The organism is Scandinavium sp., from assembly GCF_032012665.1.
Taxonomy (GTDB): Bacteria; Pseudomonadota; Gammaproteobacteria; order Enterobacterales; family Enterobacteriaceae; genus Scandinavium.
The window spans coordinates 1-56,859 of the sequence record NZ_DALZVG010000001.1 but is presented as its reverse complement, the minus strand read 5'-3'; the positions used below and the strand labels follow the sequence as shown (position 1 = coordinate 56,859).

Sequence of the window (56,859 nt, the reverse complement as noted above, 5' to 3'; positions counted from 1 at the left end):
AACGTCCCAGCTCTGGTAGCCTTTTTCCTGCACCAGCTTGTCGATAGCGTGCTGGTAAGCGTTGATGACCGTTTCGGCAGTCGGGTTTTCACCCAAATCCCGGTCGGCTTGCCAGCGCTCGAAACGCACGCCTTTGCCGTTCAGCTGCTGCTGAATTTCGTGGCCGTCGGTGCTGTGCCAGGTCGGGCGGCTGGCGTCAGAATCAGAGAAAATAGTCAGGGCGCTCATGAGGGGATCTGCTCCAGGTCAATGTCGTCGAATCGGGAAACCTGCGGGTGATGGCTGGCGGCATCATCGTCGCCACGAATTAACTGCACGGTGCGGAATCCGGCCTCGCGGGCGGCGTCCAGCTCCTGATGTATATCGCTTAAAAACAGAATGTGTCCGGCAGGCTGCCTGAGCTGTTCTGCAATGTTCCGGTAAGACCGCACTTCGCGCTTGGCGCCGACGTGCGTGTCAAAATAGCCGCTGAACAGATGAGTAATATCACCTTCGTCGCTGTAGCCAAATAACAGTTTTTGCGCCGCCACCGAGCCGGAGGAATAAACATAAAGATCAATGCCCTGGGCTTTCCATTTTTCCAGCGTTGGCAGCACGTCCGGGTAGAGGTGGCCGGTGAAGTCGCCGTTCACATAGCCGTCGCGCCAGATCAGGCCCTGCAACGCCTTCAGCGCCGTCGACTTTTTGTCTTCGTCCATAAAGCGGAATAGGGTGTCGATAAGTTCCTGCGTGCCGGCCTGCGGCTGGTCGATTTCTTCCCGCAGATCGCTCAGGATGGATTTCACAGGATCCGAATCCTGCTGCGTAGTCACAAACGCCGCCAGGCGCTCGCGCGCGTAGGGGAACAGTACGTTGTGGACGAAGCGAATATCGCTGGTGGTGCCTTCAATGTCGGTCACTATGGCGCGGATCATGGTTTCTCCAGTTGGCGCAGGCGCAGTTCGCATTCAAACAAAAATTCCAGCCCTTCGAGATGACGGCGCGCTTCGGCGACGTCGCGACCCCAGCAGGTCAGGCCGTGGCCGCGCAGCAGGAAGCCGTAGCTGAGTGGGCGTTCGCTGGCGTAGTGTTCGATGCGGCGGGCAAGGGCGTCGATGTCCTGGTCGTTATCAAATACGGGAACAGCCACGCTGTCGAGATGGCTGCTCTGACCGCGCAGCGATTTTTGCATTTCGTAGCCGTGCAGCACTAATTCAGCCGATTTTTCAATGCGTGAGAGAACGGTCGCGTTGACGGTATGAACGTGCAAAACCGCCCCGGCTTCCGGGAACAAACGATAAATCAGGGTATGCAGGCCGGTTTCTGCGGAGGGTTTGCGGCCTGAAGGTGCCTGATTAGTGGCGATCTCGACCTGCAAAAAGTCGGCTTCCGTGAGCGAGCCTTTGTCTTTGCCGGATTCGCTGAGCCAGCAGGTTCGTGCATCTTCCCGCACGGACATATTCCCACCGGTAGCGGGTGCCCAGCCTTTGCGTCCAATCCAGTGGCAGGTTTCAACGAGGGCGCTAATTGGCCGATTTTCAGTCATTTTACCGTTCTCCGCAGGCGGGAATATTCATATCGTTTAGACGTCTAAGCGTCTTGATTGCCAAATACTAACATCGTGTTATAGTGGCAGCAACAACTGCATTACATTCGGGTAAAACGATAATGAGCACTAACCGACTGATTCCGCAAAGCAAACTCCCCAATCTCGGCACCACCATTTTTACGCAGATGAGCGCGCTGGCCCTTGAGCACAAAGCGATCAACCTGTCTCAGGGCTTTCCGGATTTTGACGGCCCGCGCTTTTTACAGGAGCGTCTGGCGCATCACGTTGCGCAGGGCGCGAACCAGTACGCGCCGATGACGGGCGTGCCCGCGCTGCGTGAAGCGATTGCGGCGAAAACGGCTGAGCTTTACGGCCATGCGCCGGACGCGAATACCGACATCACCGTGACGGCGGGCGCAACCGAAGCGCTGTATGCCGCGATTACCGCGCTGGTGCGTGAAGGCGACGAAGTGATTTGTTTTGACCCGAGCTACGACAGCTATGCGCCCGTGGTGGAACTTTCCGGCGGCATACTGAAACGTATTGCGCTCCAGCCGCCGCATTTTCGCGTCGACTGGCAGGCGTTTGCGGCGCTCCTGAGCGATAAAACCAGGCTGGTTATTCTGAATACGCCTCACAACCCCTCGGCGACCGTGTGGCAGAAAAGTGATTTCGACGCCCTGTGGCAGGCCATTGCGGAACGTGAAATTTACGTCATCAGCGATGAAGTGTACGAACACATCTGCTTTGCGGAAGAAGGCCACGCCAGCGTGCTGGCGCATCCACAGCTGCGTGAACGCGCGGTGGCGGTCTCTTCGTTCGGTAAAACCTTCCATATGACCGGCTGGAAGGTAGGCTACTGCGTGGCGCCTGCTGAAATCAGCGCGGAGCTGCGCAAAGTTCATCAGTACCTGACGTTTGCGGTGAATACGCCCGCGCAGCTGGCGCTGGCGGATATGCTGCGCACCCAGCCAGAACATTACCGCGAACTGCCGGAGTTCTACCGCGCGCGCCGGGATGTGTTTATTAACGCGCTGGCGAACAGTCGCCTGGAGATCCTGCCGTGCGAAGGGACTTATTTTTTGCTGGCCGACTACAGCGCGATATCCAATCTGGATGACGTGAGCTTTTGCCAGTGGCTGACCAAAGAGGTGGGCGTGGCGGCGATCCCGCTGTCGGTGTTCTGCGCCGATCCTTTCCCGCACAAGCTGATTCGCCTGTGCTTTGCGAAGCAGGAATCGACGCTGCTCGCCGCCGCCGAACGGCTGTGCCAGCTGTAGTTATTTCACCGTCCAGGCTTCGGAAAACTGACGGTCGCTGAACATATCCAGCAGACCGTTGATTTGCCGCAGCCGCAGCACTTCGTCGGCGTCCATCCCCAGCTCCTCGCCGATTTTCTTGTCCGTCCAGCCGAGCTGTGCCAGCTCCCGAATGATGTCGGCCATCGCGTTAATCTGATGCCGCCCGCGCGCCCGGTTGTGGCGGATGGTGGAAGCCATGCGCCCGGAGGTTTCGCTGGCCTCGTTTTGCAGTACCGCGACTGGCAGATAGCCTTTCAGCTTCGACTTCAGCGCGCTCTTTGACGTGGCAAGCTGCTGGCGGTGAAAGCCATCGATGATTTCATAATGCTGATTCTCAGGCTCATGCACCACAATAGGCTGGGTAAACCCGTCGGTTTGCAGCGATTTCAATAGCAGCTTTTTCTCCGGCGGAGCGACGTTGTTGGGGTTGTAATCGTTCGGGGTGATTTCATCCTGCTTCACCCACAGCACACAGTCCACCGGCTGATTGCGAAATGGGCTCGTGCGATGGATAGCGATGCGGAAGGCGTTTATCGCCTCAATGCGTTCCGCCTCCGGTAGCGTCTCCAGCCAGGCGGTCATCTGATCGATTATTTGTTTTTGCATAAAATTCCCCACTCCTGTCGTTTTTTCGCCATGCGCTGACTATAGCGCTTGTAGTGCTGCGATTTCGTTGGGCTGAATGAGAGCATCCGGCACCAGTAATCGTTATTTAACAGAACCTTGCAGATGCGTCGCCACGAGGGAATGTCCTTCGAACCGGTATCGCCCGTCTGGGTATCGGGGATGTCTTCCGTACCCTGTTTCTGATACCAGTGCAGATAAACGGCAATTTTATTGCGATAGTGCTCGGCGGTGGGTGGCGGCATGGTTTCCAGCAAGAAGAGGGCGTAGGTTTTCCAGCTGTGCCCCTCGGGTTTTTCTATCTTACGGTGGCCGTAAAACTGATTGTCATGCCCGGCGTAGACGCCGCCGCTGTGGGCACCGCCCACGCGCTCGCACATGGCCGCCCAGCGATCCGGCTCAAGCACATGATACAGCCACAATCCCTGACGCTGCTCCGGGCCAAACGGTTCGCAGATGCGCATGTAGCGCAGCGGGACGCCAGCCTGATACATCAAATTATACAAAGGGTTATAGGACAGGCCGCTGCGGGAGAACCAGGTCCAGATATCTGCCGTTTTCCAGTCGTATATCGGATAAACGTACCAGGCATGGCCGCCGGGGGCGATGCTGGTCCAGGGCTTGTCGTCGGCGAAGCGCAGCTTGCGCTGGGAAGCTATCGCCAGGAAGCGTGTGTAGGACTCATCAGCGCGGATGCCGATAGTGACGGCGGCCGGGCGCTTTTGTGAAAACCATTCGGCAAACTCCCGGACAAACTGCTCGAAGGAGATGCCCTTCTGGTAAAACGGGAAAAACGAAGGATCGGTGATGGCGTGCTCTGGCGGCTGGCGTACCCAGGGTACGCCGGGTTCCCAGCATTGCCATTCCGGGCTGAACTGGGTGAGCGCATTTGGCGTGGTCAGCGGCAGCGCGACCCAATAAAAGGTGTCGATGACGTCAGCATATTCCCGGCGCATATTTTCGCAGTGCTCAATGGTGCTGGAAAACTGGGCTTCCCAGTCAATAAACAGGACGCTGAATTTTTTATTGAGCTTTCTTGCAAGCTGGCCGGTGAGATGCAGCATCACGGTGGAATCTTTTCCGCCAGAAAAGGAGACGCAGACCCGTTTGAAATTGGTAAGCGTCCAGATGACTCTTTCTGTGCTGGCGTTGACCACGGACTGATTAAGCGGAATTTTATAGAGTGACATTCCGTTGCCTTAAGAATCTACAGAATTAACAGAGGTTCAAGTATACACCAATTTAATATCACACTGTCGGCTGGCCTGGTTTTTAATATATTCACGAGATCAATTTATTAATGCGATATAATTTGTCCTGAAAATAAACAAAAAGATAAATAATGCTTAAGTGACGAGGGGGTGAGGATATAAAGGGTAAATTTATCTTATCAATAATTTACCCGTTTATGACTATTTTTCGCCCATCATCGCCTTCAGGTTTTCGGCATCAGGCAGGCCGACGACCTGCTGGAGCATATTCTCAGCGTTCAGATAATAAATAGCAGGTGTGGCATTTGCGCCTAATGCATCCATTATTTTCTGATTGTTGTTGATGATTTCCATTTGTTCCGGCGGAACGGATGTTGCGACGTTCAGCTTCAGTTTCCCGCCGGACTGTTCGTAATCGTGCCAGGTTTTAGCCGGATCCTGGCTGCCAAGAATGGCTGCGGCGGTGGCAGGGCTTTCCGGTTTGATGACGCCAACCATCAGGGTGCGAAGCTGTACTTTGCCGGACTCCACCCACGGGCGAACCTGCTGCCAGAACTGCTTGCAGTAGGGGCAGAATGGATCGGCGAACACATACACCACGCGCGGAGCAGTTTTTTTGCCATCGAGGATCCAGTGTGCCTTTTCCATCTGCTGCCAGAGCTCGCGCCCGGCAGGCGCGTAGACCTCTTTCTGAATGATCTGCTCGCTCAGGTTGGTGCCTTGCTCATCGTACATATAGCCCGAGATGGCGTGCTTGCCGTCCGGCGTAAGGTAAATGGTGACGCCCATATCCTGATATTTGCCGAGCCAGCCTTTCATGCCGTCCGGAGCATCAAAGGGCTTCAGAATAGTAATACCCTGTTTCTCTAATGCTTTTACCGGGGCGGGCAGATCCTGAGCCGACGCTATCAGCGGTGCAAGCGTGAGTAAGTAGGCCAGTTTTCGCATAGTAACTCCTTGTAAAAAAAGGGTGACAGACAGTGAACGGTATAGCCTATCACAACCATAGATAAGACCCCGGCCTGACGCAATTGCGCGAACAGGGGGGGAGTGCTCTAATCCCTTTCGCTATTACGGCCTTTAAGAGGTTGGTAGAGCGCAACGCACAGCCAGCTTGCTGGCACTGACGCCTTTCGGGATGTTCAGGTAACGGGGCCGCCTGAAAAGGTGGCCTTTTTACGTTCTGGCTATCAGAACCGCTGGGTTTGTCAGGTAACGCCGATTGATTTGATAAAGCAAACGCATTGGCTCAATCCATCGAACCCGGTTACCTTAGCCCTCAACGACAACACGGAGGAAGTACAGATGTCCTTAATTAACACCAAAATCAAACCTTTCAAAAACCAGGCTTTCAAAAACGGCGAATTCGTAGAAGTCACTGAGAAAGACACCGAAGGTCGCTGGAGCGTGTTCTTCTTCTATCCGGCTGACTTTACTTTCGTATGCCCGACCGAGCTGGGCGACGTTGCAGACCACCACGAAGAACTGCAGAAGCTGGGCGTAGACGTGTATTCCGTTTCTACCGATACCCACTTCACCCACAAAGCATGGCACGGCAGCTCTGAAACCATCGCTAAAATCAAATACGCGATGATCGGCGACCCAACTGGCGCCCTGACCCGTAACTTCGACAACATGCGTGAAGACGAAGGCCTGGCCGACCGCGCCACTTTCGTTGTTGACCCGCAGGGCATCATTCAGGCCATTGAAGTTACCGCTGAAGGCATCGGCCGTGACGCGTCTGACCTGCTGCGTAAAATTAAAGCGGCTCAGTACGTGGCTTCCCACCCAGGCGAAGTATGCCCGGCGAAATGGAAAGAAGGCGAAGCGACCCTGGCGCCATCCCTGGACCTGGTTGGCAAAATCTAAAATTTCCATGTCTTTCACGCCATGGCAGCGTTGGTGTCACCTGCTCACCCCGGTCACTTACTTTAGTAAGCTCCCGGGGATTCCCAGGCTCGCCGCCTTGCCCTGACGCGAAATCCAAAGGAAATTGATAACGAATAACGGGTGTTTTATTACGCCCGTTTTATTTCAAAAAGACATGATGCAAGCCGCATTCAGGCAGCTGCGAGGCCGCTTGCATGATGACGTTTTAAGAGAGGGATAACGACATGCTCGACGCAAACATGAAAACCCAGCTCAGGGCCTACCTTGAGAAACTGACTAAGCCTGTTGAGCTGATTGCCACGCTGGACGACAGCGCTAAATCGGCAGAAATCAAAGAACTGCTGGCGGAAATCGCTGAGCTGTCGCCGAAGGTAACGTTTAAAGAAGACAACACGCTCGCCGTGCGCAAACCGTCTTTCCTGATTACGAATCCAGGTGCTGACCAGGGACCACGCTTTGCGGGCTCTCCGCTGGGCCATGAGTTTACCTCCCTGGTGCTGGCGTTGCTGTGGATCGGCGGTCATCCGTCGAAAGAAGCGCAGTCCATGCTGGAGCAGATTCGCGACCTGGACGGCGATTTCGAGTTCGAAACTTATTACTCGCTCTCCTGCCATAATTGCCCGGACGTGGTGCAGGCGCTGAACCTGATGGCGGTGCTGAATCCGCGCATTAAGCACACCGCAATTGACGGCGGCGTGTTCCAGAATGAAATCACCGACCGCAACGTGATGGGCGTGCCTGCCGTATTTGTGAACGGTAAAGCGTTCGGCCAGGGCCGCATGACGCTGGCGGAAATCGTCGCGAAAGTGGATACCGGTGCGGAAAAACGCGCGGCGGAAGAGCTGAACAAACGTGATGTTTACGATGTGCTGATCGTTGGCTCCGGCCCGGCAGGCGCGGCGGCAGCGGTGTACTCCGCGCGTAAAGGCATTCGCACCGGCCTGATGGGCGAACGCTTTGGCGGCCAGGTGCTGGACACCGTAGATATTGAAAACTACATCTCCGTACCGAAAACCGAAGGCCAGAAGCTGGCGGGTGCGCTGAAGCAGCACGTTTCTGATTATGAGGTTGACGTCATTGATTCCCAGAGCGCCAGCAAGCTGACGCCAGCGGCCAGCGAAGGGGGCCTGCATCAGATTGAAACCGCCTCCGGCGCGGTGCTGAAAGCCCGCAGCATCATCATTGCTACCGGTGCAAAATGGCGCAACATGAACGTACCTGGCGAAGATCAGTATCGCACCAAAGGCGTGACCTACTGCCCGCACTGCGACGGCCCGCTGTTTAAAGGCAAACGTGTGGCGGTGATCGGCGGCGGCAACTCCGGTGTGGAAGCGGCTATCGATCTGGCGGGTATCGTTGAGCACGTGACGCTGCTGGAGTTTGCGCCAGAAATGAAGGCTGACCAGGTGTTGCAGGACAAAGTCCGCAGCCTGAAAAACGTCGATATCATTCTGAACGCGCAAACCACCGAAGTGAAAGGCGACGGCAGTAAAGTGGTTGGCCTCGATTACCGCGACCGGGTGAGCGGCGATGCGCACCACGTCGAGCTGTCGGGCATCTTCGTCCAGATTGGTCTGCTGCCGAACACCACCTGGCTGGAAGGCGCGATTGAGCGCAACCGCATGGGCGAAATCATCATTGACGCCAAATGCGAAACCAACGTGAAAGGCGTGTTCGCGGCGGGCGACTGCACCACAGTGCCGTACAAGCAAATTATTATCGCCACGGGTGAGGGCGCGAAGGCTTCCCTGAGCTCGTTCGATTACCTGATACGCACCAAAACGGCGTAATACAAAAAAAGTAAGACACACCTGCAATGTGAAGAGGCTACCGAAAGGTAGCCTCTTTTTTCATTTCAGCGCATTGTCGGGTCGTCGATCGCCTGGCGGCGCTGCGCTTGCACAGGCCTACAAAACCCGTAGGCCGGGAAGCCGAAGCGCCTCCCGGCAAGACGTCACCGCACCACCAGCACCGGAATATGCGCATGGCGAATCACGCTGGAGGCATTCGACCCCAGCAGATGCGTAGCGATGGATGGATTGCGTGAGCCAATTACCACCACGTCGGCGTGCAGCTCTTCGGCAAGATCGTTGACTACGTCGCGCACGTTGCCCATTCGCACGTGCATTTTGATGCGCGAAGGGTCGATGCTGAAATGGTCCACCATGGTCTTCAGGCGCGTTTCCGCCTCCTGATGCAGATGCTCTTCAAAGCGGCGTAAGTCAGCAGCGAAACGGCTCATGGTCAGGCTGGCGGAGCCGGGCAAAACGTGCAAAAGGTGGATAACGCCTTCCTGCTGGGCAAGAAATTCCGCATGACGAACGGCCTTATCGCTCAGCGCCATTTCAAAGACGTCCACCGGCATAATGATCGTGTTGTACATAGCAATTCCCTCCTTGTAACAGATGATTTAATACAAGCATATCCGACGAAGAATTTATGACATTCAGGTCGCAAATATGGGTAACGCAGCGCAAAGGGAGGGTAAAGTTTTGTTAGAAGGAGAACGGAAAGAGGATGTGGGTACATCCTCTGAAATCGGCGGGTGAGCGGCGATTAGCGGTGAAATTCACCGGCGGCTTCAGGCTGGTAGATAAGCTCCAGCACCTCGAGGTGGGTTTCGGTGCCGTTGGGCAGCGTCCAGTGAATGGCATCACCTACGCGCAGGCCAAGCAACGCCGCGCCGACCGGTGCCAGGACGGAAAGCTGCGTTGCGCTGTCAGTCATATTGGCTGGGAACACCAGCGTGCGCACGCGCTCTTCGTTGGTGGTTAAATCGCGAAAGCGAACCTGGCTGTTCATGCTGACCACGTTGTGCGGCATCTCCTGCGGAGGACACATCTGCGCGCGATCCAGTTCATCATTCAGCGCCTGAGCGACCGGGGAGTTCGCCCATTCTGGTTTCTCAAGAAGCCGGTCGATGCGTTCGGCATCAAACTCGTTAATGATAATGGTGGGTCTGGTCATTGGTTACTCCATGTTTTTCCAGGAACCTGTTTCCAAAAGAAAACCCTCGTCGTACAGGACGAGGGTTTAAGGTCCGATCATCATACTGATTGTGATCGGTTCTTTGAAGTGATTTTGCTCACATTAGGCGATCGAATGCGTTCCGTATTCTTTTTCTGCTGGATGAATGTTGTGCGAAAAACGTTACCGATTTCAAATCTGGCATATCCTTGTTATGCAGCGCTGTGCCGCCCGGTATCAGCACATCCATGAAACAGGAGATCCCATGAGTGGTTATGACACATTGACCCTGAAAGATGGCAGCACGCTCCACTTCAAAGACTGGGGAAGCGGGCAGCCAGTGGTATTCAGCCACGGCTGGCCACTGACGGCCGACGCCTTTGAAGATCAAATGTTGTTTTTAGGCAGTAAAGGTTTTCGGGTGATTGCCCACGACAGGCGAGGCCATGGGCGCTCTTCGCAGCCCTGGGACGGCCACACGATGGATCAGTACGCCGACGATCTGGCGGAGCTGACGGCACACCTGAATCTGAAAGAGGCGGTCCACGTAGGGCATTCGACAGGCGGCGGTGAAGTGGCGCGCTACATTGGCCGTCACGGCACCTCGAGAGTGGCGAAAGCGGTGCTGATTGGTGCGGTTACGCCGATCATGGTGAAAACCGATTTTAACCCCAATGGCGTGCCGAAAGAGGTCTTCGACGGCATTCGTGACGGCGTGGTGAACGATCGCGGCGCATTTTTCCATGAGCTGACGATGGCCTTTTACGGCTACAACCGGCCCGGAGCGAACGTGTCCGAGGCCGTGCGGGCGAGCTTTGTCGCGCAGGGGCTTCAGGGCTCCATCAAGGCGCTTTATGACTGCGTGAAGGCATTTTCCGAAACCGATCTGCGTGAAGATCTGAAGCGTATGACCATCCCGACGCTGGTCATTCACAGCGATGACGATCAAATTGTGCCGTTTGAAACCTGCGGCAAAGCGGCGGCGGAGATTCTGCCAGATGCGCAGCTGAAGGTTTACCCTGGCGGCTCCCATGGGATTTGCACCACCCACAAACAGCAAATCAACGACGATCTGCTGGCCTTCCTCAAAGGCTGAACCCGTGGCCCGGTACGTGATGTGCCGGGCATACAGCCGCTCTGCTACCGGTTACACTCTCATTTTTCGACTCTTCAGAGCAAAACGATGCCTTTTACTGACCTGCCCGCCGACCGCCGCTTCTTCGCCGACCTGCTGAGCGGGCTGGTGCTCAATCCGCAGAGGCTTGGCCGCGTGTGGTTTGCCGGTGCGCCGAAAATGCTGCCCGCGGGCGCGCTATGTCTCGACATGCCGCGTCTGGAAGTGGTGCTGCGCGGGGAGTACGGCAACCGGCTTGATGAGGGTCAACGGCATATGACTCAGGGTGAAATGCTGTTTATCCCGCCGCGCGCCGCTAATCTGCCCGAGTTTACCCGTCCGGCGATGGTGCTGAGCATGGTATTTGCCCCGGCGTGGACCGGCATGGCGTTTTACGACAGCCGCGGCGGCGGCACGCCAGCACCGCTGCGTAAAATCGACGTGCCGCATCAGCAAAGAGGCGAGGGCGAGGCGATGCTGACCGCGCTGACGTTGCTGAGCCGTTCGCCGCAGGATCAGGCGATTATTCAGCCGCTGGCGCTGAGCTTTCTGCACCTGTGCCGCAAAAGTTTGCTGACGCAGGATGACGCAACCCCCTCACGCCCGCAGTTTCTCTATCAGAGCATCTGTAACTGGATTCAGGATAACTACGCCCGTCCCCTCACGCGAGAGGACGCTGCCGCCTTTTTTAACATCACGCCGAACCACCTTTCCCGCCTGTTCAGCCAGCAGGGAACGATGGGGTTTGTCGACTATCTGCGCTGGGTGAGGATGGCGAAGGCGAGGATGATTTTGCAGAAGTATCAGCTGTCGATTGGCGACGTGGCGCTGCGCTGTGGCTATCCGGACGGGGACTACTTCAGCCGATTATTCCGGCGCCAGTTTGGCCTGACGCCGGGAGAGTATCGCGCGCGTTTCCAGTAAACGCTTAAAAGGTCAGTTCCTGATTGAGCAGATCCAGGATGCCCTGGGCATCTGTGGCTTCCATCAGCGACTGCCGGAAGGTTTTGTTCACCAGCTTGCGCGCCAGTTGCGAAAAGACCTTCACGTGGTTGAGGCCTTCGTGTTCGCCAAGCGTGAGCATAATCACCAGCTCCACTTCCCCCATCTCCGACTGCCAGTCGGTGAGGGCCGGAAGCCGTGCGATGCTGATGCTCGAGTGGCGGATCCACGCCGATTTGGTATGCGGGATCGCCACGCCGAACCCGACGCCGGTAGTGACAATCTCTTCGCGTTGCCAGATAGCTTCTTCCAGCTCCAGCGGGTGCTCCGTGCGCCCGTTTACCGCCAGGTTGCCGCACAGCAGCTGGATAATCTGCTCTTTGCGATAAGGCTTGTCGGTGAACAGGATGTTCTCCAGCGCCAGCAGCGGGCGGGCCTCCTCTTGCGGCGTGAAGTCGCGCAGCAACGTTTCTATCTCTTCGGCACTGCGGCACTCGCAGGCTTTGTCAGCCAGTTCGCGGCAGGCATCGCTGTTGAGCTGGCGCAGCAGGCTTTTTACGGCCGGAATACGAGGCCCGCTCATGCTGAGTTCATCCAGCCCCAGGCCGAGCATCAGCGGCAGATAGCGGCTTTCTCCACCCAGTTCGCCGCAGATGCCGACCCATTTCCCGTGACGGTGGGCGACGGTGACAATCTGGCTCAGCATACGCAGGAAGGAGGGCGTGATGGGGTTATACAGCGGCGACACCCGCGGATTGTTGCGGTCGACGGCGTAAAGATACTGCGTCATGTCGTTCGAGCCGATGCTGAAGAAATCCACCTCGTCGCAGAAGTGATCGATGATGTAGCACACCGATGGCACCTCCACCATGATGCCGAGCGGCAGCGATTCGGCGTAGCGCAGGCCCTCAACCTGCAGCTCAGCTTTGACTTCCCTTAGCTGATTTTTTACCCACAGGATCTGATCGAGGCTGTGCACCATAGGGATCATTAATTGCGCATTGCCCTGCGCACCAGCGCGTAATACGGCGCGCAGCTGGGTGCGAAACAGCCCGGCAAATTCAGGATAAATGCGTACCGCGCGATAGCCGAGGAACGGGTTCTCTTCCTGCGGAATATTCAGGTAGTTCAGCTGCTTGTCGCCGCCGATATCCATGGTGCGGAAGATGACGGGTTTATCGCCCGCCGCCAGCAGCACCTGCTGATAGGCCTCAAATTGTTCCTGCTCGTCGGGGGGAGCCTGGCGGTCCATGTAGAGCATTTCGCTGCGGAACAGGCCAATGCCCTCCGCGCCGGACTCAAACGCGGCGGGGGCTTCCAGCGCGCTGCCGATATTGGCGGCAATTTCCAGCCGGTGCCCGTCCCGCGACAGCGCCGTTAAGGCGGCATCGCGGATCTGACGCTCAACGCGTTTATCCGCCAGCTCACGGGCAAGCCGGTAATAGCCCATCACCGCCTCGTCGGGCTCCGGCACCAGTACGCCGCATTCTCCGTCAAGCACGGCCTGGCGGTGCTCCAGGGCGCTCAGCTCCGCCACGCTAAAGCCGCTCAGCACCGGAATGGACGATGCGCGAGCGAGGATCAGCGTATGCGAGGTTCGGCCCGTTTTCTCCAGCACCATGCCCTTAAGCTGCGTTAAATCGAGCCCCAGAAACTGGCTTGGGGTCAGATCTTCTGCCACCAGCAGGGTCGGCTTAGTCAGACGCAGCACGTTCTGATTGCGGTATTCGGGCCAGGTAATGTGCAGCAGACGTTCGCTGATATCGCGAATGTCGCTGGCGCGCTCACGCAGATAATCGCTGCTGGAGGCCAGCAGTTTGTCACAGATGGCTTCCATATTGTCGATGATGGCGGCAGCAAGCCCCTGCTTTTTGTCGCGCATCAGGCGTCGAATGTTGCTGGCAAACTCTTCGTCCTGAATCAGCGACAGGTGCGCGCTGAGGATCGTTTTGCTCTCGCCGCCGAGCAGACGCAGCTGTTGGTTGAGGCTGTCGGCAAGCTCCGCCAGGCTGTGTTCCAGTCGGGTCATATCCTCCGGGCTGGCGGGAATGGTGCGGTAGCGCTCAAGGCTGTCGCTGCGCCAGAGCGTAATCTCACCAAAGCCGATGCCGCTTGCGAGGAGGGTGCCTGGCAGAATATGCGGATGCAGCCTTGAGAGCGAGCGCGGCAGCGGATAGCTTTGCGGCGCGGCGCTCGCCGGGATTTCGCTGTCGCTGTCGATAAAATCTTTATCGATCCAGCTTTCCAGCGCCCGGCGTGCCTGCTCTTCATCGCTGCCGCTGATCTCCAGCGAACAGCTGTCGTTAAACAGCGTACCGGTGCTCACCAGCGCCAGTGAGCTCTTCGCATCGGCGTGGCTGTTCAGGCGATGATTAATAAAGCGGATGTCGCTTCGCCACGCGCTGCATTGCTCTTTCAGCGCCCAGGCGGGGCGGGCGTGCAGGCCGTTGGGCAGCGGGCAAAGAAAATCGAGAGTCAGCATAACAGTTCCTGTAAGCGCAAAATCAGCATCTGAAGTCCGTCAGATGAGAAACGGTTTTGGCATTCACGTCATGAAGCAGGGCCACCAGCAGCTGGTGGGTTAAATCAATATCGCCCACGTCGGCGATAGACGCCGCGCAGTGTCCGTGGCGGGTTGGCGGGCCCAGCACCACCGTCGGGATCCCGGTGCCGCTCAGGTGTACCGCACCGCCGTCGGTGCCGCCGTTGCTGAACATATCCCGCTGCAGGGAGATGGCGTGGCGGGCGGCGGTCTCTTCGACCCAGGCGGTAAGCTTCGGTGGGGCGATCAGCGTTTTGTCGTACATCACCAGCATCGGGCCTTCGCCAATCTGGCGATGGTTGTCGCTGCCGTAATCAAAGTTTTTTGCCCAGCAGGCGGTGTCGAGTACGAGGGCCAGATCGGGATTGAGCTTGCGGGTTGCGGTTTGCCCGCCGCGCAGGCCGACTTCCTCACTGGAGCTGGCCACCAGCCAGATTCCGGCATTCAGCGGCGTGGCGTTCAGCTCCCGCAGCAGGCTGACCAGCAGATAACAGCCAAGGCGGTCGTCAAACGCTTTGCCCATCACCCGGTTGTGCGGCAGCTCGGCGAAGGGGCTGGCGAAGGTGACGCGATCGCCGGGTTCCACGCCCGCTTCGGCAACTTCATCGGCGCTGCATGCGCCAATATCAACCCGCAGTTTTGTCACTTCAGCGCCGTGCCGCTCTCCGTCGAGCAGCCCCTGAATTTTACGGCCATAGCGCGTGGTGATGCGCACTGGCTGAAGTTCGCGGGCGGTCATCCTGACGTTACCGACAGGGATGACGTCGATGGCGCCTTCGCGGGAAATGCTGCGCACCATAAAACCGACTTCATCCATGTGCGCGCAGATCATCACCTTTGGGCCTGCGCTTTCGTTGAGGCGGATCAGCACTGAGCCGAGCCCGTCGAACTGCACCTCTTTGCCAAGCGCATCGGCTTCCCGCAGCAGAATTTGCCGCACTTCCTGCTCGGAGGCCGCAATGGCGTCGGCTTCGCTCAGCGCTTTCAGTAAGGCAATATCCATTAATTCTCCCCCGTCAGAAGCAGCGTTTTCGGCATCTGGTAGAGCACTTCAGCGCCGGTTTCAGTGACCAGCACCACGTCTTCTATGCGCACGCCACCTTCATTTTCGAGATAAATGCCGGGCTCCACGGTCAGCAGCATGCCGGAACGCAGCAGCGTGGTGTCCGTTGGCGAGAAACGCGGATCTTCGTGAACGTCAATGCCGATAGCGTGTCCGGTGTTGTGGCCAAAGTTCGGACCGTATCCGGCGCGGGAGATGTGCTCACGCGCGGCGGCATCTACCGTGTGGCACGCCACGCCGGGGCGCACCGCAGCAATGGCGGCCAGCTGCGCTTCCAGCACGGTCTGATACACCGCATACAGCGGAGATTGTTCAGGATACTCATAGCGCCCCGCGACCAGGAAGGTGCGGGTCATGTCGGAACAATAGCCCTGGTATTGGGCACCAAAATCCAGGGTCACCAGTTCGCCTGCTACGATAACTTTCTCAGACGCCTTGCCGTGGGGCAGCGCGCCGCGAGGGCCGCTGGCAACGATGGTGTCGAATGAGGGCTTCTCCGCCCCCTGTTGCTTCATAAACCATTCCAGCTCTGCGGCCACTTCGCGCTCGCGCAGGCCAGGCTGAATAAAGCGACGGATATGGCTGGCGGCGGCATCGGCTATCCGGCAGGCTTCGCGAATAAGGGCGATTTCGCCGGTGGTTTTCACCTGACGCAAAGGCTCCAGCGATACGCTGACCAGCTCCGGACGCAGGGCTTCGCGCCATGCGTTACCGCTCTGCCAGCTCACGTGTTCGCCTTCAAAACCAATGCGTTGCAGACCTTCCTCCACGGCAATCTGGTTGACGATGTCCGCCATCGACCGTCCGCTTTCCAGCCGATGAAGCTGATAGCCGTGCGTGCGGGCCGCGATTTCACCGTAGTAGCGAAAATCCACCAGAATATGCGCGTGCTGCCTTGTTACCAGCACGAAGCCGGAGCTGCTCGAAAAGCCAAAGTGCGGCAGCTTGTTTTGCCGGGACGAAATGAGCATCGCGTCGGTGCGCTGGTGCATCATCCTGTCGCGGATCGCCGTCAGAATTGCCATATCCGTCTCCTTCTCAGATGCCGTCGATAGCCAGCTTGCCGCGCTTGTGCATGCCATTACGGATTAACACGACCAGCAACGCCGTAATAATTGCCCCTACCGCGATGCCCGCCATGTAGCCGCCAAGATTGCTGACCAGCGGCCAGGCCCAGATGGCGGATTCCGGGAACCATTGCACGGCCCCGAAGGCGGTGGCTGTCATCGCCCCGGCAATCGCGCCAACCATGTAGGCAGGCAGCGTTGCAATCGGGTTCTCCAGCAGGAACGGAATAGCCCCTTCGCTGATGCCCATAAACGCCAGAAACATCGCCGTTTTCCCCTGCGGATAGAGCTGCGGGCTGAACAGACGTTTGCCGGTCAGGCGGTGGTCAATCAGCGTGGCGAGCCCCAGGCCGATCGGTGGGATCACGATAGCCACCGCGCGCGAAGTGATGGGCAGGACGTGATCGGTGGTAAAACCGAGAGCCACGAAGCCAGCCGCTTTGTTGATTGGGCCACCGAGGTCAATCGCCGTGGCGGCCGCCATGCCGACGGCATACATCATCGAACCCGCCTGGCCTGCTGCCAGCAGCAGCGTGCGCATGCCGCCGTTCAGCCAGCCGCCAATGGGTGTGATGGCGTAATACATCGCCAGCATCACGAACAGCGCGGAAAGAATGGGGATCAGGAAGGTGCTTTTGAACGCTAGCAGATACTGCGGCACCGAGATTTTCGCGTTCAGCCATTTGACCAGATAGCCTGCCGCAATGGCGATGATCAGCGCGCCAATGAAGGTGGAAGGCACAGGCTTAGTGGCAAGCCAGCTCAGTTTTTCCGGATCGAAGCTCAGCACCAGCGTCGGCTGCGTGGCGACCAGGCCGCCGATAAAGCCCGCCGGGAACGCCAGTTTGCCGCCGATGGAGTTGGCCACAAAGGCCGAAAACATCGGGATGGCAAAGCTGAACAGCAGCCCGCCGAAGGATTCCGTCAGGTAGCCAAACTTCAGCACCGACAGGTTAAAGCCGGTAAATTTTCCGGAGTTCAGGGCGTCCAGAATGCCGGTATCAGGCGGGATCTCCAGCCAGACGTAGGCGATAAGCTGTGATATGGCGAGGATCACCCCGCCCATGATGAGGGTCGGCACCATGCGGGAAATCCCCGACATGATGTGCTGCGGGAGCTCTTTCCAGAAGGCGGAACCGGATTCTACGGGCGCTGTTGCCAGCGCAATGGCTTCGCCGTCAGGCGAAGCAGGACGAATGGCACTGCGTTTTTTTATTGCCATTTCTGACACCCTTGCGGTTGAGGATTATGGTTATTCAGCGGCGATCAGCTCTTCGATCTCTTTCAGGGTGCCCGCAGCATTTTTAATGGCGTCCTGGAGGGAGATTTCGTACACGTCGCGCGTCTCGAAGCGCTCGTTATCTTCGGGCGTGATGGCGATAGCGTGGATAATGACATCTGCGCTGGCAATATCCTGAGCGGTCAGGCGGTTCTGGATCCCGTCTGCGCCCTGGGTTTCAATCTTGACTTCGTAACCGGCTTCGATCGCCGCTTCTTCCAGCGCCTGTGCGGCCATAAAGGTGTGGGCCAGCCCCATCGGGCAGGCGCAAAGTGCAATCAGTTTCTTCGCCATGTTCAGCTCCCGGTTCTTTGAAATAATGCTTTGAATAAGACGTATCAGACAGGGCGATTATGGTCAGAGTTTCCTGGGGAGAGTTACCGGGCAGATGATGCATTTTCAGGACATTTGATGCGTTCATGGCGAAGTGTGATACAGGTCCGGCTATAAGGAAAGGCGATGAAAGAGGGGACTTGTTGAGGGGAATTGCCCTGCGGTGCTGGCGCTTGCCGGACCTGCAAATCGGGTTGATGTTGATTTTGTAGGCCCGGTAAAGTGTAGCCGCCACCGGGCAATGGAAACTCAGTTGCCTGCTTTATCAATCACAAACTGCTGGCCGCAGTTGCCCGGGTGAGGCTGAGGCAGCAGCGAGCCCTCTGCCAGCGGGGCATTGATGGCCTCAGCTTTGATGGCAATCTGTATTTCGGTTAACCAGGCAGGGTGACCGTTACAGGTGAGTTTGAACGCTTTTACGCCTTCTTTACCGTAGCTTTTGGCAACGGCCGCGTTGAACGCATTGCGGGACACGGTTTTGCCATAGTTTTGCGCCAGGAACGTGCCTAATGCGCTCTGCTTCACTTCGCCGTTCAGGCGTACCATGGTGCCGAAGTAGGCGTCCGGGTCGAAGCCGAAGCAGACACCGTGCTTGGCGTATTCATAGCGCTCAAGGCAGGAGTCGCCGCCGCTTCCCGGCATGACGTTATTAAGCTTGTTCGCCATCTCAAGCGACAGTCCTGTTTCGGCCGCCGAGCATTTACGGCTGGCGCGAGCTTCAGGCAAGTTCGGTATCGGGCGCGTTGCGCAGCCGAAGCGCATCCAGCGACGATCGTCCACGCCGCGGCTGGCAACAGATTTCGGCAGGCCTGGCCACAGACCGTGTACCGTCAGATAGCTGGTTTTATCCTTCACCTCTTTTTGCAGCCGACATTCGTCAGGCTCGTTCCGATCGCGATCCTGCATGCTCTGGCAAAAGCCGGTTTGCCAGGAAAGCGCCAGCACGTAGCGATCAAAATCGCCGTACTTTGTTGCGGTTAAAGGGTCGGCGTGCGCGAGAGGGGCACCCAGAATGAGCGCCGTGGCGCAAAGGGCGGCTATATCCTTCCTGAACATGGTTTTTCCTGATAACGGGATAAAAGATTTCTGGAAATATTAAAGCACAAAAAAGGCGCCCTCAGGCGCCTTTTCGTTACTGTCCGTAATCAGTGAACCATGGCGGCAGGCACCATCAGTTCAGTGGCGATGATCACTACGACAAGGCCTACCAGAATCGGAACCGATGTGCGTTTTACCACTTCAAACGGCGAGATTTTTGCCATCCCGGATACTGCCACCACTACACCGGAAACCGGGGAAATGGTGCGGCCCAGGTTGGAGGCCTGAAGCATGGGAATCGACAGGTACGCCGGGTTGATGCCGGAGCTGTGCGCCAGTTTCGGGATCATCTCGACAAAAGCGTAGAACGGCGCGTTGCCGGAACCGGTGGTCATGGCCGCCAGCATGGTCAGCACCACCAGCACCAGCATCAGGATGATGCTTGCGGAGCCGAACGAGGTGGCAATAGAGATCAGGCTGTCGATAAAGCCGATAGTGCTGAGGCCCTGGGCAAAGACGCCCGCCGCCACCAGCAGCATCACAACGCCCGCGAAGGCATCAGCCATGCCGCGGTAGGCGACTTCCAGGCCAGAGAACACCTTCTGGGTGTTAAAGCCACGGCAGAATTCCAGAATTGCCGCCAGCAGCATGCAGATTACCAGAATGGTAATAATGTGCAGTTCCGGGCCCCATTTACCGTCAAAGATCAGCACGCCGATAATCGGGGTAAACGGCAGGATGGCGTAAAATGACGGCGCATTGGTGGTGATTTCGTTGACGTCGAGCATCTCGTGGGAGATGTTTTCTTTGTTATCGAGATAGCGCTGCCAGAAGAAGTGCGCCACCGCCATACAGACAATGGCGGCAATGGAAATCGGCAGAGTGGTTTTGAAGGCAAAATCGATAAGCGGCATTTCCGCGGCCTTAGCGGCCAGCACTACGTCGCCGGAGGTTGGCGAGAGAATAATCGCCGCTGGAGAGGCGCAGATGGCGGCAGCCGCGCCGCGACTGATGCCGACGTTCACCATCACCGGGAACAGCGTCCCCATCAGCAGCACGCCCAGACCCGTTGCGGAAGAAACGGCCAGCGACATCAGGCACGCCACAAAGTAGGCGGCAATCATCAGGATGTACGGGGAGTTGATGTAACGCAGCGGTTTGGAGGTCAGTTTGACCACCATGTCGTTAGCACCGATGTGGGTCATATAGGCGGCAAACCCACACAGCATCATGATCATCATGCCGAGGTCGCCGCCGCGGCTCATCAGCAGAATTTTGATGTATTCGACAATGTCCGTCGCCGAGTAGCCGGTGCTGCTGGCGCTGGCTGGCAGGATTTTGTGGCCCATCAGGGCGCTGGCAATCAGCAATGCCAGGCCGCCGACAAACAGCACGCCCGTCGCGGAATAGCCCTTAATGATATAGCGGGCGACGCCCACAATGACGACCACTCCGATAAGGAGTTCAAACAACGTTAGCATGATGGATTCCTGTCTTCCTGCAGCCCAAAGAAAATACTGAATAAGAGAATATTGAAAAAAAGAAGTCTGGGAATGTGCCCAATAAACGGCCAAAATTTACTGACGGAAATCAATAAACTGACGACAACGACCTTCCTGAACGCGGAAACAAAAGCCGCTATCACATTATACCTGGTTATTGGGTGAATATTTAAGGCATCCATTGATACACGAATGAAAAATAAAAGTTAAATAAAATCAGTCTCTTTCTCGCGTTGTGTAAAGAGTTTAAAAATCGCTTCCGGTGTCGTTTTTGTGCTGCGTATACTCGGGCCACTTTCACTTAACGACGCTGATAATGAACGCACACTGGACCTGGCAACTGCGCTTTTTCCGGCGGCATCTTGCGATGCTGCTGGTGGCCTTTGGCGCGCTGGTCCTGCAAAGCCAGCTGGCGCTGGCCGCGCATCAGTGTGACCTCAACCCGCTCGGCGACAGCATGATGCTCCAGCATGTTGAGCATCAGGGCATGTCGTCGATGGCCATGAAAACGCCGCTGTGTGAAAAACACTGCGTGCCGGACAGCGCTCAGAAAGTGGCCGATCGTCCGCCCGTCGTCGCGCTACCGGTCACGCTGACGCTTGCTGTAGTGGAGCACCCTTGCCAGTCTGTCACCCGTACTGACTGGTCCCTTAAACCCCCGGCGATGGGGCCGCCAGCGACGATCCGCTTCTGCCGGTTCCGAGAATAAACACTCCCGATAACTCGCTTAATTTTCATACTTTTAACGATTATCTGGAGAACACCATGACATTCCTGATTCCTGCTGCGCTCGCTGGCGCATTGCTTGTCTCTGCCATTTCCCCGGTACAGGCCGCTGATACCGCGCCTGCTGCTGCACAATCTGCCCCTGTTTACCACGTGAAGGGCGTAATCAAAGCCATCTCCGCCAATGCGCTGACCCTTGAGCACGATGCCGTACCCGAGCTGCAATGGCCGCCGATGACGATGCCGTTTGCGCTGGCTAACGGCCTGGCGCTGCCCGCGATTAACGTCAATGAACCGGTGGATTTCGACGTCAGTCTGGTTGATGGCCGCTACGTAATCACTGCGCTGACCGTTCGCCACTGATCCGGGGATAACCATGAAAAAATTGACGCTGAGCCTGTGGCTCGGCGGGGTGCTGTTCGCGTCCGGACAGGCTTCTGCATTTGCAGAGTCGTGGACGCTCGCTCAGACCCTGACCGCCGCACGCCGCTATTCCGCTGAACTTTCGGCCAGCCGCAATGAAGCACGCGCGCTGGAATCTATGGCTGATTCTGCCCGCCAGTTGCCCGATCCAAAGCTCAAGTTCGGCATTGAAAACGTGCCGGTGCAGGGCAGCAACGACCGCCGCTTCACCCGTGAAGGAATGACCATGCAGCGCATTGGCATCATGCAGCGCTACGTGAGCGAAGAGAAACGTGACCGCAAGGCGCAAACCCTCGAGGCGCAGTCGCGCGGGGTGAACGCGCAGGCGCAAACGCTGCTGGCTAATCTGCAACGCGATACCGCCCAGGCGTGGCTGGATTTGGCGCTGTCGCAGCAGGCCCTTTCTGCGGCCCGCACGCTGGTCAGTGAAACTGAACGCCAGCTTGGCGTGCAGAAAGCAAGCGTAGGAGCGGGATCGTCCGCGCCGGACAGCGTATTGACGCTGCGTGTGGGTTTAAGCGAGATGCACGACAAGGTCACGCTTGCAGAACGTGATGTGCGCCTGGCGCAGGCCCGCCTGATGCAGCTGACCGGCGAAGAGGTTACCGATATCAGCGGGGCTATGCCTGCCTGGCAGCGGCTGCCCGCCGACGAAAAAACGCTGAACGAAGGGATTGCGATGCATCCGGAAGTGATTGCGGCGGTGCGGGAGGCCAATACGGCGAAAGCCCGCTCGTCAGAGTCGGCGATTGCGGCGATTCCTGACGTTGACGTGGAGGTCTACTACGCGCACCGCTCGGAGGACTACGACGACATGGCCGGGGTGATGTTCACCGTTGATCTCCCGCTGTTCCAGTCTAAACGGCAGGACAAAGATCACGCCGCTGATGTTTCCCGCACGATGCAGGCGAACGATCGGCTGGCCCTGATGCAGCGCGCGCATGCCGCACAGCTCAGCACGCTGATTGCTGAGTATCAGGCTGCGCAAACGCTGTGGCTGCGTCAGCGCGATGAGGTGCTCCCTTTGCAGCAGCAGCGGGTGAAGCTGCTCAACGCTCAGTACCGCGCGGGGCAATCGGACCTGTCGGCGTTGCTTTCTGCCCGCCGCGATCTGCTGGATTCTACGCTCGCCACCAGCGTTGCCGAAAAAGCCGTTGCCCGTAACTGGGCGGCCATTAACTACCTGATCCCTCAGGAGAGCGCCCTGTGAAAAAAATGATTTTGACGACGGTGAGTGTTGCCCTGCTGGCGGCAGGCGTGGGTTATTACGTGGGTTCACGTGATGAGACGCCTTCCGCACATTCCGGGAAAGCAGAGCGCAAAGTCCTCTACTGGTACGACCCTATGGTACCCGGTCAGCGTTTCGATAAACCGGGTAAATCGCCGTTTATGGATATGCAACTGGTGCCGCGCTATGCCGATGAAGGCCAGGGCCCGGTGCAGAGCGGCGTGAGCATCAGCCCTCAGCAGCAGCAAAATTTAGGGATGGTGGTGCAGGCGGCGCAGATGCGCAGCCTGACGCCTGCGTTTCAGGCCTGGGCGACGGTGACGACCGATGAGCGCAGCCTGCAAACCGTTCCGTCGCCCGCCAGCGGGGTGGTGGAAAAACTGTATGTCCGGGCGCCGCAGCAGTGGGTAAAAGCGGGAGAGCCGCTGGCGCAGCTTTGGATCCCGGCGTGGACCACGGCGCAGCAGGAGTATCTGGCCGTCCGCCAGCTGGGCGATGCCGCCCTGACGCGTGCGGCCCGCGAACGGCTGGCGCTGCAGTTTATGCCGGAGGCGATTGTCCGCGAGGTGGAGCGCAGCGGGAAGCCGCAGACTCGCCTGACGCTTCGGGCACAGAACGCCGGGTATGTGGCAAAACTCGATACCCGTGAAGGCGCACAGGTGGCCGCGACCGCACCGTTGTTCGAGCTGGCAAGCCTCGACCCGGTCTGGCTGGTGGTTGATTATCCGCAAAGCCAGGCGGCGGGAGTGGCGGTGGGCAGTGAAGTTATCGCCACGTCGGAAAGCTGGCCGGGGCAGGCGTTTCACGGCCGCATCAGCGAACTATTGCCACAGATGGAAACCACCACCCGCACGCTGAAGGCTCGTATCGTGCTGGATAACCCGGAGCAAAAGCTGAAACCGGGGATGTATCTGCGCGTGGAGCAGGCTAAAAAGCCGGCGTCTGCGCCGGTTCTGGCGATCCCTGAAGAAGCGTTGATTGCGACCGGGAGTAGCAATCGGGTGATTGTTGCCGGGGAAGAGGGGCATTTCCAGGCGGTGAACGTCACGCCGGGCCTGAGCGCCGACGGCTGGACCGCAATCCGCAGCGGCCTCAAAGAGGGCGATCGCGTAGTGACTTCGGGGCAGTTCCTGATTGATTCCGAAGCGAGCCTGCGCAGCGCGCTGCCGGAGGCGCCTGCCGCAGATACCCATGCGCATCATGACGGGGAGGCTGCACAATGATTGCCGCAGTGATTCGTGGTGCGTTGCGTAATCGCCTGCTGGTGATTGTGGCGGCGCTGGGTATGGCTCTCTGGGGCTGGTGGTCGGTGCAGCGTGCGCCGCTGGATGCATTGCCTGATCTCTCGGATGTCCAGGTGATTGTCCGTGCGAGCTATCCTGGTAAAGCGCCGCAGGTGATTGAAGATCAGGTCACCTGGCCGCTGACCACCACCATGCTTTCCGTGCCCGGTGCGAAAACCGTGCGGGGCTTTTCGATGTTTGGCGACGCCTACGTGTACGTGCTGTTTGAGGACGGGACGGATATCTACTGGGCGCGCTCGCGCGTACTGGAGTATTTAAGCCAGATTCAGTCGCAGTTTCCTGAAGGCGTCAAAGTGGAGCTGGGGCCGGATGCCACCGGCGTCGGCTGGATTTATGAATACGCGCTGGTGGATAAAAGCGGTAAGCACAGCCTGGCGGATTTGCGTGCGCTTCAGGACTGGACGCTCAAATATGAGCTGAAAACCGTGCCGAACGTTTCAGAAGTGGCGAGCGTTGGCGGCATGGTGCGCCAGTATCAGGTGGTGGTGGATCCCGACAGGCTTCGCGCGCTGAACGTTACCCATCAGCAGTTGGTTGCGGCACTAAAAGCCGCAAATCAGGAAAGCGGCGGCGCAGTCATGGAAATGGGCGAAGCCGAGTACATGGTGCGTACGACGGGCTACCTGAAGGGGCCTGACGATTTTCGCCATGTGGTGATTGCCAGCCGTGACGGCGTGCCGGTGATGCTGTCTGACGTCGCTAAGGTGCAGATCGGACCGGAGATTCGTCGTGGCGTGGCGGAGCTGAACGGTGAGGGTGAAGTTGCGGGCGGTATTATCGTCATGCGCTATGGTAAAAACGCGCTCGATACGTTGCACGCGGTGAAGGCTAAACTTGCCGATCTGCAAAAAACGCTGCCGCTGGGTGTGGAGATTGTGCCGGTTTACGATCGCTCCGGGCTGATTGAGCATGCGGTTGAGACGCTCACCCATAAGCTCATCGAGGAGTTTATCGTGGTGGCGCTGGTCTGCACGTTGTTCCTGTTCCATTTCCGTTCGGCGCTGGTGGCAATTGTTTCGCTGCCGCTCGGCATTCTCGGCGCGTTTATCGTGATGCACTATCAGGGCATTAACGCCAACATCATGTCGCTGGGCGGGATAGCGATTGCCATTGGCGCGATGGTCGATGCGGCGATTGTGATGATCGAGAATATGCACAAGGTGCTGGAGCAGTGGCGACACGACCATCCCGACAAGGAGCCGGACTACTGGCGAATCGCCGAAAAAGCCGCGGTGGAAGTGGGGCCCGCCCTGTTTTGCAGCCTGCTGATTATCACGCTGTCGTTCATTCCGGTGTTTTCGCTCGAGGCGCAGGAAGGGCGGATGTTCTCGCCGCTGGCGTTCACCAAAACCTGGTCGATGGCGATGGCCGCCGGGCTTGGGATCACGCTTATCCCCGTGCTGATGGGCTATTTTATTCGTGGCAAGATCCCCGATGAGCAGGCCAATCCAATTAACCGTGGGCTGATTCGCGCTTATGAGCCTCTGCTCGATAAGGTGCTGGCCTGGCCGAAAACCACACTGTTGATGGCGATGGCGCTCCTGGTGCTGACGCTCTGGCCGCTGAGTCGACTCGGCAGCGAGTTCATGCCGCCGCTCGATGAGGGCGACCTGCTGTATATGCCGTCCACGCTGCCGGGCATTTCGGTGCGGGAAGCGGGGCGACTGCTTCAGCAGACGGACCGGATGATCAAAACGGTGCCGGAAGTGGAGAGCGTCTTCGGGAAAGCGGGGAGGGCAGACAGCGCAACCGATCCTGCGCCGCTGACGATGCTGGAAACCACCATTCACTTCAAACCACGTGACCAGTGGCGGCCGGGCATGACCACTGAAAAGCTGATTGAGGAACTCGATAAAACGGTGCAGGTGCCGGGCATTGCTAATGTCTGGGTGCCGCCGATCCGTAACCGTCTTGATATGCTGGCGACGGGAATCAAAAGTCCGGTAGGTATCAAGGTGAACGGCAACAATCTGGCGGATATTGAGCGCGTTGCGCAAGAGATTGAAGGCGTGGTGAAAACCGTTCCGGGCGTGACCTCTGCGTTGGCTGAACGCTTGTCCGGCGGACGCTATGTCGATATTGCCATCAACCGCCAGCAGGCTGCTCGCTACGGCGTTTCGGTGCAGGAGTTACAATCGCTGGTCAGCACATTGGTTGGTGGGGAAAACGTTGGGCAGACGCTTGAAGGACGTGAGCGTTTTCCGATTAACGTTCGCTATCCCCGCGATCTGCGTGACAACGTTGAAAAGCTGCGTCAACTGCCGGTGGTGACGGCGAATGGCAGCCAGGTCACCCTCGACGAGCTGGCTGACGTGCGTATCAGCGAAGGGCCGCCGATGCTCAAGAGCGAAAATGCCCGCCTGTCGAACTGGATTTATGTCGACCTGCGTGGGAGAGATCTGAAGTCCGCCGTGGAAGAGATGCAGCAGCGGGTGGCGCAGCAGGTCAAACTGCCGCAGGGTATCTCGCTCGCCTGGTCTGGGCAATTTGAATATCTTGAGCGGGCAATGGCAAAACTAAAAATAGTATTGCCGGTGACGCTGATGATAATTTTCATGCTTTTGTGGCTGACTTTTCGTCGTATTTCCGACGTGTTACTGATTATGGGGACGCTACCATTCTCCTTGATTGGTGGCGTCTGGCTCTTGTGGCTGCTGGGATATAATTTATCGGTTGCGAGTGCGGTTGGGTTTATTGCTTTGGCGGGGGTCGCGGCTGAGTTTGGGGTTATTATGGTGCTATACCTGAATACGGCGCTGACTAAATATCAGGATCCAAAAGGGAAAATGGGAAATGCCGCGTTATTGCACGCCATTCACGAAGGCGCAGTGCTTCGCGTTCGCCCGAAGGTGATGACCGTGGCAACCATCATGGCTGGCCTGCTGCCGATTATGTGGGGCAGTGGCACCGGGTCCGAGGTGATGAGCCGCATTGCGGCACCGATGATTGGCGGTATGGTCACTGCACCGCTGCTTTCGATGCTGGTTATTCCGGCGGTCTATAAACTGCTGCATCGAACGCGCCAGGATATTTCCTAATATCATCTCTCTAATTGATATATAAACAGCGCCTTAACGGCGCTGTTTTTTTACAAAAGAGATTATTCCGCTGTCGTTAAGGTTTCATTAATTTTAAGATGGTTACACTGTTCAGGTATGAACGTTAAATGGTTATTTTTGGTGTCCAGATTGATTAAATTCTTAACGCTTGCAGGGTTATTGACAAGCCAGCTGCTGTTCGCCGTTTCGGCGAAGGCAAATATGACGTCCAGCGTCAGCGATGCGTTTTCTACGCTCGGCGATAACATTGCGCAAACGTGGCAGTCGCCAGAACACTATGATTTATATGTGCCTGCGATTACCTGGCATGCGCGCTTCGCCTACGACAAAGAGAAAACCGATCGCTATAACGAGCGTCCCTGGGGCGCGGGTTTTGGCCAGTCGCGCTGGGATGACAAAGGGAACTGGCATGGCCTCTATCTGATGGCCTTTAAGGATTCCTATAACAAGTGGGAGCCTATCGGCGGCTACGGCTGGGAGAAAACCTGGCGCCCGCTGGCAGACGATAAGTTTCATCTGGGATTGGGTTACACGGTCGGTGCGACGGCTCGTGATAACTGGAAGTACATCCCGATCCCGGTGCTGCTGCCTTTGGCTTCCGTCGGCTATGGCCCGGCGACGTTCCAGATGACTTACATTCCGGGCACTTATAACAACGGCAACGTTTACTTTGCGTGGATGCGTTTCCAGTTTTAAGGTGCAAAAAATGTGATTGACGGCAGTGGTGCCAGAGACGCGTGTAAAAACAACGACTAACTCCCGGTTTAAGTAAAAATAAGCGACTTTTATCACTTTTTCGTTAACTTAAGCTGGACAAAAGGCACCACAATTGCTGTACTGTTAGCCGACACAGCATTTGTGTCCATTTTCATGTAAAGGTAATATTGATGTCTAAGATTAAAGGTAACGTTAAGTGGTTTAATGAGTCCAAAGGCTTTGGTTTCATTACTCCGGAAGATGGCAGCAAAGATGTATTCGTACACTTCTCTGCAATCCAGTCCAACGGTTTCAAAACTCTGGCTGAAGGTCAGCGTGTAGAGTTCGAAATCACTAACGGTGCCAAAGGCCCATCTGCTGCAAACGTAATGCCTATCTAAGCATTTCGTCAGTAGAATACAAAAACCCGTCATTGACGGGTTTTTTTTCGTCTGTTGTTTCTGATGATCGTTCCGGTAAATCGTTAGCGCGCCGCTGAAAAAATCCACATTGCCGCTGCCGTCATGGCAAACGAACCCAGCAGGTTAACGGCCACGTTCATCAGCGCCCAGCCAAAACGCCCGTCCTGCATCAGGAATACCACTTCCGCTGAGAATGTCGAGAAGGTAGTCAGGCCGCCGCAAAAACCCGTTGTGATAAGCAGTTTCCACATCGGATCGATATGAGTCATCCGGTTAAACCACGCCAGCCCGGCGCCGATAATAAACGCCCCAAGCAGGTTAGCGGTCAACGTACCGAGCGGGAGTGCATGATGCAGTGGATTCAGACGCATACCGAGTAACCAGCGCATGACGCTGCCGGTGCCCCCGCCAATAAAAACTGCTAAAAGGATTTGTAACACCGCCAATTCCTGCTATTTGAATACTAAAGCGGATATCTTAGCGTCGTGCCGCACAATTGGCTACGACGAGAACCCTGGAGACTTTATGCGCGTTGCTGCCGGACAATTTGCGGTCACCCCTGACTGGCCCACGAATGCCCAGACCTGCGTATCTTTGATGCAGCAGGCACAGGCCTCTCAGGCGTCGCTTCTGGTGCTGCCAGAGGCGTTGCTGGCCCGGAGTGATAATGACCCTGACATGTCAGTGAACTCGGCTCAGGGGCTGAATGGCGGCTTTTTAGCGCTATTGCTCGAAGAGAGCCGTTGCAACACACTGACGACCGTTCTGACTCTGCACGTGCCGACGAGCGAAGGGCGTGCCGCTAATACGCTGGTGGCGCTGCGCGGGGGCGAAATCATCGCGCAGTATCAGAAACTTCATCTCTACGATGCGTTCAGCATTCAGGAGTCAAAGCGGGTAGACGCCGGGAACACACTACCGGAGCTTATCGAGGTGGAGGGCATGAAGATTGGTCTGATGACCTGTTACGACCTTCGTTTCCCCGAAATGGCACTGGCGCAGGCGCTAAAAGGCGCAGAGCTTCTTGTTTTGCCGACCGCCTGGGTATGCGGCCCGTTGAAAGAGCATCACTGGGCTACCCTGCTGGCGGCGAGAGCGCTCGATACAACCTGCTACATTGTGGCGGCTGGCGAATGCGGCAACAAGAATATTGGGCAAAGCCGGATTGTTGATCCATTGGGCGTGACGTTAGCGGGGGCTGGCAGTATGCCGCAGCTGATTTTCGCTGATATTCAGCGTGATGTGGTTCAGCAGGTCCGCGACCAGCTGCCGGTCCTTAAAAACCGGCGCTTTGCGCCACCGCAAATTATGCGCTGATTTTTTAATCAATGCTTGATTCACCTTGTTACAGATTGCTATTGTGTGCCCTCGCGAAATGACCGTTAATTAGCTACGGTTTTGTTGGCGCGTTTTGTAGCCTGTTTTAATCAAGAAGGTATCTATGGGTGAGATTAGTATTACCAAGCTGCTGGTGGTGGCCGCACTGATTGTGCTGGTGTTCGGCACCAAAAAATTGCGTACGCTGGGCGGAGACCTGGGTTCGGCAATTAAAGGCTTCAAGAAAGCCATGAGCGAAGACGACACCGCCGCGAAGAAAAGCGCGGAAGACGAAGTCCCGGCAGAAAAACTCTCTCATAAAGAGTAACGGCGCAGCCAAAACAGCCGGAAGTTAGCGTTTCTCTTCACAGGTCTGTTTACCGACGCCACGAGTTTAACAGAGAGGCCGCAACAGGTTCCGTTGCGGCCTCTTGTCGTTTTTCAGGTCATTGACTGAAAAAGTTGCAACTAACTGTTACACCGCTTCGTTGGGCTGGGTTTAGCAGGACGAGAAAACAAAAAGGCCGCTGCGTAAAAGCAGCGGCCTTTTTGTCAGCAGAGCGAATTACTTCACTTCCATGCCTTTGGCTTGCAAATCTGCATGGTAAGAAGAACGCACGAAAGGCCCGCAGGCGGCGTGGGTGAAGCCCATCGCCAGCGCTTCGGCTTTCATTTCATCAAACTCATCCGGGCTGACATAGCGCTGTACCGGCAGGTGGTGACGGCTAGGCTGCAGATACTGGCCCAGGGTCAGCATCGTTACGCCGTGGCGACGCAGATCGCGCATGACTTCAATGATTTCAGCGTTCGTTTCGCCTAAGCCAACCATCAGACCTGATTTCGTCGGGATATCCGGATGCGCTTCTTTAAAACGCTCCAGCAGCTTCAGAGACCAGTTGTAGTCTGCGCCTGGACGTACCTGGCGGTAAACGCGTGGAACGTTCTCCAGGTTGTGGTTGAAGACGTCTGGTGGCGTGGCGGTGAGGATCTCCAGCGCGCGATCCATACGACCACGGAAATCCGGGACCAGCGTTTCGATTTTAATATTCGGGCTTTTTTCACGGATGGCGTCGATGCAGTCCGCAAAGTGCTGAGCACCGCCGTCGCGCAGATCGTCGCGGTCAACGGAGGTAATCACCACGTAGCGCAGCGCCATGTCGGCGATGGTTTGTGCCAGCTTCTGCGGCTCATTAGCATCCGGTGCAACCGGGCGGCCGTGGGCTACGTCGCAGAACGGACAGCGGCGGGTGCAAATTGCACCGAGGATCATAAAGGTGGCTGTGCCGTGGTTAAAACATTCCGCGAGGTTCGGGCAGGAGGCTTCTTCGCACACTGAGTGCAGGCCGTTTTTACGCATGGCCGCTTTGATACCCTGAATACGGGTGGAGTCAGCCGGCAGTTTGATTTTCATCCACTCCGGTTTTCTCAGCAGCGCTTCGCGCTCGGTAGCCACGTTTTTAACCGGGATAAGGGCCATTTTATCGGCGTCGCGGTACTTAACACCGCGTTCCATCACAATGGGTTTACTCATAGCGTGCGTGTTCCAGTTGCGAGTAACGAAGGAAAGCGTTTCAATTCAAGGGAATGTTGTATTTATCAACTATTTTTGAATCAGATGGCTGGCAGTATAGCATTAATCAGGTGGATAAAGCAGCCTGCCAGCCCGGCAATTTGTAAAGCAGATGTTGCTTTATGTGCTTAATCACGCTGGATAAAGCAGATGAAAGGCGGGGTTCAGCCGGCTCAGAAGGCCTGGCGAATAGCGGTAATGACGCTTTGCAGTACCGGGTCACGCATGCTGAGCTTATTGTAATGCAATGAAAAATCGACAGATTCATCTCTTAATGGTGCGAAATCCACCACCTGCAAAGGCCAGCAGCGGGCGAAAAGTTCAAAGCAGCGGGCCGGCATCAGGCCAACGAGTTCGCTGCTGCCGATCAGGGCGGCAATCGTCACAAGGTTGTAACTGCTGAAGCTGATACGCTGATCGGGGAACATTTCATGCAGCCGCTTGCGTAAATCGGTATGGGCGGCGCCCTCCATCATCAGCAACGTATATTCGTAGTGGCTCAGCGACTCTTTGGTGTGCGGCGTTTTAAACAGCGGGTGCCCGGCGCGTGCCACCAGCACGATCCGGTCGTTGTACAGCACATGATGGCTCAGGGCGCGTGCGTTGTGAACGTTGCTGTCGATGATGAGATCCGTCTGGAACTGGCTCAGCTGGAGGCCGACGTCGGTGATCGGGATATTACGCAGCAGAAGCTGCGGGAATTTATCTTTAATGGTCTGGTAGATGGCTGGCATCACCACAGCACCTACCGTTGGCGACGTACCAATGGTGATGGTGCGCTGTTTATCATAGCTGCCGGTTAAATCGAGCGCGCCCAGAATCGACTCGAGGCCCTGGCTGATGTATTCATGGAGATGCGTGGCGTAGGCCGTGGGGGTCACGCCCTGGCCTTTGCGGATGAACAGCGGATCGGGAAATATTGTGCGCAGCTTCTGAATAGACTGGCTAATAGCCGATGGCGTGAGATTCAGAATTTTCGCAGCATTAACGATGCCTTTGTGTACATATACGGCTTCGAAAATCGTCAACAGGTTGAGATCGATATTTCGCAGCGTCCGGAAGATTTGCGGTGTATCACTCTCAAGACGAGGATTTATTCGGCTTTCCGGCTGATCGTTATATTCCACACTTGTACTCCGTATTCATTCACAATATGAATGATAGTTGAAAAGGTATTTATTGTTATTATGCTTTTGAGAAACCGGTTTACGCGGAGACAGGATTTAGTTCACGTTGAACAATGAGTTACATCTTGAACTGCGGAACCTTCTCGCTTTTTGGTGGTAGTGTTAATGTAAAATTTTGTTTGTGGCGAAGTAACTTTGCCGCCAGGCGAAGGAAAAATATAGAAAGTCAGGTTTAATGTAAAGGAAAACCAGGCAAAAGGGGTTGGGACCCGACACAATATCAGGTCCGCTATATAATATATTAAGCCGTAATATATTTATGAGGTGGATTGTTTAGCAGTGCTAAAAACTTAGAGATAAGGACCGGTGAAATATTTTCCGGTCTGGCGTCCGCACGCCATTGTTGCATTTGCGTCATTTCCATCCCGGCATAGCCACACGGGTTTATGCGTAAAAACGGCGATAAATCCATGGCGATATTCAGCGCCAGCCCATGAAATGAGCAGCCTTTACGGATGCGCAAGCCCAGAGAGCAAATCTTCTTTTCCCCAACGTAAACGCCCGGGGCATCGGCACGAGGGTGGGATTCAATATCAAACTCTGCCAGGGTGTTAACCACGGTTTGCTCAAGCAGAGTGACCAGTTCGCGCACGCCCAGCTTGCGGCGTTTTAAGTCCAGAAGTACATACATGACCTGTTGGCCTGGCCCGTGGTAGGTCACCTGGCCGCCGCGATCGCTCTGAATAACGGGAATGTCGCCCGGCACCAGTACATGCTCCGCTTTCCCGGCCTGGCCCTGGGTAAACACAGGCTGATGCTCAACCAGCCAGATTTCGTCCGGAGTGGTTTCATCGCGCTGGTCGGTAAAGTCATGCATCGCCTGAGAGACAGGTTCATAGGGCTGTACGCCAAGCTGGCGGACGAGAAGGGTGTTGAGATCCAAAACGACAACTCCGCGGAACGGGAAAACAGGAGTGGGAGTATATCACAGCGGGAGTAAGAGATTGCCCGGCGTGTGCCGGGCAAAGGGATTACAGCACCATACGAACGATTTCGATATTTCCCAGCTCTTCGTACAGGGTTTCAACCTGCTCGATGTGGGTTGCGTTGATGGTGATAGAAACCGAGTGGTAGTTGCCTTTGCTGCTCGGTTTTACCTGTGGAGAGTAATCACCTGGCGCATGGCGCTGCACCACTTCCACCACCTGGTCAACCAGCTCAGGCTTCGCCAGACCCATCACCTTGTAGGTGAATGAAGTAGGGAATTCAAGCAGTTCGTTAAGTTTGGTTTTCATGTCAGCTCCGGTGGTTTTAAAAGCACTGCTCCCGCGCAGGGCACGGGAGCAGTAATAGTCATGCGTAGTATATGGGGATGGAAATCACACTTTCAAGCGTCTATTTTTTAACCAAACCAGTGGTGGAACATTAATTTAATGTAATCAATGATCTTACCGAAGAAGTTGCCTTCCGGGATTTCCTGGAGCACCACCAGAGGACGCTGTTCAATGGTTTTGCCATCAAGCTGGAAGTTGATGGTGCCGACGACCTGGTTTTTCTGCAGCGGAGCGTGCAGTTCGGTGTTGTTCAGCACGTAGCTTGCTTTCAGATCCTTCATGCGACCGCGTGGAATAGTCAGGTAAACGTCTTTATCTACGCCCAGCGAGGCGCGATCGGTGTCACCAAACCAGGCGGGTTCAGAGGCAAACTCTTTGCCTGCTTTCAGTGGGTTGACGGTTTCGAAGAAGCGGAAGCCCCAGGTCAGCAGCTTTTTACTTTCCGTTTCGCGGCCCTTGAAGGTACGTCCGCCCATGACGGCAGAGACCAGACGCATCTGTCCTTCCGTGGCGGAAGCCACGAGGTTATAGCCCGCTTTATCCGTGTGGCCGGTTTTGATGCCGTCCACGTTCAGGCTGTTATCCCACAGTAAACCGTTACGGTTCATCTGGCGGATGCCGTTAAAGGTAAACTCTTTTTCTTTGTAGATGGTGTACTCGTTCGGCACGTCACGGATCAGCGCCTGGCCAATCAGCGCCATATCACGCGCCGAGCTGTACTGACCGTCAGCATCCAGGCCATGAACGGTCTGGAAGTGGGAGTTTTTCAGGCCCAGCGCGGCGACGTAGCTGTTCATCAGACCGACGAACGCATCCTGACTTCCGGCAACGTAATCGGCCATCGCGACGCAGGCATCGTTGCCGGACTGCAGGTTGATCCCACGAATCAGCTGGGAAACCGGCACCTGCATGCCTGGCTTGAGGAACATCAGGGAAGAGCCTTTGAATACCGGGTTACCGGTCGCCCAGGCGTCGGTACCCACGGTCACCAGATCGGATTCCTTGAACTTACCCGCTTTCATTGCCTGACCGATGACGTAGCTGGTCATCATTTTGGTCAGGCTGGCAGGATCGCGACGAGCGTCTGCGTTCTGCTCGGCGAGGACTTTGCCTGAGTTGTAATCGATCAGAATGTAGGATTCCGCGTCAATCTGCGGAACGCCAGGAATCATGGTTTTGATGTTCAGGTCATCAGCGTGTGCGGCGGAAGTCAGTGCGGCAACGGACAGCGCAGTGATGAGTAAACGAGCAGAGAAAGAGGTCTTCATGGTCAGAACAACGACATCCGTGATGGAGTGAAAAAAGTGCCTAACTATAGCAAATGCGCTGAGGGCAGGCATCCTGCAATGCGTATGAGATTGTTAATGGTTATAACATTCGCACGGCGTTAAGGATGCCTTTCCCGATTAGTTGGCGTGAGTAATGAATGACTGCAGCTGCGCCTCGCTTTGCAGACGCTGCTGTAAGGTACCTGCCTCGGTCTTGCTGCTGAACGGACCTAACTGGATACGCCAGACGGCACCGTTTTGCGTCACACGGCCCGGCACGGAAAATTGCTGGCTCAGACGCTGCTGGTATTGCTGTGCACGGCCCTGATCGCTGACGGCGCCCACCTGAACAACGTAGCTGCCGCTGGATGCAGCAGGCGCGGCAACTGGCGCAGCTGCCGGAGCTACGGCACCTTGCGTAGAGCCAGGTGCCGTAACCGGTGCGTTCTGCGTGGCGACAGGCTGAGCTGCGGGTTGTGCAGTAACCGGCTGTGCAGCAGCAGGTTGTGCAGCAGGTTCGCTGCCTTCCAGAACGCCGTTGTTAAGCGGTGTTGGCGCACCGAGGAAGCCGCTGCTGTTAACTGGTGCGCCCGTGCTGTCCTCCGGTTTTAGCGTGTCGTTGCTTATCGCGCGCACGTTGCCCTGCGGAGTCTGATCTTGTGGAACCGAGGAGGCGCTACCCATGCCGCCATTCAAATCCGGGCGAGCGGGCAGGGCGTAAGTCTGTTTGGCGATGGTCGTACAGGTGGTACCCGGGCCGGACATCGTGCCGTCCTGCGCCACAATAATCGGGTCGATCCGCACTTTGGTGTTGTTCGACGTATTCAGGCGATCGGCTGCGGCGCGGGAGAGCGAGATGACGCGATCGTTGCCATAAGGGCCACGATCGTTAATGCGTACAATCAGCATGCGACCGTTCGCCAGGTTGGTGATACGTGCGTAGCTTGGGATTGGCAGCGTTGGATGCGCCGCAGTGAGCTGTGTCGGGTCAAAGGCTTCGCCGGAGGCGGTCAGGTTACTGCCGGGTTCCGCATCGTAAATTGCCGCAAAGCCTGCCTGGCTGAAGTTGGCCGGATCCTGAACGATTTTAAAGTTCTTGCCGTCGCGCTGGTAATCCTGATTCACCGTTGGATTCGGGAGTTCATAGCGTGGCTCAGCGCCCGTGATTTCTGTTACGGGGCCGTTGCAGACTGCCGGCTGCGGTGCGGTGATGGTCTGCTGCTGCTGCCCATCATCACTTGAACACGCGGCGAGCATACCCGCGGCAATACAGATCCCAAGCCATTGTTTACGCATCATTGCGCACCCCTTATACGCTTTTCGACAACATTTTTCTGTGGGTGTGGATCGACATCACGATACCAAACCCGGCCATCAGTACGATCAGGGCAGAGCCCCCATAGCTGACCAGCGGCAGCGGTACGCCAACCACCGGCAGGATCCCACTCACCATACCAATATTTACGAAGACATAAACGAATAAAATCAACATTAAACCTCCGGCCATCACGCGACCAAAGGTAGTTTGTGCCTGGGCGGCAATCCACAGGCCTCGCATGATGAGCAGGACGTAAAGCGCCAGCAGCACCAGGAAACCTATCAGGCCGAGCTCTTCGGCAAGGACCGCAAAAATAAAGTCGGTATGGCGTTCGGGCAGGAATTCAAGCTGCGACTGGGTGCCGTGCAGCCAGCCTTTACCGCGCAGGCCACCGGAGCCAATCGCAATTTTAGACTGGATGATGTGATAGCCTGCGCCGAGCGGATCGGTTTCCGGGTCGAGCAGCATCATCACGCGCTGGCGCTGATAATCGTGCATCAGGAAGAACCAGAGGATTGGGATAAACGCCGCCACCAGCACCACGGCAACGCCAATCAACCGCCAGCTCAGGCCGGAGAGGAACAGCACGAACAGGCCGGAGAGGGCAATCAAAATGGAGGTGCCAAGATCGGGCTGTGCAGCAACCAGCAGCGTTGGCAGGAAGATCAGCACCAGCGCAATAGCCGTGTTCTTGAGCGAAGGAGGACACACGTCACGGTTGATAAATCGGGCTACCATCAGCGGCACGGCGATTTTGGCTATCTCAGACGGCTGGAAGCGCACCACGCCCAGATCGAGCCAGCGCTGTGCGCCTTTCGAGATGGCGCCGAAGGCGTCTACCGCGACCAGTAAAATGATACAGAAGATATACAGCCACGGCGCCCAGCCTTCGTATACGCGAGGCGGGATCTGCGCCATCACCACCATGATAACAACGCCCATCGCGATCTGGCCGATTTTGCGCTCCATCATGCCAATGTCCTGTCCGCTGGCGCTCCAGATGACCAGCGCGCTGTAGGTCAGCAGCGCCAGCAGGATCAGCAGCATGGTCGGATCCAGGTGGATTTTATCCCACAGCGATTTCTTGTTCGGATTGTCCGTCATAATTATTGGTCCTCCGCCGCGGCGGCTGCCGGGTTTTCCGACGGCAGTACGGTATTGTTATCACCAAGCATGATGTGATCGAGGATCTGGCGCATTAACGTCCCGACTGCCGGGCCCGCGCCGCCGTTCTCGAGGATGATGGCGACGGCGACTTTCGGGCTGTCGTATGGGGCAAACGCCGTCATCAGCTTATGGTCACGCAGGCGTTCCGCAATGCGGTGCGCGTTATAGGTTTCGTTTGCTTTCAGGCCAAAGACCTGGGCAGTACCGGACTTGGCCGCGACTTTGTAAGGTGCGCCCGCGAAGTATTTGTGCGCCGTCCCGTTAGGGCGGTTAGCAACGCCATACATTCCGTCTTTGGCAATTTCCCAGAAGCCGGAGTGAATGTCGCCGACGGGCGTTTCCTGCGGCTGCTGCCACGGCACCTGCTTCCCTTCCTCGGTAGTGCTCATCAGCAGGTGCGGCACTTTCACCACACCGTCGTTAATCAGGATCATCAGCGCTTTACTCATCTGAATCGGCGTCGCCGTCCAGTAACCCTGGCCGATACCTACCGGAATGGTGTCACCCTGATACCACGGTTTTTTAAAGCGTTTCAGCTTCCATTCACGGGTTGGCATATTCCCGGAGCGCTCTTCGGAGAGGTCAATGCCGGTGTAATGGCCGTAGCCAAATTTGCCCATCCACTCAGACAGGCGGTCGATACCCATGTCGTAGGCGACCTGGTAGAAGAAGGTGTCGGCAGATTCTTCCAGCGCTTTGGTGACGTTCAGGTGGCCGTGGCCCCATTTTTTCCAGTCACGATAGCGTTTATCGGAGCCCGGTAGCTGCCACCAGCCCGGATCGAACAGGCCTGTATTACGGGTGATCACGCCTGCGCTCAGGGCAGAAACGGAGACGTAAGGCTTAACCGTTGACGCTGGCGGGTAAACGCCCTGGGTGGCGCGGTTCACCAGCGGCGTATTCGGGTCGTTCAGCAGAGAAGAGTAATCCTTGCTGGAGATCCCATCCACAAACAGGTTCGGGTCGTAGCTTGGCATGGAGACCAGCGCGAGGATGCCGCCGGAACGCGGATCGGTCACGACAACGGCGGCGCGGCTCCCGGCCAGCAGCGTTTCGATATACTGCTGCAGCTTCAAATCGAGGGTCAGGTAGATATCGTGCCCGGCCTGCGGCGGCACTTCTTTCAACTGGCGAATCACGCGGCCGCGGTTGTTGACTTCGACTTCTTCATAGCCCGTCTGGCCGTGCAGCACGTCTTCGTAATAGCGCTCAATACCCAGCTTGCCGATATCGTGCGTGGCGGCATAGTTGGCGAGCTTGCCTTCTTTATCGAGGCGGTCGACATCTTTATCGTTAATTTTCGACACATAGCCGATGACGTGCGTTAGTGCCGAACCATACGGGTAGTAGCGGCGCTTATAACCTTTTACTTCCACGCCGGGGAAGCGGTACTGGTTGACGGCGAAGCGGGCGACCTGCACTTCGGTCAGGTTTACCTTGACCGGAATCGAGGTGAAGCGGTGCGAACGGGCTCGCTCTTTCTTGAAGTTGGCGATGTCGTCGTCGGTGAGATCAACGACGCTGCGCAGATCGTTCAGCGTCTGCTGCAGGTTATCGACCTTCTCCGGCATCAGCTCCAGCTGATAAATGGTGCGGTTCAGCGCCAGCGGCGTGCCGTTGCGATCGTAAATGATGCCGCGGCTGGGCGGGATGGGCACCAGCTTGATGCGGTTTTCGTTAGAGCGGGTTTGATAGTCAGTGAAACGGACAATTTGCAGATTATAGAGGTTAAACACCAGCACGCCGCTGAGTGCTAAAATCCCAAGAAAAGCGATTACCGCCCGGCGCACAAACAGCGCGGACTCAGCCGTGTAATCGCGAAAAGAATTCTGTAATTTCATCCGCTGCTTAATCTAACCTGGTCATCATTACTCGCGGTGGTAAGGGTGGTTGGTGGTAATGCTCCACGCCCGGTACAGGCTTTCGGCGACCAGTACCCGAACAAGCGGGTGAGGGAGCGTCAGCGCGGAGAGGGACCAACTTTGTTCTGCTGCGGCTTTACAGGCGGGCGATAAGCCTTCCGGACCCCCGATAAGCAGGCTCACGTCACGGCCATCCTGCTTCCAGCGCTCGAGTTCCTGAGCAAGCTGAGGGGTGTCCCATGGGCGGCCTGGAATATCCAGCGTGACAATGCGGTTCTTACCCGCCGCCGCCAGCATCAGCTCACCTTCTTTCTCCAGAATGCGTTTGATATCGGCATTCTTGCCACGCTTACCGGCGGGAATTTCCACCAGCTCGAACGGCATATCTTTGGGAAAGCGGCGCAGGTACTCCGTGAACCCGGTCTGAACCCAGTCCGGCATTTTTGTGCCCACGGCAATCAGCTGCAGCTTCACGCATTAACCCCAGAGTTTTTCCAGTTCGTACAGGCGACGGCTCTCTTCCTGCATCACGTGGACGATGACGTCACCCAGATCAACCACAACCCAGTCGGCGACGTTTTCGCCTTCAACGCCCAGCGGCAGCATGCCAGCAGCGCGGGATTCCTGAACGACGTGGTCTGCAATAGACATCACATGGCGGGTGGAAGTACCGGTACAAATGATCATGCAGTCGGTGATGCTGGATTTGCCGTGAACATCGATAGCCACGATATCCTGGCCTTTAAGATCGTCGATTTTGTCGATAACAAAATCCTGAAGTGCTTTACCCTGCAAGTTTCCCCCTGGTCAGGTGATAAAAAAGATAAACAGCCCGTAAGTATACCTGAAACCAGGACGAAGTCGGACAAATGTCGCCAGCCGGACATAACCGGCGGGCTATCATCCCATCCCATGGCCATGATTGCATCGCCATTTTTGTAAAACAATTTCTGTAAATCAGCGGGGTGGGATGAGTCAGGCTGCGGAGAATAGCAGCCTGTCAGGGGGTGTTCAATGGTCTGGAGGGGCGTCAGTAAAGAAAATGGAACATTCGTATCGATTACGGATATTTCGCGAGCGTTATCGGTACAGTCCCTGTTGATTGATGTAGTCGAGCACGGCCTGAGGCAGCATCTGCGCGCAGGATTCACCGTGCTGTAAACGTTCGCGAATGAGCGTCGCGGAAATATCAAACCACGGCGTTTCCGCGAGGTAAATTTTTCCGGCAGGTGTGTGGTGCAGATCGTCAGCGTGGTGAGTGAGGTGGCGTTCTAGCCACTGCTGATGCGCCTCCTCTTTCATCGTCATCGGGTAGCCTGGGCGGCGGCACACCAGCAGGTGTGCGTTTTCCAGAATGCTTTCATAGTCGTGCCAGGAGGGAAAATTGAGCAGCGAATCCTGGCCGATGATAAAGGCTAATGGCTGCACAGTCCCCTGTTCCAGACGCCACTCTTTTAGCGTCTCTGACGTGTACGAGGGTGTATCACGATTAAGCTCCCGTTCATCGAGTTCAAACAGCGGCTTGTCCGCAATCGCCAGTTCCAGCATGTGTTTGCGCTGAGTACTGGTCGCTTCCGGCTGAGGGCGATGGGGAGGGACGTTGTTCGGCATGATTATCACGCGGGACAGACCAATGAGATTTGCCAGAATCTCAACCGGTTTGAGGTGTCCGTAGTGAACGGGATCGAATGTGCCGCCGTAAAGCGCCTTTAACGCCGTCATATTATCCTTCGAAGAAAACGTCGGGCAGGTTTTTGTGGCACAGCAGCAGCGACAGGCCGTCAAGTTCGGCCCAGACTGACTGGCCGTAATCCTGCTTGAGCGTCAGCTCGGTGCGTGCCAGCAGAGCAACCGCATGGCGCAGCTGTTCCTGGCTCAGGCGGTTCAGCGCTTCCGTAAACAGGGGACGACGGTTCTGCCAGACGCGGTGCTTATCAAACAGCGTGCGAAGCGGCGTGGAAACCGACTGACGTTTCATATTCACCAGCAACAAAAGCTCACGCTGGAGGGTGCGCAGCAGGATCACCGGTTCGCAGCCTTCCTGACGAAGCTGCTGAAGAATGTGCAGCGCACGCTTACTTTTTCCGGCTAACAGCGCATCAAGCCAGTGGAACGGCGTGAAATGGGCGGCGTCGTTTACCGCCTGCTCAACGCGCGGCAGCGTAAGCTTGCCGTCAGGCCACAGCAGCGCCAGGCGCTCAAGCGCCTGAGCCAGTGCCAGCAGATTGCCTTCATAGCAGTAGCAGAGCAGCTGGCTTGCGGCCTCATCAAGCTGAAGATTGTGCTGCTTAGCACGAGCCGCCAGCCAGCGAGGCAGCTGCGCCTGTTCCGGCGTCTGGCAGGAAACCTGCACTGAGCGTTCAGACAGCGCACTGTACCAGGCGGCGTTTTCCTGCGCTTTGGTCAGCTTATTACCGCGAACGATCAGCAACAGGTCGTCGTGGAGCCGTCCTGTCAGCGCGGTAAGCTGCTCGTTAATCGCGGCGTTGGGGCCGTTTTCCGGCAGGATGAGCATCAGCGTCTGACGGCTGGCAAACAGGCTACGTTCCTGGCTCAGGGAAAACAGCGCATTCCAGTCCGTGCTGGTATCGATGGAAACGGTATGGTGTTCATCAAAGCCCTGCGTAGCCGCCGCGTGGCGGATGGCGTCCTGGCTTTCCTGAAGCAGAAGGGGATCGTTACCGAGGAGAAGATACGCCGCGCGCAGTCCTTCAGAGATCTGCGCGCGGAGTTGTTCCGGGTACAACCGAATCATCAGTTACCCAGCGTGGTGGAGACGCGAGTGGAGTCAGGAGCCGCGGTGCTGCTGGCGGCTGACTGCTCTTCCTCTTTAGTGGCTTCAGCATCCGCCACTTTGATGCTTGGCAGCTTACGAATCAGCTGTTGAGCGGCTTTGTCATACATTTCCTGAATGATGATGTCCTGCTCGGAATCTTTCGCCAGCGCCTTTTGCGGGTTATCGAAGAACGAACGATAGACCTTAGTGCTGATTGGATAGATATCGTGGCCCGGGATCAGCACGCTGGCCCTGACGGTCATCACCATCTGGTATTCTGCCGTCTGACCGTTCTGGAATACCGATGCGGTATCTTTGCCGATAGACGCACCGCCCAGACGCAGGGACGGAATGTCCTGACGTATGGAGCTACCTTCAACGATCTCAATGCCGTTCAGACGAAGCTGGTTACGGACTGAACGACTCAGCGGACCGTTAGGATCGCTTGAGACAAAGATCATCTTTTTCATGTTGTCCGGCACCTGCGTGGTACTACGCAGATGCCAGCCACAGCCTGCGGTGACCAGCACCGCAAGAGTTACCACTAACGTTGTCAGAAATCGCACGCTTCCTCCCGCGCTTAGCCAACGACCAGGTTGAGCAGTTTGCCCGGTACGTAAATGACTTTACGCACGGTCACGCCGTCCAGATATTTTGCGACCAGAGGTTCCTGGCCTGCACGTTCACGAACCTGTTCTTCCGTTGCATCCACCGGCACGGTGACTTTACCGCGGACTTTACCGTTAACCTGTACCACGACGAGCGTGGTGTTTTCCACCATCGCTTTTTCGTCTGCGACCGGCCACGGTGCATTGTCCACATCGCCTTCGCCGCTGAGGATCTGCCACAGGGTGAAGCTGACGTGCGGTGTGAACGGGTTGAGCATGCGCACGACGGCCAGCAGCGCTTCCTGCATCAGAGTGCGATCCTGCTCACCTTCAGCCGGGGCTTTCGCCAGCTTGTTCATCAGCTCCATAATCGCCGCGATAGCGGTGTTAAAGGTCTGACGACGACCGATATCATCGGTTACTTTGGCGATAGTCTTGTGAATGTCACGACGCAGCGCCTGCTGATCTTCGCTCAACGCATCGACGTTCAGCGCGGCAACCGGGCCTTTAGAGGTGTGCTCGTAAACCAGTTTCCAGACGCGTTTCAGGAAGCGGTTTGCACCTTCCACGCCGGATTCCTGCCACTCGAGCGTCATATCTGCTGGTGAAGCGAACATCATGAACAGACGCACGGTGTCTGCGCCATAGCGCTCAACCATAACCTGCGGATCGATGCCGTTGTTTTTGGACTTGGACATCTTGCTCATGCCGGTATACACCAGCTCATGACCTTCGGCGTCTTTCGCCTTAACAATACGGCCTTTGTCGTCGCGCTCAACAATTGCATCAACCGGAGAAACCCAGTTGCGCTCGCCGTTTTCGCCGACATAGTAGAACGCATCAGCCAGCACCATGCCCTGACACAGCAGCTGTTTGGCTGGCTCGTCAGAGTTCACCATGCCCGCATCACGCATCAGCTTGTGGAAGAAGCGGAAGTAGAGCAGGTGCATGATGGCGTGTTCAATACCGCCAATGTAGATATCAACTGGCAGCCAGTAGTTTGCGGCATCGGAATCCAGCATGCCTTCCTGGTAGTCCGGGCAGGTGTAGCGTGCGTAGTACCAGGAGGACTCCATGAAGGTGTCGAAGGTATCAGTTTCGCGCAGCGCAGGCTGGCCGTTGACGGTGGTTTTCGCCCACTCAGGATCGGCTTTAATTGGGCTGGTGATACCGTCCATGACCACGTCTTCCGGCAGGATAACCGGCAGTTGATCTTCAGGCGTTGGCATCACGGTGCCGTCTTCCAGGGTCACCATTGGGATTGGCGCGCCCCAGTAGCGCTGACGGGACACACCCCAGTCGCGCAGGCGGAAGTTGACTTTACGCTCACCCACGCCCATTGCTGCGAGCTTATCGGCGATGGCGTTGAAGCCTGCTTCGTAGCTCAGACCGTTGAATTCACCTGAGTTGAACAGCGTGCCTTTTTCGGTCAGCGCTTGTTCAGACAGATCGGGCTCGGAGCCGTCGGCTGCGAGGATAACCGGCTTGATGTTCAGGCCGTATTTGCTCGCAAATTCATAGTCGCGCTGATCGTGGCCCGGAACGGCCATCACGGCGCCTGTGCCGTACTCCATCAGCACAAAGTTAGCGGCCCAGACCGGGATGGCTTCGCCGGTCAGCGGGTGAATCGCTTTGAAGCCAGTGTCGACGCCTTTCTTCTCCATGGTCGCCATGTCTGCTTCGGCAACCTTGGTGTTGCGGCACTCATCGATGAAGGACGCCAGCGCCGGATTGTTTGCCGCTGCCTGCTGTGCCAGCGGATGACCCGCCGCCACAGCCAGGTAGGTGCAGCCCATGAAGGTGTCCGGACGGGTGGTGTACACGGTCAGTTTGTCCGCGTAATCCGCTACGTCAAAGGAGATTTCCACACCTTCGGAACGGCCGATCCAGTTGCGCTGCATGGTTTTCACCGTGTCAGGCCACTGATCCATTTTGTCCAGATCGTTCAGCAGTTCATCGGCATAGGCCGTGATTTTGATGAACCACTGTGGGATCTCTTTACGCTCAACTTTGGTGTCGCAGCGCCAGCAGCAGCCGTCGATAACCTGCTCGTTCGCGAGAACGGTCTGGTCGTTCGGGCACCAGTTAACGGCGGAGGTTTTTTTGTACACCAGACCTTTTTTATAGAGCTCGGTGAAGAACTTCTGCTCCCAGCGGTAATATTCCGGGGTGCAGGTTGCCAGCTCGCGGCTCCAGTCATAGCCAAAGCCCAGCATTTTGAGCTGGTTTTTCATGTACGCGATGTTGTCGTACGTCCATGGAGCTGGCGCGGTGTTGTTTTTCACCGCGGCACCTTCAGCCGGCAGGCCGAACGCATCCCAGCCGATTGGCTGAAGCACGTTTTTACCCAGCATACGCTGGTAGCGGGCAATCACATCACCGATGGTGTAGTTACGCACGTGGCCCATGTGTAGTCGGCCAGAAGGATAGGGGAGCATCGACAGGCAGTAGTATTTCTCTTTACTGTTGTCTTCGGTCACTTCAAACGTGCGCTTTTCGTCCCAGTGTTGCTGGACTTTCGATTCTATCTCTTCCGGGCGGTATTGCTCTTGCATGGCAGCCAGTGGTCCTGTTTTCAATACAGCTACAAACGTAGCCAATGGATGTGGTCATTCAGATCCGCATAGCATAGCCCAAACGGGCACGTCAAAACAGCCTTTCACACACTCCGGCCTTGCGTTTATTTACCGGGTCTGTGGCGTAGCTGACAAAGCTTCCGGGAAATAAGGTCTATCATTAGAGGACGTTAACCGTCCGGGAGATGAAACAATGAACAAGGTTGCTCAATATTATCGTGAACTGGTGACGGCGCTGACCGAGCGGCTGCGTAACGGAGAGCGCGATATTGACGCGCTGGTTGAGCAGGCAAGAGCGCGAGTCAGCCAGACCGGGGAGTTAACGCGAACAGAAATTGACGAGCTGACCCGGGCCGTCCGCCGCGATCTGGAGGAGTTTGCGGTTAGCTATAACGAAAGCCAGGATGAAGTGAAGGACAGCGTGTTCCTGCGGGTGATTAAGGAGAGTATCTGGCAGGAACTGGCGGATATCACCGACAAAACGCAGCTTGAGTGGCGAGAAGTGTTCCAGGACCTGAATCATCATGGCGTTTATCACAGCGGAGAAGTGGTCGGGCTGGGGAATCTGGTCTGCGAGAAATGCCATTTCCACCTCGCTGTTTACTCGCCGGATGTGCTACCGCTGTGCCCGAAATGCGGTCATGACCAGTTCCAGCGGAAGGCCTTTGAGCCTTGAGAACGATGGCGCTGTGAAGCCGGGTAGCGCTACGCTTACCCGGCCTACAAAATAAACTCGTAGGCCGGACAAACAGCGTGCCGTCCGGCAGGTTTTTAATGCAGTATCTTAGCCAGAAAATCTTTCGCGCGGTCCGACTTCGGATTATCGAAGAAATCATCTTTGTCAGAATCTTCGACGATTTTACCTTCATCCATAAAGATGACGCGGTTTGCCACTTTGCGGGCGAAGCCCATTTCGTGGGTTACCACCATCATCGTCATTCCTTCGTGCGCCAGTTCGACCATGACGTCCAGCACTTCGTTGATCATCTCAGGATCGAGCGCAGAGGTGGGTTCGTCAAACAGCATAGCGACAGGATCCATGCACAGCGCACGGGCGATCGCCACACGCTGCTGTTGGCCGCCGGAAAGCTGTGCCGGGAACTTATCGGCGTGAGCAGAAAGACCAACGCGTTCCAGCAGCTTCAGGCCTTTAGTGCGGGCGGCGGCTTTATCGCGCTTGAGCACTTTGACCTGCGCCAGCGTCAGGTTTTCGATGATCGACAGGTGCGGGAACAGCTCGAAATGCTGGAATACCATGCCGACGTGCGAACGCAGCTTAGCCAGATCCGTTTTCTTGTTATTTACCTGCGTGCCGTTCACCAGGATCTCACCCTGTTGTACAGGCTCAAGGCCGTTCACGGTTTTGATAAGCGTGGATTTACCAGAGCCTGAGGGGCCGCAAACCACCACCACTTCACCTTTTTTCACTTCCGTGGAGCAGTCGGTCAGCACCTGAAAGTGGCCATACCATTTCGAAACATTTTTCAGGGAAATCATTACACGGTCCTTTTCTTCAAATAGCTGACCAACAGCGAGGCGCTTAAGCTGATAACAAAATAGACGGCCCCGGCGAACAGGATCATCTCAACCTGGGTACCGTCACGTTCGCCAATGGTGGACGCGGTACGGAAGAAATCGGCAAGGCTCAGAACGTAAACCAGCGAAGTATCCTGGAACAGGACGATCCCCTGCGTCAGCAGCAGCGGCACCATCGCACGGAACGCCTGTGGCAGAATGATGAGCTTCATTGATTGCCACTGCGTCATCCCGAGCGCCAGCGCAGCGTTGCCCTGGCCGCGGGAGACGCTCTGGATACCGGCGCGGATAATTTCTGAATAATAGGCCGCCTCAAACATAGAGAAGGCGACCATCGCTGACACCAGGCGGATGTCGGTTTTTGGTGAAAGGCCCAGCACGTTTTGCAGAAAACCAGGGACGATCAGGTAAAACCACAGCAGCACCATCACCAGTGGAATAGAACGGAATACGTTCACGTAGGCGGTGGCAAACCAGGCGACTGGCTTAAAGGTCGACAGGCGCATCACCGCAAGCAGCGTACCCCAGACGATGCCGAAAACCACGGCGGTAACCGTAATCTTCAGCGTAATCACCAGGCCTGCCAGCAGATAAGGCATAGAAGGAACGATGGAACTCCAGTCAAAATCGTACATCATTTGCCTCCCATATTGCCGGGCAGGCGAACCTTACGTTCAACCAGATTCATTGCCAGCATAATCACCGCGTTGATCAGGACATAAGCCAGCGTAATCGCCGTGAAGGATTCCCAGGCGTGTGCGGAATAGTCCAGCAGCTTGCCGGCCTGTGCGGCCATGTCCACCAGGCCAATTGTTGAGGCGATGGCCGAGTTTTTCACCAGGTTCATCATCTCTGAAGTCATCGGTGGCACAATCACGCGATAGGCGTTAGGCAGCAGTACGTAGCGATACGCCTGCGGCAGGGTCAGCCCCATCGCCAGCGCCGCGTTTTTCTGTCCTCGCGGCAGCGACTGAATCGCCGCGCGCACCTGTTCGCATACGCGAGCCGCGGTAAACAACCCCAGGCAGAGCATCGACGAAACGAAGAACTGAATGTTGGGATCGAGCTCAGACTTAAACCACATGCCGATATTTTCCGGCAGCAGTTCCGGTATCACCAGATACCAGGTAAAGAACTGAACGATCAGGGGAACGTTACGGAACAGTTCAACATACAGCGTGCCGATTCCGGAGAGGAAGCGGTTGGGCACGGTGCGCAGAATGCCGAACAATGAGCCAACGAGGAAGGCGATAATCCAGGCCGTGACGGAGAGCGCCACGGTGACCTGAAAGCCGCTCCACAGCCAGCCGAGATAGGTGGTGTTGCCGAACGGGGCCTGTTGCAGAAAAATACCCCAGTTCCAGTCGATTGACATAAATGCACTCCGAAAAAAAAGGGTAGCAGCGCTACCCTCGAAGACTGCTAAGGAAACCTTTACCCGTTATCCTTTTCGGCATTCAGGGTATTGATATTTCATGCCCGCTGGGGAACGACCAGCCGACACTGAGTCTGTCCGTGTTTCCTCGCAATCGAGAGGGCAGGCGAACCCGCCCATCGTTGTTCTAATTAGTTAAGAGCTTTGTCGTTTGGTTCTTTAAACAGTGCCTTCATGTCGTCAGACAGTTCGAAGTTCATGTTCAGGTTTTTCGGTGGGATCGGCTGCTTGAACCACTTGTCGAACCATTTCGCGGCTTCACCGGAGGTTTGCGCCTGTGCGATCGTGTCATCCATCAGCTTCTTAAAGGCCGGATCGTCTTTACGCAGCATGCAGCCATAGGCTTCTTTAGACTGAGGCGTACCGATGATTTCCCAGTTGTCTGGTTTCTTCGCTTTCGCACGCTCGCCCGCCAGCAGCGCGTCATCCATCATAAACGCCACCGCACGGCCGCTTTCCAGGGTACGGAAGGAGTCGCCGTGGTCTTTCGCGCTGATGATGCGCATCCCCATTTTCTTCTCGTCGTTCATTTTGTTGAGCAAAATTTCTGATGTGGTACCTGAAGTCACCACCACAGCTTTGCCTTTCAGATCGTCGAAATCTTTAATCGGGCCACCTTTTTTCACCAGCAGACGCGTGCCGATGATGAAGATGGTATCGGAGAAGGCCGCCTGTTTCTGACGCTCAAGGTTGTTGGTGGTGGATCCACATTCGAAGTCATAGGTACCGTTCTGCAGCAGCGGGATTCGGTTCTGTGACGTAACCGGGATCAGCTTGACCTGTAGATCAGGCTTGTTCAGTTTCTTCTTGATCGCATCAACGATAGCGTTGGAGTAATCCTGAGAGTAGCCAACGACTTTCTGCTGGTTATCGTAGTAAGAAAACGGTACAGAGGATTCACGGTGGCCGACCACGATCACCCCATTTTTGGCAATTTTATCCAGCGTGCTGCCCGCTGCAGGTGCGTCTTCTGCATGGACAACGCTCGCGGACATTCCCATCACCAGCATGGCCGCGGCCAGTTTACGTAATTGCATATCCAACTCCTTATCGTGGCGTCAGCGACGCGCAGATACCCGTGTGAGTGTTGTGTTGTTATAGCCTGCCACTTGAGTGTGCAGTGTTAAGCCAGTTTGTTAACATTTAGTTTGGCTTAATGTAAAGATATTGCTGCATTATTGTTTGCTTTTGCGAGGTGCGCCGCACCGTTTTGAGGCAAAAATGCTCGTATGCACCGAAAGGGTGCTACCGGTGGGGGCTGGTGGTGCAACTCAGTTGCACGATCGCCGATAACGCAATTCTCTGAAAGGATTAAGCAATTGGCGTGCCAGAAGTGGATGCAGGATTATTTGAAAGGAAAGTGCGGTCTGATGCCCCGACCCTCTCCCACAGGGAGAGGGTGAATACACTAAACACTGTCCGGTAGAGACAGTTTTACAATTTACCTCGACGCTGTCTCAGGCTCATTACCAGAGCACCAAAACCAAACAGCGCGGTCAGGATCCACAGCGGCCAGTTGCCGGTGCGTGCATAGGGCGTCAGGCCAGTGGTCGGCGTAACGGTAGTCGTCAGCACTTCGCGAGTAAACTGCGGGATCATCGCCTGTACATCGCCGCGTGGATCAATGACAGCCGTAATACCGTTGTTGGTGCTACGAAGCAGTGGGCGAGCCAGCTCCAGAGCACGCATACGCGCCATCTGGAAATGCTGCCACGGGCCGATGGATTTACCGAACCAGGCGTCATTAGAGATGGTCAGCAGGAAATCGGTATCCGGTCGGAAGTTATCGCGTACTTGCTCGCCGAGAATAATTTCGTAGCAGATAGCCGCCGTCAGCTTCAGATTATGTGCCGACAGCTGTGGCTGAATGTACGGCCCACGGCTGAAGGACGACATGGGTAAATCGAAGAACGGCGCGAGCGGGCGCAGGATGGATTCCAGCGGCACAAACTCGCCAAACGGTACCAGATGATTTTTGTTGTAGCGATCGGTCGAATCGTAGCTGTACGGGTTGTCTTTGCCGAGCGTGATAATAGTGTTGTAGGTATCGTAACGGTTTTGCGCGTTAAGACGGGAATCTACCACGCCGGTAATCAGTGAGCTGTTTTTGGCACGCAGCATATCATCCATCATGCTGAGCAGGCGCTGCTGATTGATTTCCAGGTCCGGAATAGCGGACTCCGGCCAGATAATCAGCTGTGATTTGCCCATCACTTTTTCCGTCGAATCGAGATAAATTTTGAGCGTGTTGATCAGCTCTTTTTCATCCCACTTCAGCGACTGTGGAATATTACCCTGCACCAGCGAGACTTCCGTCGTGCGGGCGGGAAGCAATTGATACCACTGGATATAACGCAACGGGAAAGGCAGAGCGAACAGCACCACCGCAGCAACCAGCGGACGCCAGCTGCGGGTGACCAACGCCAGCACCAGCAGGCCGCTCACCATCATCAGCAGGAAGTTGATGGCTTCGACGCCCATCACCGGCGCCAGGCCTTTCAGCGGACCGTCAATCTGACTGTAGCCGAACTGTAGCCAGGGGAAACCGGTCAGCACCCAGCCGCGCAGGAATTCAGTCAGTTGCCAGACCGCCGGAGCGGCAATGGCGACGCGCACCCAGTTTGCTTTCGGCCACAGGCGCGAGAGTATCCCGGCAAACAGCCCGGTATAAAGCGACAGATACGCGGCGAGCAGAACGACGAGGAAAACGTTCACCGGGCCCGGCATCCCGCCGAACTGCGCGATGCTGACGTAAACCCAGTTAATGCCGGAGCCAAACAGCCCAAGCCCCCAGAAATAGCCAATCCAGGCGCTTTGCAGCGGACGGCGGTTGAGCGTCAGCCCCTGAAGCCCCATCAGCGAAACGATCGCCGCAGGCCAGATATCGTAGGGGGAGAAAGCCAGCGTTCCGCAGGCACCAAAAAGCAGCGCCAGCAGCAGGCGAATGCGCTGGCGTTCAATCAGAGAGGCAAATGCCATTTAGCGTTGTCGTCCCGTTAATTAGTCTTCCAGATTGGGCTGTGGCGCATCTTCCGGAAGTTTGACGTGTACCTGGATGATACGGCGGCTGTCAGCCATCGCAACTTTGAACTGGTAACCATCAATGTCAATGGATTCGCCGCGCGCAGGCAGGTGCCCGAATGCCTGCATCACCAGACCGCCGATGGTATCCACTTCGTCATCGCTGAAGTGCGTGCCGTAGGCTTCGTTGAAGTCCTCAATGGATGCCAGGGCGCGAACGGTCCAGGTATGACGGCTCAGCTGACGGAAATCGATGTCGTCTTCTTCATCGTATTCGTCTTCAATTTCGCCGACGATAAGTTCGAGGATGTCTTCGATGGTCACCAGACCCGAGACGCCGCCAAATTCGTCAATCACAATCGCCATGTGATAGCGCTGAGAGCGGAACTCCTTCAGCATGCGGTCAACCCGCTTGCTTTCCGGCACCACCACAGCCTGGCGCAACACTTTTTCCATGCTGAAGGCTTCGGCGTCGCTGCGCATAAACGGCAGCAGATCCTTGGCCATCAGAATCCCTTCAATGTGATCTTTATCTTCGCTGATAACCGGAAAACGCGAGTGGGCAGACTCGATAATGACATCGAGGCATTCGTCCAGGGTTTGATTGCGTTTCAGGGTAACCATCTGAGAGCGGGGGATCATGATGTCGCGGACGCGCTGATCGGCGATATCCATTACCCCTTCGAGCATGTCGCGCGTATCTTCATCGATAAGATCGTTCTGCCCGGAATCACGGATCAGCGCCAGGAGTTCATCACGGTTTTTGGGTTCGCCGTGGAACAGTTGGCTCAGTAAGAGGGAGAAGAATCCCTTTTTGCTGTTTAAGGTGTCGTTACTGTGTGAGTTGTCGTCGCTCATGGCGTCGTATGGGGTCTCATGTTAGTGAAATCATCTGCCGCGCGTAAACTCAGCTGCTGGCAGCATAAAATTCCCTCGCAGCGGTTAGCTGCCGCAGGGGTTACTCTTTCTCGGCAATGTACGGATCATCATAGTTCAGAGCAAGCATTATCTCTGTTTCCAGACTTTCCATCTCTTCGGCTTCGTCGTCTTCAATATGATCGTAACCCAGCAGGTGCAGGCTGCCGTGTACCACCATGTGCGCCCAGTGGGCTTCGAGTGGTTTACCCTGCTCCTGAGCTTCGCGTTCCACCACCTGGCGGCAAATGATGAGATCGCCGAGCAGCGGCATCTCAATGCCTGGCGGCGCCTCAAACGGGAAGGAAAGCACGTTGGTTGATTTGTCTTTGCCGCGATAGGTGAGGTTGAGCTCATGGCTTTCCGCTTCATCAACCAGGCGAATGGTCACTTCCGATTCGGCCTGAAACGCCGGGATTGTCGCATCCAGCCAGCGCTGGAACTGTGCTTCCGGCGGCAGGCCGTTTTCATCTTCGGTGGCTATCTGTAAATCTAAAATTACCGAACTCATTTTTGCTCCTGAGACTGCGCGGCCAGCGCCTCGCGTTTACGCTCTGCGGCTTCGGCAGCTCTGCGCTTTTGATCTGCTTCTTCCCAGGCTTCATAGGCGTTAACGATGCGGGCGACCACCGGGTGGCGCACCACGTCTTCGCTGTGGAAGAAGTTAAAGCTGATTTCATCCACTTCCGCCAGCACTTCGATGGCATGGCGCAGGCCCGATTTCATATTACGCGGCAGGTCAATCTGGGTGATATCGCCGGTGATCACGGCTTTGGAGTTAAAGCCGATACGGGTCAGGAACATTTTCATCTGTTCGATGGTGGTGTTCTGGCTTTCATCCAGAATGATGAACGCATCGTTCAGCGTACGGCCACGCATATAAGCCAGCGGGGCGACTTCGATGACGTTGCGCTCAATCAGCTTTTCGACTTTCTCAAAGCCGAGCATTTCGAACAGCGCGTCGTACAGCGGGCGCAGATACGGATCCACCTTCTGACTCAGATCGCCTGGCAGGAAGCCAAGTTTTTCACCGGCTTCCACCGCCGGACGAGTCAGCAGAATGCGGCGAATTTCCTGGCGCTCAAGGGCGTCCACCGCGGCGGCAACCGCGAGGTAGGTTTTGCCGGTTCCCGCAGGACCTACGCCGAAGGTGATGTCATGGTCGAGAATATTAGCGATGTACTGCGCCTGATTTGGCGTACGTGGCTTAATGACTCCACGCTTGGTTTTGATATTGATGGCTTTGCCGTAGTCCGGCACGCTCTCGGCGCTTTGTTCCAGCACGCGGGCTTCTTTAATCGCCAGATGAATCTGCTCGGGTTCGATATCCTGGATCTGGCCACGCATCGGGGCTGTATCAACATACAGAGAGCGCAGAATATCGGCTGCTGCATTCACGCAGAGGGCGCGACCGGTGAGTTTGAAGTGGTTATCGCGGCGGTTGATTTCGATGCCCAGTCGACGTTCGAGGTGCTTGACGTTGTCATCAAACGGGCCACACAGGCTCAGCAGGCGTTCGTTGTCTGCCGGCTCAAGGGTGATTTCACGGGTTTCTGTATTCAAACTGTTCCTCTTTTACCTGGCGCCACGGAGGGCTTTTATGGACCTGCTTAAAGGAAATTATTCTCGCAAGCGTTTAAAGGTGCAAGCATTGCCATGGATGTGGGGGCAGGGCGGGGAAATGCAAGGGCCTGCCGCGCACGGCAGGCCGGGCGATTACGGCTGGAAGGTACCGACGCCGAGGTCATTTTCTTTGCGGGTACGGGCAATCACGGACTCAGGAGATTCCACGATACGTAGCCCCATTTCCGCCTCCGTGCGTACCAGTTTACCGCGCAGGGAGTTGGTGTAGACGTCGACGATTTCCACATCCACGAATTTGCCTACCATCTCCGGCGTACCTTCAAAGTTCACCACGCGGTTGTTTTCGGTACGCCCGGTGAGCTCCATAATGCTTTTCCGGGAAGTGCCTTCCACCAGAATGCGCTGGACGGTGCCGAGCATACGGCGGCTCCAGGCCATGGCCTGCTGGTTGATACGTTCCTGAAGGATGTACAGGCGCTGCTTTTTAACCTCATCCGGCACGTCGTCGACCATATCAGCCGCCGGAGTACCCGGGCGTGCGGAGAAGATAAAGCTGTAGCTCACGTCCATATTGACGTCGGCAATCACCTTCATGGTCTTTTCAAAGTCTTCGTTGGTTTCGCCAGGGAAGCCGACGATAAAGTCTGAGCTTATCTGGATATCGGGCCGCGCTTCGTACAGCTTGCGGACAATGGCTTTATACTCCAGCACCGTATGCGTGCGGCCCATCATGTTCAGCACGCGGTCCGAACCGCTTTGTACCGGAAGATGCAGGAAGCTCACCAGCTCCGGTGTATCACGATAGACGTCGATAATGTCGTCGGTAAATTCGATCGGATGGCTGGTGGTGAAGCGAAGGCGGTCAATACCATCGATGGCGGCGACCAGGCGCAGCAGTTCGGAGAATGAACCGGTGCTGCCGTCATAGTTTTCACCGCGCCAGGCGTTAACGTTCTGCCCCAGCAGGTGGATTTCACGCACGCCCTGGGCCGCCAGCTGAGCGACCTCAAACAGAATGTCATCAGTAGGTCGGCTGACTTCTTCGCCGCGGGTATAAGGCACGACGCAGTAGGTACAGTATTTGTTGCAGCCTTCCATAATGGAAACGAACGCGGTTGGCCCCTCAGCACGAGGTTCAGGCAGGCGGTCGAATTTTTCAATTTCCGGGAAGCTGACGTCGATGATTGGCTTACGGCGATCGCGCATGCCGCGAATGGTGTCGATCATTTCCGGCAGGCGATGCAGGGTTTGCGGGCCAAAAATGATGTCAACGTAGTGAGCACGCTGGCGGATAAGCTTGCCTTCCTGAGACGCCACGCAGCCACCGATGCCGATGATTACGTCAGGTCTTTTCGCCTTGATAAGCTTCCAGCGCCCCAGCTGGTGGAACACTTTTTCCTGCGCCTTCTCACGAATTGAGCAGGTGTTCAGCAACAGCACGTCGGCTTCATCCGCGTTTTCAGTCAGTTGATAGCCGTGAGTGGCATCCAGCAGATCGGCCATCTTGGATGAATCGTATTCGTTCATCTGACAGCCCCAGGTTTTTATATGGAGTTTTTTTGTCATCGACTTTGCTTTGCTCGGGGAAAACGCAGGGGTGCGTATTGTAATGCTTTGCGGCGAGCGTGACCAGTATGACTGAGCTTACGCCCAAAGCCTGAAAAATCCGGTAAACTGAAGAGATTGAGTTTTAAGGACAATGAGCCATGAGCAATCACTCTACAGATATCGCCATCGTGGGCGGCGGAATGGTCGGCGGGGCGCTGGCGCTGGGACTGGCGCAGCAGGGATTCAGCGTGACCGTTATCGAACGCGCCGCGCCGCCGGAATTTGATGCGGGAAGCCCGCCAGATGTGCGCATTTCGGCTATCAGCGCCTCCTCCGTGGCGCTTCTGCGCGGGCTTGGCGTCTGGGAAGCCATTCAGGCGATGCGAACGCACCGCTATCGTCAGCTGGAAACCTGGGAATGGGAGAATGCGCATGTGGTGTTCAATGCCTCTGAGCTGAAGCTGCCTGAACTCGGGTATATGGTGGAGAATAACGTGTTGCAGCTAGCGCTGTGGCGCGCGCTGGAGGCGCAGGAGAAGGTTACTCTGCGAGTTCCGGCTTCGCTGGAAACGATGCTTCACGGAACGGAAGGCTATTCGCTTGGGTTTACGGACGGCAGCGAACTGCAGGCGAAGCTGGTTATCGGTGCCGACGGTGCGAATTCGCAGGTTCGCCAGATGTCGGGTATCGGCGTCCATGCCTGGCAGTATCCGCAATCCTGCATGCTGATTACCGTCGAGTGTGAAAATGAGCCGGGTGACAGCACATGGCAGCAGTTTACGCCGGACGGACCGCGAGCGTTTTTACCGCTGTATGACAACTGGGCATCGCTGGTGTGGTATGACACACCTGCGCGTATCCGCCAGCTTCAGTCGATGTCGCTGGAACAGCTGGAACAAGAGATCGCCCATACTTTTCCGTCGCGACTGGGAAAAGTGAAAGCCGTTGCCGCCGGGGCCTTCCCGTTAACGCGTCGCCATGCGCTTCGCTATGTGCAGCCAGGGCTGGCTCTGGTCGGTGATGCGGCGCACACCATTCATCCTTTGGCCGGGCAGGGCGTGAATCTGGGCTATCGTGACGTGGACGCATTAGTGGATGTGCTGGCAAGCGCGCGTAGCCACGGTGAAGCATGGGCGAGTCTGCCAGTGCTCAAGCGCTATCAGACCCGCAGAATGGCGGATAACTATCTGATGCAGTCCGGCATGGATCTGTTTTATGCCGGCTTCAGCAACGATCTCGCCCCACTGCGTATGCTGCGCAATATTGGCCTGATGGCCGCAGAACGTGCAGGCGTCCTGAAACGTCAGGCGCTGAAGTATGCATTAGGTCTTTAAATTTTATTTTGCCGGGAGGCGCTGCGCTTTCCCGGCCTGGAGCAAACGTTGGCACGTGCAAATAAGTCCCGCCGGGTACTGGACACGTAAAAACAAAAAAGCCCGCATAAGCGAGCTTTTTTGTTTTATTGGCTGGGGTGCAGGGATTCGAACCCCGGAATGCTGGTATCAGAAACCAGAGCCTTACCGCTTGGCGACACCCCAATAAATTTTTTACTGCTTAACGATGTTAGTTGAAAAGTGGCTGGAGTGCAGGGATTCGAACCCCGGAATGCTGGTATCAGAAACCAGAGCCTTACCGCTT

At 56.3% G+C, this 56,859-nt stretch carries 55 protein-coding genes and 1 tRNA gene (1 of these 56 only partly in view); 16 read left to right on the top strand and 40 right to left on the bottom strand.

Translation table 11 applies throughout. The annotated features are described in order from the left end of the window. The 3 genes in view from RTU33_RS00280 to RTU33_RS00270 are tightly spaced (each overlapping or abutting the next) and all read right to left on the bottom strand, a layout consistent with a single transcriptional unit that may run on beyond the window. On the bottom strand, positions 1–228 hold the start of the coding sequence (locus tag RTU33_RS00280; RefSeq protein WP_312624519.1) for an acireductone dioxygenase. It extends 315 nt beyond the left edge of the window; 228 of the gene's 543 nt are visible here — the first part of the coding sequence; the start codon lies at positions 226–228; its stop codon lies off the left edge, out of view. Continuing rightward, positions 225–914 carry an acireductone synthase gene (gene mtnC / locus RTU33_RS00275; RefSeq protein WP_312624518.1) on the bottom strand — a complete coding sequence of 230 codons (690 nt, stop codon included), beginning with the start codon at positions 912–914 and terminating at the stop codon, positions 225–227. The genes RTU33_RS00280 and mtnC overlap by 4 nt, the downstream gene beginning before the upstream one ends. Then, entirely contained in the window at positions 911–1,525 is a 615-nt protein-coding gene (locus RTU33_RS00270) for a methylthioribulose 1-phosphate dehydratase (protein ID WP_312624517.1), read from the bottom strand. Before RTU33_RS00270 ends, mtnC begins: the two co-directional genes overlap by 4 nt. A 122-nt stretch (positions 1,526–1,647) precedes the next feature. Between RTU33_RS00270 and RTU33_RS00265 the strand changes: the two genes are divergently transcribed. Then, a complete protein-coding gene (locus RTU33_RS00265; RefSeq protein WP_312624516.1) occupies positions 1,648–2,808 on the top strand; it encodes a pyridoxal phosphate-dependent aminotransferase in 1,161 nt (386 codons plus the stop codon). On the opposite strand, the gene RTU33_RS00260 is transcribed toward RTU33_RS00265, so the two are convergent. The 3 genes from RTU33_RS00260 to dsbG form a co-directional block, all read right to left on the bottom strand. Next, positions 2,809–3,435 carry a ParB N-terminal domain-containing protein gene (locus RTU33_RS00260; protein ID WP_312624514.1) on the bottom strand — a complete coding sequence of 209 codons (627 nt, stop codon included), beginning with the start codon at positions 3,433–3,435 and terminating at the stop codon, positions 2,809–2,811. Then, positions 3,420–4,643, bottom strand: coding sequence for a DUF3440 domain-containing protein (locus RTU33_RS00255; RefSeq protein WP_312624512.1), 1,224 nt, complete (start codon positions 4,641–4,643; stop codon positions 3,420–3,422). Before RTU33_RS00255 ends, RTU33_RS00260 begins: the two co-directional genes overlap by 16 nt. 222 nt (positions 4,644–4,865) lie before the next feature. Beyond that, positions 4,866–5,612 carry a thiol:disulfide interchange protein DsbG gene (gene dsbG, locus RTU33_RS00250; RefSeq protein ID WP_312624510.1) on the bottom strand — a complete coding sequence of 249 codons (747 nt, stop codon included), beginning with the start codon at positions 5,610–5,612 and terminating at the stop codon, positions 4,866–4,868. Between the two features lie 357 nt (positions 5,613–5,969). Here dsbG and ahpC point away from each other — a divergent pair, with 357 nt between their 5' ends. Both ahpC and ahpF read left to right on the top strand, forming a co-directional pair. Further along, positions 5,970–6,533 carry an alkyl hydroperoxide reductase subunit C gene (gene ahpC / locus RTU33_RS00245; protein ID WP_312624509.1) on the top strand — a complete coding sequence of 188 codons (564 nt, stop codon included), beginning with the start codon at positions 5,970–5,972 and terminating at the stop codon, positions 6,531–6,533. 245 nt (positions 6,534–6,778) lie between these two features. Further along, positions 6,779–8,344: an alkyl hydroperoxide reductase subunit F gene (gene ahpF, locus RTU33_RS00240; RefSeq protein ID WP_312624508.1), complete on the top strand. Its 1,566-nt coding sequence runs from the start codon at positions 6,779–6,781 to the stop codon at positions 8,342–8,344. Positions 8,345–8,508: 164 nt separating this feature from the next. Here the strand turns inward: ahpF and uspG are convergent, their stop codons facing one another. Next, positions 8,509–8,937, bottom strand: a complete 429-nt coding sequence (gene uspG / locus RTU33_RS00235; protein WP_312624507.1) for a universal stress protein UspG — start codon at positions 8,935–8,937, stop codon at positions 8,509–8,511. A gap of 173 nt (positions 8,938–9,110) precedes the next feature. After that, positions 9,111–9,521 (bottom strand): nucleoside diphosphate kinase regulator, encoded by a 411-nt coding sequence (gene rnk, locus RTU33_RS00230; RefSeq protein ID WP_312624505.1) that lies wholly within the window; start codon positions 9,519–9,521, stop codon positions 9,111–9,113. Positions 9,522–9,786: 265 nt separating this feature from the next. Here rnk and RTU33_RS00225 point away from each other — a divergent pair, with 265 nt between their 5' ends. Both RTU33_RS00225 and RTU33_RS00220 read left to right on the top strand, forming a co-directional pair. Further along, entirely contained in the window at positions 9,787–10,617 is an 831-nt protein-coding gene (locus RTU33_RS00225) for an alpha/beta hydrolase (protein ID WP_312624504.1), read from the top strand. A gap of 87 nt (positions 10,618–10,704) precedes the next feature. Next, positions 10,705–11,559 carry an AraC family transcriptional regulator gene (locus tag RTU33_RS00220; protein ID WP_312624502.1) on the top strand — a complete coding sequence of 285 codons (855 nt, stop codon included), beginning with the start codon at positions 10,705–10,707 and terminating at the stop codon, positions 11,557–11,559. A 4-nt stretch (positions 11,560–11,563) separates the two neighbouring features. On the opposite strand, the gene ptsP is transcribed toward RTU33_RS00220, so the two are convergent. The 7 genes from ptsP to dcuC form a co-directional block, all read right to left on the bottom strand. Further along, positions 11,564–14,059 carry a phosphoenolpyruvate--protein phosphotransferase gene (ptsP, locus tag RTU33_RS00215; RefSeq protein ID WP_312624500.1) on the bottom strand — a complete coding sequence of 832 codons (2,496 nt, stop codon included), beginning with the start codon at positions 14,057–14,059 and terminating at the stop codon, positions 11,564–11,566. A 22-nt stretch (positions 14,060–14,081) separates the two neighbouring features. Next, entirely contained in the window at positions 14,082–15,122 is a 1,041-nt protein-coding gene (gene ypdE, locus RTU33_RS00210) for an aminopeptidase (RefSeq protein WP_312624498.1), read from the bottom strand. Beyond that, entirely contained in the window at positions 15,122–16,207 is a 1,086-nt protein-coding gene (gene ypdF / locus RTU33_RS00205) for an aminopeptidase (protein WP_312624496.1), read from the bottom strand. Before ypdF ends, ypdE begins: the two co-directional genes overlap by 1 nt. 13 nt (positions 16,208–16,220) lie before the next feature. Next, positions 16,221–17,471 carry a PTS fructose transporter subunit IIC gene (locus RTU33_RS00200; RefSeq protein WP_312624494.1) on the bottom strand — a complete coding sequence of 417 codons (1,251 nt, stop codon included), beginning with the start codon at positions 17,469–17,471 and terminating at the stop codon, positions 16,221–16,223. Between the two features lie 30 nt (positions 17,472–17,501). Continuing rightward, entirely contained in the window at positions 17,502–17,822 is a 321-nt protein-coding gene (locus RTU33_RS00195) for a PTS fructose transporter subunit IIB (protein ID WP_312624493.1), read from the bottom strand. A 288-nt stretch (positions 17,823–18,110) separates the two neighbouring features. Then, complete coding sequence (gene rna / locus RTU33_RS00190) at positions 18,111–18,917, bottom strand: ribonuclease I (protein WP_312624492.1); 807 nt, start codon at positions 18,915–18,917, stop codon at positions 18,111–18,113. A gap of 89 nt (positions 18,918–19,006) precedes the next feature. Further along, positions 19,007–20,380, bottom strand: a complete 1,374-nt coding sequence (gene dcuC, locus RTU33_RS00185; protein ID WP_312624491.1) for an anaerobic C4-dicarboxylate transporter DcuC — start codon at positions 20,378–20,380, stop codon at positions 19,007–19,009. Between the two features lie 337 nt (positions 20,381–20,717). Between dcuC and RTU33_RS00180 the strand changes: the two genes are divergently transcribed. The 7 genes from RTU33_RS00180 (at position 20,718) to cspE (ending at position 28,238) form a co-directional block, all read left to right on the top strand. Beyond that, the gene (locus tag RTU33_RS00180; RefSeq protein WP_312624489.1) at positions 20,718–21,110 is read left to right on the top strand and encodes a DUF2946 domain-containing protein; all 393 of its coding nucleotides are present in this window, start codon (positions 20,718–20,720) and stop codon (positions 21,108–21,110) included. Between the two features lie 56 nt (positions 21,111–21,166). Then, positions 21,167–21,490, top strand: coding sequence for a copper-binding protein (locus RTU33_RS00175; RefSeq protein ID WP_312624488.1), 324 nt, complete (start codon positions 21,167–21,169; stop codon positions 21,488–21,490). A gap of 13 nt (positions 21,491–21,503) precedes the next feature. After that, positions 21,504–22,760, top strand: a complete 1,257-nt coding sequence (locus tag RTU33_RS00170; RefSeq protein ID WP_312624487.1) for a TolC family protein — start codon at positions 21,504–21,506, stop codon at positions 22,758–22,760. Between the two features lie 5 nt (positions 22,761–22,765). Then, positions 22,766–24,001, top strand: coding sequence for an efflux RND transporter periplasmic adaptor subunit (locus RTU33_RS00165; protein WP_312624900.1), 1,236 nt, complete (start codon positions 22,766–22,768; stop codon positions 23,999–24,001). Next, entirely contained in the window at positions 23,998–27,120 is a 3,123-nt protein-coding gene (locus RTU33_RS00160) for an efflux RND transporter permease subunit (protein WP_312624486.1), read from the top strand. Before RTU33_RS00165 ends, RTU33_RS00160 begins: the two co-directional genes overlap by 4 nt. 192 nt (positions 27,121–27,312) lie before the next feature. Next, positions 27,313–27,837 (top strand): lipid IV(A) palmitoyltransferase PagP, encoded by a 525-nt coding sequence (gene pagP, locus RTU33_RS00155; protein WP_409438213.1) that lies wholly within the window; start codon positions 27,313–27,315, stop codon positions 27,835–27,837. Between the two features lie 191 nt (positions 27,838–28,028). Next, a complete protein-coding gene (cspE, locus tag RTU33_RS00150; protein WP_004100146.1) occupies positions 28,029–28,238 on the top strand; it encodes a transcription antiterminator/RNA stability regulator CspE in 210 nt (69 codons plus the stop codon). A gap of 83 nt (positions 28,239–28,321) precedes the next feature. Here the strand turns inward: cspE and crcB are convergent, their stop codons facing one another. Further along, positions 28,322–28,699: a fluoride efflux transporter CrcB gene (crcB, locus tag RTU33_RS00145; protein ID WP_312624482.1), complete on the bottom strand. Its 378-nt coding sequence runs from the start codon at positions 28,697–28,699 to the stop codon at positions 28,322–28,324. A gap of 85 nt (positions 28,700–28,784) precedes the next feature. Between crcB and RTU33_RS00140 the strand changes: the two genes are divergently transcribed. After that, positions 28,785–29,576: a deaminated glutathione amidase gene (locus RTU33_RS00140; protein WP_312624480.1), complete on the top strand. Its 792-nt coding sequence runs from the start codon at positions 28,785–28,787 to the stop codon at positions 29,574–29,576. 124 nt (positions 29,577–29,700) lie between these two features. Continuing rightward, a complete protein-coding gene (tatE, locus tag RTU33_RS00135) occupies positions 29,701–29,904 on the top strand; it encodes a twin-arginine translocase subunit TatE (RefSeq protein WP_312624478.1) in 204 nt (67 codons plus the stop codon). A gap of 237 nt (positions 29,905–30,141) precedes the next feature. Here tatE and lipA read toward each other — a convergent pair whose 3' ends face one another. From lipA to leuS, 14 genes are all read right to left on the bottom strand, one after another. Further along, positions 30,142–31,107 (bottom strand): lipoyl synthase, encoded by a 966-nt coding sequence (gene lipA, locus RTU33_RS00130; RefSeq protein WP_312624476.1) that lies wholly within the window; start codon positions 31,105–31,107, stop codon positions 30,142–30,144. Positions 31,108–31,319: 212 nt separating this feature from the next. Continuing rightward, entirely contained in the window at positions 31,320–32,273 is a 954-nt protein-coding gene (locus tag RTU33_RS00125) for a YbeF family transcriptional regulator (protein ID WP_312624474.1), read from the bottom strand. A gap of 301 nt (positions 32,274–32,574) precedes the next feature. After that, positions 32,575–33,216: a lipoyl(octanoyl) transferase LipB gene (gene lipB / locus RTU33_RS00120; RefSeq protein ID WP_312624472.1), complete on the bottom strand. Its 642-nt coding sequence runs from the start codon at positions 33,214–33,216 to the stop codon at positions 32,575–32,577. 88 nt (positions 33,217–33,304) lie between these two features. Then, positions 33,305–33,568: a DUF493 family protein YbeD gene (gene ybeD / locus RTU33_RS00115; protein ID WP_097164602.1), complete on the bottom strand. Its 264-nt coding sequence runs from the start codon at positions 33,566–33,568 to the stop codon at positions 33,305–33,307. Between the two features lie 107 nt (positions 33,569–33,675). Beyond that, a complete protein-coding gene (gene dacA, locus RTU33_RS00110) occupies positions 33,676–34,875 on the bottom strand; it encodes a D-alanyl-D-alanine carboxypeptidase DacA (RefSeq protein ID WP_312624469.1) in 1,200 nt (399 codons plus the stop codon). 138 nt (positions 34,876–35,013) lie between these two features. Next, positions 35,014–36,171, bottom strand: a complete 1,158-nt coding sequence (gene rlpA, locus RTU33_RS00105; protein ID WP_312624899.1) for an endolytic peptidoglycan transglycosylase RlpA — start codon at positions 36,169–36,171, stop codon at positions 35,014–35,016. A 13-nt stretch (positions 36,172–36,184) separates the two neighbouring features. Next, positions 36,185–37,297 carry a peptidoglycan glycosyltransferase MrdB gene (gene mrdB / locus RTU33_RS00100; RefSeq protein WP_312624468.1) on the bottom strand — a complete coding sequence of 371 codons (1,113 nt, stop codon included), beginning with the start codon at positions 37,295–37,297 and terminating at the stop codon, positions 36,185–36,187. A gap of 2 nt (positions 37,298–37,299) precedes the next feature. Further along, positions 37,300–39,201 carry a peptidoglycan DD-transpeptidase MrdA gene (mrdA, locus tag RTU33_RS00095; RefSeq protein WP_312624467.1) on the bottom strand — a complete coding sequence of 634 codons (1,902 nt, stop codon included), beginning with the start codon at positions 39,199–39,201 and terminating at the stop codon, positions 37,300–37,302. Between the two features lie 27 nt (positions 39,202–39,228). Further along, positions 39,229–39,696 (bottom strand): 23S rRNA (pseudouridine(1915)-N(3))-methyltransferase RlmH, encoded by a 468-nt coding sequence (rlmH, locus tag RTU33_RS00090; RefSeq protein ID WP_312624466.1) that lies wholly within the window; start codon positions 39,694–39,696, stop codon positions 39,229–39,231. 3 nt (positions 39,697–39,699) lie between these two features. Then, entirely contained in the window at positions 39,700–40,017 is a 318-nt protein-coding gene (gene rsfS / locus RTU33_RS00085; RefSeq protein WP_312624465.1) for a ribosome silencing factor, read from the bottom strand. Positions 40,018–40,302: 285 nt separating this feature from the next. Then, positions 40,303–40,944, bottom strand: coding sequence for a nicotinate-nucleotide adenylyltransferase (gene nadD / locus RTU33_RS00080; protein ID WP_312624463.1), 642 nt, complete (start codon positions 40,942–40,944; stop codon positions 40,303–40,305). 1 nt (position 40,945) lies between these two features. Further along, positions 40,946–41,977, bottom strand: a complete 1,032-nt coding sequence (gene holA / locus RTU33_RS00075) for a DNA polymerase III subunit delta (protein ID WP_312624461.1) — start codon at positions 41,975–41,977, stop codon at positions 40,946–40,948. After that, positions 41,977–42,564 carry an LPS assembly lipoprotein LptE gene (gene lptE, locus RTU33_RS00070; RefSeq protein ID WP_312624459.1) on the bottom strand — a complete coding sequence of 196 codons (588 nt, stop codon included), beginning with the start codon at positions 42,562–42,564 and terminating at the stop codon, positions 41,977–41,979. Before lptE ends, holA begins: the two co-directional genes overlap by 1 nt. A gap of 14 nt (positions 42,565–42,578) precedes the next feature. Next, a complete protein-coding gene (gene leuS, locus RTU33_RS00065) occupies positions 42,579–45,161 on the bottom strand; it encodes a leucine--tRNA ligase (RefSeq protein WP_312624458.1) in 2,583 nt (860 codons plus the stop codon). A 214-nt stretch (positions 45,162–45,375) separates the two neighbouring features. On the opposite strand from leuS, the gene RTU33_RS00060 reads away from it, so the two are divergent. Further along, positions 45,376–45,858, top strand: a complete 483-nt coding sequence (locus tag RTU33_RS00060) for a zinc ribbon-containing protein (RefSeq protein WP_312624457.1) — start codon at positions 45,376–45,378, stop codon at positions 45,856–45,858. A 95-nt stretch (positions 45,859–45,953) separates the two neighbouring features. Here RTU33_RS00060 and RTU33_RS00055 read toward each other — a convergent pair whose 3' ends face one another. The 9 genes from RTU33_RS00055 to miaB all read right to left on the bottom strand — a co-directional run bounded on the left by RTU33_RS00055 (position 45,954) and on the right by miaB (position 55,239). Beyond that, positions 45,954–46,679: an amino acid ABC transporter ATP-binding protein gene (locus RTU33_RS00055; protein WP_312624456.1), complete on the bottom strand. Its 726-nt coding sequence runs from the start codon at positions 46,677–46,679 to the stop codon at positions 45,954–45,956. Beyond that, positions 46,679–47,353, bottom strand: coding sequence for a glutamate/aspartate ABC transporter permease GltK (gene gltK / locus RTU33_RS00050; RefSeq protein ID WP_312624898.1), 675 nt, complete (start codon positions 47,351–47,353; stop codon positions 46,679–46,681). The genes RTU33_RS00055 and gltK overlap by 1 nt, the downstream gene beginning before the upstream one ends. Then, the gene (gene gltJ / locus RTU33_RS00045; RefSeq protein ID WP_312624455.1) at positions 47,353–48,093 is read right to left on the bottom strand and encodes a glutamate/aspartate ABC transporter permease GltJ; all 741 of its coding nucleotides are present in this window, start codon (positions 48,091–48,093) and stop codon (positions 47,353–47,355) included. The genes gltK and gltJ overlap by 1 nt, the downstream gene beginning before the upstream one ends. 191 nt (positions 48,094–48,284) lie before the next feature. Continuing rightward, entirely contained in the window at positions 48,285–49,190 is a 906-nt protein-coding gene (locus tag RTU33_RS00040; RefSeq protein WP_312624454.1) for an amino acid ABC transporter substrate-binding protein, read from the bottom strand. Positions 49,191–49,587: 397 nt separating this feature from the next. Continuing rightward, complete coding sequence (gene lnt, locus RTU33_RS00035) at positions 49,588–51,132, bottom strand: apolipoprotein N-acyltransferase (protein ID WP_312624452.1); 1,545 nt, start codon at positions 51,130–51,132, stop codon at positions 49,588–49,590. A 21-nt stretch (positions 51,133–51,153) separates the two neighbouring features. Beyond that, complete coding sequence (corC, locus tag RTU33_RS00030) at positions 51,154–52,032, bottom strand: CNNM family magnesium/cobalt transport protein CorC (RefSeq protein ID WP_312624449.1); 879 nt, start codon at positions 52,030–52,032, stop codon at positions 51,154–51,156. A 100-nt stretch (positions 52,033–52,132) separates the two neighbouring features. After that, positions 52,133–52,600 (bottom strand): rRNA maturation RNase YbeY, encoded by a 468-nt coding sequence (gene ybeY / locus RTU33_RS00025; RefSeq protein ID WP_312624448.1) that lies wholly within the window; start codon positions 52,598–52,600, stop codon positions 52,133–52,135. After that, the gene (locus tag RTU33_RS00020) at positions 52,597–53,652 is read right to left on the bottom strand and encodes a PhoH family protein (protein ID WP_312624447.1); all 1,056 of its coding nucleotides are present in this window, start codon (positions 53,650–53,652) and stop codon (positions 52,597–52,599) included. The genes ybeY and RTU33_RS00020 overlap by 4 nt, the downstream gene beginning before the upstream one ends. A gap of 153 nt (positions 53,653–53,805) precedes the next feature. Then, on the bottom strand, positions 53,806–55,239 hold the full coding sequence (miaB, locus tag RTU33_RS00015; RefSeq protein ID WP_312624446.1) for a tRNA (N6-isopentenyl adenosine(37)-C2)-methylthiotransferase MiaB: 1,434 nt from the start codon (positions 55,237–55,239) through the stop codon (positions 53,806–53,808). Positions 55,240–55,379: 140 nt separating this feature from the next. Between miaB and ubiF the strand changes: the two genes are divergently transcribed. Then, positions 55,380–56,555: a 3-demethoxyubiquinol 3-hydroxylase gene (ubiF, locus tag RTU33_RS00010; protein ID WP_312624445.1), complete on the top strand. Its 1,176-nt coding sequence runs from the start codon at positions 55,380–55,382 to the stop codon at positions 56,553–56,555. 129 nt (positions 56,556–56,684) lie between these two features. On the opposite strand, the gene RTU33_RS00005 is transcribed toward ubiF, so the two are convergent. Beyond that, a tRNA-Gln gene (locus RTU33_RS00005) sits at positions 56,685–56,759 on the bottom strand. Between the last annotated feature and the right edge of the window lie 100 nt (positions 56,760–56,859).

What these genes read in the sequence shown, in the direction of transcription:
- mtnC (WP_312624518.1), bottom strand. Translation starts at nt 914, where the DNA reads ATGATCCGCGCCATAGTGACCGACATTGAAGGCACCACCAGCGATATT.
- RTU33_RS00270 (WP_312624517.1), bottom strand. Translation starts at nt 1,525, where the DNA reads ATGACTGAAAATCGGCCAATTAGCGCCCTCGTTGAAACCTGCCACTGG.
- RTU33_RS00265 (WP_312624516.1), top strand. Translation starts at nt 1,648, where the DNA reads ATGAGCACTAACCGACTGATTCCGCAAAGCAAACTCCCCAATCTCGGC.
- RTU33_RS00260 (WP_312624514.1), bottom strand. Translation starts at nt 3,435, where the DNA reads ATGCAAAAACAAATAATCGATCAGATGACCGCCTGGCTGGAGACGCTA.
- RTU33_RS00255 (WP_312624512.1), bottom strand. Translation starts at nt 4,643, where the DNA reads ATGTCACTCTATAAAATTCCGCTTAATCAGTCCGTGGTCAACGCCAGC.
- dsbG (WP_312624510.1), bottom strand. Translation starts at nt 5,612, where the DNA reads ATGCGAAAACTGGCCTACTTACTCACGCTTGCACCGCTGATAGCGTCG.
- ahpC (WP_312624509.1), top strand. Translation starts at nt 5,970, where the DNA reads ATGTCCTTAATTAACACCAAAATCAAACCTTTCAAAAACCAGGCTTTC.
- ahpF (WP_312624508.1), top strand. Translation starts at nt 6,779, where the DNA reads ATGCTCGACGCAAACATGAAAACCCAGCTCAGGGCCTACCTTGAGAAA.
- uspG (WP_312624507.1), bottom strand. Translation starts at nt 8,937, where the DNA reads ATGTACAACACGATCATTATGCCGGTGGACGTCTTTGAAATGGCGCTG.
- rnk (WP_312624505.1), bottom strand. Translation starts at nt 9,521, where the DNA reads ATGACCAGACCCACCATTATCATTAACGAGTTTGATGCCGAACGCATC.
- RTU33_RS00225 (WP_312624504.1), top strand. Translation starts at nt 9,787, where the DNA reads ATGAGTGGTTATGACACATTGACCCTGAAAGATGGCAGCACGCTCCAC.
- RTU33_RS00220 (WP_312624502.1), top strand. Translation starts at nt 10,705, where the DNA reads ATGCCTTTTACTGACCTGCCCGCCGACCGCCGCTTCTTCGCCGACCTG.
- ptsP (WP_312624500.1), bottom strand. Translation starts at nt 14,059, where the DNA reads ATGCTGACTCTCGATTTTCTTTGCCCGCTGCCCAACGGCCTGCACGCC.
- ypdE (WP_312624498.1), bottom strand. Translation starts at nt 15,122, where the DNA reads ATGGATATTGCCTTACTGAAAGCGCTGAGCGAAGCCGACGCCATTGCG.
- ypdF (WP_312624496.1), bottom strand. Translation starts at nt 16,207, where the DNA reads ATGGCAATTCTGACGGCGATCCGCGACAGGATGATGCACCAGCGCACC.
- RTU33_RS00200 (WP_312624494.1), bottom strand. Translation starts at nt 17,471, where the DNA reads ATGGCAATAAAAAAACGCAGTGCCATTCGTCCTGCTTCGCCTGACGGC.
- RTU33_RS00195 (WP_312624493.1), bottom strand. Translation starts at nt 17,822, where the DNA reads ATGGCGAAGAAACTGATTGCACTTTGCGCCTGCCCGATGGGGCTGGCC.
- rna (WP_312624492.1), bottom strand. Translation starts at nt 18,917, where the DNA reads ATGTTCAGGAAGGATATAGCCGCCCTTTGCGCCACGGCGCTCATTCTG.
- dcuC (WP_312624491.1), bottom strand. Translation starts at nt 20,380, where the DNA reads ATGCTAACGTTGTTTGAACTCCTTATCGGAGTGGTCGTCATTGTGGGC.
- RTU33_RS00180 (WP_312624489.1), top strand. Translation starts at nt 20,718, where the DNA reads ATGAACGCACACTGGACCTGGCAACTGCGCTTTTTCCGGCGGCATCTT.
- RTU33_RS00175 (WP_312624488.1), top strand. Translation starts at nt 21,167, where the DNA reads ATGACATTCCTGATTCCTGCTGCGCTCGCTGGCGCATTGCTTGTCTCT.
- RTU33_RS00170 (WP_312624487.1), top strand. Translation starts at nt 21,504, where the DNA reads ATGAAAAAATTGACGCTGAGCCTGTGGCTCGGCGGGGTGCTGTTCGCG.
- RTU33_RS00165 (WP_312624900.1), top strand. Translation starts at nt 22,766, where the DNA reads ATGATTTTGACGACGGTGAGTGTTGCCCTGCTGGCGGCAGGCGTGGGT.
- RTU33_RS00160 (WP_312624486.1), top strand. Translation starts at nt 23,998, where the DNA reads ATGATTGCCGCAGTGATTCGTGGTGCGTTGCGTAATCGCCTGCTGGTG.
- cspE (WP_004100146.1), top strand. Translation starts at nt 28,029, where the DNA reads ATGTCTAAGATTAAAGGTAACGTTAAGTGGTTTAATGAGTCCAAAGGC.
- RTU33_RS00140 (WP_312624480.1), top strand. Translation starts at nt 28,785, where the DNA reads ATGCGCGTTGCTGCCGGACAATTTGCGGTCACCCCTGACTGGCCCACG.
- tatE (WP_312624478.1), top strand. Translation starts at nt 29,701, where the DNA reads ATGGGTGAGATTAGTATTACCAAGCTGCTGGTGGTGGCCGCACTGATT.
- lipA (WP_312624476.1), bottom strand. Translation starts at nt 31,107, where the DNA reads ATGAGTAAACCCATTGTGATGGAACGCGGTGTTAAGTACCGCGACGCC.
- ybeD (WP_097164602.1), bottom strand. Translation starts at nt 33,568, where the DNA reads ATGAAAACCAAACTTAACGAACTGCTTGAATTCCCTACTTCATTCACC.
- dacA (WP_312624469.1), bottom strand. Translation starts at nt 34,875, where the DNA reads ATGAAGACCTCTTTCTCTGCTCGTTTACTCATCACTGCGCTGTCCGTT.
- rlpA (WP_312624899.1), bottom strand. Translation starts at nt 36,171, where the DNA reads ATGCGTAAACAATGGCTTGGGATCTGTATTGCCGCGGGTATGCTCGCC.
- mrdB (WP_312624468.1), bottom strand. Translation starts at nt 37,297, where the DNA reads ATGACGGACAATCCGAACAAGAAATCGCTGTGGGATAAAATCCACCTG.
- mrdA (WP_312624467.1), bottom strand. Translation starts at nt 39,201, where the DNA reads ATGAAATTACAGAATTCTTTTCGCGATTACACGGCTGAGTCCGCGCTG.
- nadD (WP_312624463.1), bottom strand. Translation starts at nt 40,944, where the DNA reads ATGACGGCGTTAAAGGCGCTTTACGGCGGCACATTCGATCCCGTTCAC.
- holA (WP_312624461.1), bottom strand. Translation starts at nt 41,977, where the DNA reads ATGATTCGGTTGTACCCGGAACAACTCCGCGCGCAGATCTCTGAAGGA.
- leuS (WP_312624458.1), bottom strand. Translation starts at nt 45,161, where the DNA reads ATGCAAGAGCAATACCGCCCGGAAGAGATAGAATCGAAAGTCCAGCAA.
- RTU33_RS00060 (WP_312624457.1), top strand. Translation starts at nt 45,376, where the DNA reads ATGAACAAGGTTGCTCAATATTATCGTGAACTGGTGACGGCGCTGACC.
- RTU33_RS00055 (WP_312624456.1), bottom strand. Translation starts at nt 46,679, where the DNA reads ATGATTTCCCTGAAAAATGTTTCGAAATGGTATGGCCACTTTCAGGTG.
- gltK (WP_312624898.1), bottom strand. Translation starts at nt 47,353, where the DNA reads ATGTACGATTTTGACTGGAGTTCCATCGTTCCTTCTATGCCTTATCTG.
- gltJ (WP_312624455.1), bottom strand. Translation starts at nt 48,093, where the DNA reads ATGTCAATCGACTGGAACTGGGGTATTTTTCTGCAACAGGCCCCGTTC.
- RTU33_RS00040 (WP_312624454.1), bottom strand. Translation starts at nt 49,190, where the DNA reads ATGCAATTACGTAAACTGGCCGCGGCCATGCTGGTGATGGGAATGTCC.
- lnt (WP_312624452.1), bottom strand. Translation starts at nt 51,132, where the DNA reads ATGGCATTTGCCTCTCTGATTGAACGCCAGCGCATTCGCCTGCTGCTG.
- corC (WP_312624449.1), bottom strand. Translation starts at nt 52,032, where the DNA reads ATGAGCGACGACAACTCACACAGTAACGACACCTTAAACAGCAAAAAG.
- ybeY (WP_312624448.1), bottom strand. Translation starts at nt 52,600, where the DNA reads ATGAGTTCGGTAATTTTAGATTTACAGATAGCCACCGAAGATGAAAAC.
- miaB (WP_312624446.1), bottom strand. Translation starts at nt 55,239, where the DNA reads ATGACAAAAAAACTCCATATAAAAACCTGGGGCTGTCAGATGAACGAA.
- ubiF (WP_312624445.1), top strand. Translation starts at nt 55,380, where the DNA reads ATGAGCAATCACTCTACAGATATCGCCATCGTGGGCGGCGGAATGGTC.